53 protein-coding genes, 3 tRNA genes, 1 pseudogene and 1 riboswitch (1 of these 58 running past the window's edge) are annotated in these 55,810 nt (G+C 70.1%); of the genes and pseudogenes, 36 read left to right on the top strand and 21 right to left on the bottom strand.

Going from position 1 to position 55,810, the window contains the following annotated elements; all coding sequences use genetic code 11:
• The 7 genes in view from nuoH to nuoN are tightly spaced (at most 15 nt apart) and all read left to right on the top strand, a layout consistent with a single transcriptional unit that may run on beyond the window.
• Positions 1-1,160, top strand: the 3' portion of a protein-coding gene (gene nuoH, locus ACKTSN_RS19540; protein ID WP_409470290.1) for an NADH-quinone oxidoreductase subunit NuoH. Its footprint begins 205 nt before the window's first position; only the last 1,160 of its 1,365 coding nucleotides appear in the window; its start codon lies beyond the left edge, outside the window; the stop codon is at positions 1,158-1,160.
• The gene (nuoI, locus tag ACKTSN_RS19535; protein ID WP_409470289.1) at positions 1,153-1,755 is read left to right on the top strand and encodes an NADH-quinone oxidoreductase subunit NuoI; all 603 of its coding nucleotides are present in this window, start codon (positions 1,153-1,155) and stop codon (positions 1,753-1,755) included. The genes nuoH and nuoI overlap by 8 nt, the downstream gene beginning before the upstream one ends.
• Positions 1,752-2,594: an NADH-quinone oxidoreductase subunit J gene (locus ACKTSN_RS19530; protein WP_409470288.1), complete on the top strand. Its 843-nt coding sequence runs from the start codon at positions 1,752-1,754 to the stop codon at positions 2,592-2,594. Before nuoI ends, ACKTSN_RS19530 begins: the two co-directional genes overlap by 4 nt.
• On the top strand, positions 2,591-2,890 hold the full coding sequence (gene nuoK / locus ACKTSN_RS19525) for an NADH-quinone oxidoreductase subunit NuoK (protein WP_129799341.1): 300 nt from the start codon (positions 2,591-2,593) through the stop codon (positions 2,888-2,890). The genes ACKTSN_RS19530 and nuoK (ACKTSN_RS19525) overlap by 4 nt, the downstream gene beginning before the upstream one ends.
• Before the next feature lie 15 nt (positions 2,891-2,905).
• Positions 2,906-4,852: an NADH-quinone oxidoreductase subunit L gene (gene nuoL / locus ACKTSN_RS19520; protein ID WP_409470287.1), complete on the top strand. Its 1,947-nt coding sequence runs from the start codon at positions 2,906-2,908 to the stop codon at positions 4,850-4,852.
• Between the two features lie 5 nt (positions 4,853-4,857).
• Positions 4,858-6,429 (top strand): NADH-quinone oxidoreductase subunit M, encoded by a 1,572-nt coding sequence (locus tag ACKTSN_RS19515; protein WP_409470286.1) that lies wholly within the window; start codon positions 4,858-4,860, stop codon positions 6,427-6,429.
• Positions 6,426-8,075 carry an NADH-quinone oxidoreductase subunit NuoN gene (gene nuoN / locus ACKTSN_RS19510; RefSeq protein WP_409470285.1) on the top strand — a complete coding sequence of 550 codons (1,650 nt, stop codon included), beginning with the start codon at positions 6,426-6,428 and terminating at the stop codon, positions 8,073-8,075. The genes ACKTSN_RS19515 and nuoN overlap by 4 nt, the downstream gene beginning before the upstream one ends.
• 74 nt (positions 8,076-8,149) lie before the next feature.
• Here nuoN and ACKTSN_RS19505 read toward each other — a convergent pair.
• A pseudogene (locus tag ACKTSN_RS19505) lies at positions 8,150-8,473 on the bottom strand (Uma2 family endonuclease); the annotation flags it as partial.
• A 151-nt stretch (positions 8,474-8,624) separates the two neighbouring features.
• Between ACKTSN_RS19505 and recQ the strand changes: the two are divergent.
• Positions 8,625-10,640, top strand: coding sequence for a DNA helicase RecQ (gene recQ, locus ACKTSN_RS19500; RefSeq protein ID WP_409470284.1), 2,016 nt, complete (start codon positions 8,625-8,627; stop codon positions 10,638-10,640).
• Positions 10,641-10,691: 51 nt separating this feature from the next.
• Here recQ and ACKTSN_RS19495 read toward each other — a convergent pair whose 3' ends face one another.
• Together ACKTSN_RS19495 and fahA are read right to left on the bottom strand one after the other, a co-directional pair.
• Positions 10,692-11,630, bottom strand: a complete 939-nt coding sequence (locus ACKTSN_RS19495) for a M56 family metallopeptidase (protein WP_409470283.1) — start codon at positions 11,628-11,630, stop codon at positions 10,692-10,694.
• Positions 11,631-11,825: 195 nt separating this feature from the next.
• Positions 11,826-13,037: a fumarylacetoacetase gene (gene fahA / locus ACKTSN_RS19490; RefSeq protein ID WP_409470282.1), complete on the bottom strand. Its 1,212-nt coding sequence runs from the start codon at positions 13,035-13,037 to the stop codon at positions 11,826-11,828.
• 286 nt (positions 13,038-13,323) lie between these two features.
• On the opposite strand from fahA, the gene ACKTSN_RS19485 reads away from it, so the two are divergent.
• Positions 13,324-14,208 (top strand): HAD family hydrolase, encoded by an 885-nt coding sequence (locus tag ACKTSN_RS19485; RefSeq protein ID WP_409470281.1) that lies wholly within the window; start codon positions 13,324-13,326, stop codon positions 14,206-14,208.
• Between the two features lie 11 nt (positions 14,209-14,219).
• Here the strand turns inward: ACKTSN_RS19485 and ACKTSN_RS19480 are convergent, their stop codons facing one another.
• Positions 14,220-14,705 carry a transglycosylase SLT domain-containing protein gene (locus ACKTSN_RS19480; RefSeq protein WP_409470280.1) on the bottom strand — a complete coding sequence of 162 codons (486 nt, stop codon included), beginning with the start codon at positions 14,703-14,705 and terminating at the stop codon, positions 14,220-14,222.
• 3 nt (positions 14,706-14,708) lie between these two features.
• Positions 14,709-14,881: riboswitch (cyclic di-AMP (ydaO/yuaA leader) on the bottom strand.
• Between the two features lie 676 nt (positions 14,882-15,557).
• On the opposite strand from ACKTSN_RS19480, the gene ACKTSN_RS19475 reads away from it, so the two are divergent.
• The 4 genes from ACKTSN_RS19475 (at position 15,558) to ACKTSN_RS19460 (ending at position 19,979) form a co-directional block, all read left to right on the top strand.
• On the top strand, positions 15,558-16,568 hold the full coding sequence (locus ACKTSN_RS19475; RefSeq protein ID WP_224740033.1) for a polyprenyl synthetase family protein: 1,011 nt from the start codon (positions 15,558-15,560) through the stop codon (positions 16,566-16,568).
• Positions 16,569-16,878: 310 nt separating this feature from the next.
• Positions 16,879-18,084 (top strand): LolA family protein, encoded by a 1,206-nt coding sequence (locus tag ACKTSN_RS19470; protein WP_409470279.1) that lies wholly within the window; start codon positions 16,879-16,881, stop codon positions 18,082-18,084.
• Positions 18,085-18,139: 55 nt separating this feature from the next.
• A complete protein-coding gene (locus ACKTSN_RS19465) occupies positions 18,140-19,108 on the top strand; it encodes an ABC transporter ATP-binding protein (RefSeq protein ID WP_409470278.1) in 969 nt (322 codons plus the stop codon).
• The gene (locus ACKTSN_RS19460) at positions 19,095-19,979 is read left to right on the top strand and encodes an ABC transporter permease (RefSeq protein WP_409470277.1); all 885 of its coding nucleotides are present in this window, start codon (positions 19,095-19,097) and stop codon (positions 19,977-19,979) included. Before ACKTSN_RS19465 ends, ACKTSN_RS19460 begins: the two co-directional genes overlap by 14 nt.
• Before the next feature lie 14 nt (positions 19,980-19,993).
• Here ACKTSN_RS19460 and ACKTSN_RS19455 read toward each other — a convergent pair whose 3' ends face one another.
• Positions 19,994-20,491 carry a DUF6668 family protein gene (locus ACKTSN_RS19455; RefSeq protein ID WP_409470276.1) on the bottom strand — a complete coding sequence of 166 codons (498 nt, stop codon included), beginning with the start codon at positions 20,489-20,491 and terminating at the stop codon, positions 19,994-19,996.
• Between the two features lie 180 nt (positions 20,492-20,671).
• On the opposite strand from ACKTSN_RS19455, the gene ACKTSN_RS19450 reads away from it, so the two are divergent.
• A complete protein-coding gene (locus ACKTSN_RS19450; protein WP_409470275.1) occupies positions 20,672-21,943 on the top strand; it encodes a tetratricopeptide repeat protein in 1,272 nt (423 codons plus the stop codon).
• A gap of 76 nt (positions 21,944-22,019) precedes the next feature.
• Here the strand turns inward: ACKTSN_RS19450 and ACKTSN_RS19445 are convergent, their stop codons facing one another.
• Positions 22,020-22,265, bottom strand: coding sequence for a hypothetical protein (locus ACKTSN_RS19445; RefSeq protein WP_409470274.1), 246 nt, complete (start codon positions 22,263-22,265; stop codon positions 22,020-22,022).
• 89 nt (positions 22,266-22,354) lie between these two features.
• Between ACKTSN_RS19445 and ACKTSN_RS19440 the strand changes: the two genes are divergently transcribed.
• Together ACKTSN_RS19440 and ACKTSN_RS19435 are read left to right on the top strand one after the other, a co-directional pair.
• Entirely contained in the window at positions 22,355-22,585 is a 231-nt protein-coding gene (locus ACKTSN_RS19440; protein ID WP_409470273.1) for a hypothetical protein, read from the top strand.
• A gap of 41 nt (positions 22,586-22,626) precedes the next feature.
• A complete protein-coding gene (locus ACKTSN_RS19435; RefSeq protein WP_409470272.1) occupies positions 22,627-23,697 on the top strand; it encodes a zinc ribbon domain-containing protein in 1,071 nt (356 codons plus the stop codon).
• 15 nt (positions 23,698-23,712) lie between these two features.
• Here the strand turns inward: ACKTSN_RS19435 and ACKTSN_RS19430 are convergent, their stop codons facing one another.
• Positions 23,713-24,186 carry a VOC family protein gene (locus ACKTSN_RS19430; RefSeq protein ID WP_409470271.1) on the bottom strand — a complete coding sequence of 158 codons (474 nt, stop codon included), beginning with the start codon at positions 24,184-24,186 and terminating at the stop codon, positions 23,713-23,715.
• A gap of 21 nt (positions 24,187-24,207) precedes the next feature.
• Between ACKTSN_RS19430 and ACKTSN_RS19425 the strand changes: the two genes are divergently transcribed.
• Entirely contained in the window at positions 24,208-24,822 is a 615-nt protein-coding gene (locus tag ACKTSN_RS19425) for a CGNR zinc finger domain-containing protein (protein WP_409470270.1), read from the top strand.
• Between the two features lie 25 nt (positions 24,823-24,847).
• Here the strand turns inward: ACKTSN_RS19425 and rarD are convergent, their stop codons facing one another.
• Together rarD and ACKTSN_RS19415 are read right to left on the bottom strand one after the other, a co-directional pair.
• On the bottom strand, positions 24,848-25,861 hold the full coding sequence (gene rarD, locus ACKTSN_RS19420) for an EamA family transporter RarD (RefSeq protein WP_409470269.1): 1,014 nt from the start codon (positions 25,859-25,861) through the stop codon (positions 24,848-24,850).
• 109 nt (positions 25,862-25,970) lie between these two features.
• Positions 25,971-26,825, bottom strand: coding sequence for an NmrA family NAD(P)-binding protein (locus tag ACKTSN_RS19415; protein WP_409470268.1), 855 nt, complete (start codon positions 26,823-26,825; stop codon positions 25,971-25,973).
• A gap of 101 nt (positions 26,826-26,926) precedes the next feature.
• Between ACKTSN_RS19415 and ACKTSN_RS19410 the strand changes: the two genes are divergently transcribed.
• Positions 26,927-27,319, top strand: a complete 393-nt coding sequence (locus ACKTSN_RS19410; protein ID WP_409470267.1) for a winged helix-turn-helix transcriptional regulator — start codon at positions 26,927-26,929, stop codon at positions 27,317-27,319.
• 28 nt (positions 27,320-27,347) lie between these two features.
• Here ACKTSN_RS19410 and ACKTSN_RS19405 read toward each other — a convergent pair whose 3' ends face one another.
• The 5 genes from ACKTSN_RS19405 to ACKTSN_RS19385 form a co-directional block, all read right to left on the bottom strand.
• Positions 27,348-28,427: a 2-oxoacid:ferredoxin oxidoreductase subunit beta gene (locus ACKTSN_RS19405; protein ID WP_409470266.1), complete on the bottom strand. Its 1,080-nt coding sequence runs from the start codon at positions 28,425-28,427 to the stop codon at positions 27,348-27,350.
• A complete protein-coding gene (locus ACKTSN_RS19400; protein ID WP_409470265.1) occupies positions 28,420-30,348 on the bottom strand; it encodes a 2-oxoacid:acceptor oxidoreductase subunit alpha in 1,929 nt (642 codons plus the stop codon). The genes ACKTSN_RS19405 and ACKTSN_RS19400 overlap by 8 nt, the downstream gene beginning before the upstream one ends.
• A 209-nt stretch (positions 30,349-30,557) precedes the next feature.
• A complete protein-coding gene (locus ACKTSN_RS19395; RefSeq protein ID WP_409474867.1) occupies positions 30,558-31,217 on the bottom strand; it encodes a LuxR C-terminal-related transcriptional regulator in 660 nt (219 codons plus the stop codon).
• Positions 31,218-31,328: 111 nt separating this feature from the next.
• A complete protein-coding gene (locus ACKTSN_RS19390) occupies positions 31,329-32,693 on the bottom strand; it encodes a sensor histidine kinase (protein WP_409470264.1) in 1,365 nt (454 codons plus the stop codon).
• A 149-nt stretch (positions 32,694-32,842) separates the two neighbouring features.
• Complete coding sequence (locus tag ACKTSN_RS19385; protein WP_409470263.1) at positions 32,843-34,048, bottom strand: sensor histidine kinase; 1,206 nt, start codon at positions 34,046-34,048, stop codon at positions 32,843-32,845.
• Between the two features lie 202 nt (positions 34,049-34,250).
• Here ACKTSN_RS19385 and ACKTSN_RS19380 point away from each other — a divergent pair, with 202 nt between their 5' ends.
• The 11 genes from ACKTSN_RS19380 to htpX all read left to right on the top strand — a co-directional run bounded on the left by ACKTSN_RS19380 (position 34,251) and on the right by htpX (position 45,005).
• Positions 34,251-34,658, top strand: coding sequence for an NADH-quinone oxidoreductase subunit A (locus tag ACKTSN_RS19380; RefSeq protein ID WP_129799316.1), 408 nt, complete (start codon positions 34,251-34,253; stop codon positions 34,656-34,658).
• Positions 34,649-35,275, top strand: coding sequence for an NADH-quinone oxidoreductase subunit B (locus ACKTSN_RS19375; RefSeq protein WP_409470262.1), 627 nt, complete (start codon positions 34,649-34,651; stop codon positions 35,273-35,275). The genes ACKTSN_RS19380 and ACKTSN_RS19375 overlap by 10 nt, the downstream gene beginning before the upstream one ends.
• Positions 35,275-36,252, top strand: a complete 978-nt coding sequence (locus tag ACKTSN_RS19370; protein ID WP_409470261.1) for an NADH-quinone oxidoreductase subunit C — start codon at positions 35,275-35,277, stop codon at positions 36,250-36,252. Before ACKTSN_RS19375 ends, ACKTSN_RS19370 begins: the two co-directional genes overlap by 1 nt.
• A complete protein-coding gene (locus ACKTSN_RS19365) occupies positions 36,249-37,217 on the top strand; it encodes a complex I subunit 1/NuoH family protein (RefSeq protein WP_409470260.1) in 969 nt (322 codons plus the stop codon). The genes ACKTSN_RS19370 and ACKTSN_RS19365 overlap by 4 nt, the downstream gene beginning before the upstream one ends.
• Before the next feature lie 2 nt (positions 37,218-37,219).
• Positions 37,220-37,816 carry a NuoI/complex I 23 kDa subunit family protein gene (locus ACKTSN_RS19360; RefSeq protein WP_409470259.1) on the top strand — a complete coding sequence of 199 codons (597 nt, stop codon included), beginning with the start codon at positions 37,220-37,222 and terminating at the stop codon, positions 37,814-37,816.
• Positions 37,813-38,472, top strand: a complete 660-nt coding sequence (locus tag ACKTSN_RS19355) for an NADH-quinone oxidoreductase subunit J family protein (protein WP_409470258.1) — start codon at positions 37,813-37,815, stop codon at positions 38,470-38,472. The genes ACKTSN_RS19360 and ACKTSN_RS19355 overlap by 4 nt, the downstream gene beginning before the upstream one ends.
• Positions 38,472-38,864, top strand: coding sequence for an NADH-quinone oxidoreductase subunit NuoK (gene nuoK, locus ACKTSN_RS19350; RefSeq protein ID WP_409470257.1), 393 nt, complete (start codon positions 38,472-38,474; stop codon positions 38,862-38,864). Before ACKTSN_RS19355 ends, nuoK (ACKTSN_RS19350) begins: the two co-directional genes overlap by 1 nt.
• Positions 38,861-40,855: an NADH-quinone oxidoreductase subunit 5 family protein gene (locus ACKTSN_RS19345; protein WP_409470256.1), complete on the top strand. Its 1,995-nt coding sequence runs from the start codon at positions 38,861-38,863 to the stop codon at positions 40,853-40,855. The genes nuoK (ACKTSN_RS19350) and ACKTSN_RS19345 overlap by 4 nt, the downstream gene beginning before the upstream one ends.
• A 6-nt stretch (positions 40,856-40,861) precedes the next feature.
• Positions 40,862-42,436: an NADH-quinone oxidoreductase subunit M gene (locus tag ACKTSN_RS19340; RefSeq protein WP_409470255.1), complete on the top strand. Its 1,575-nt coding sequence runs from the start codon at positions 40,862-40,864 to the stop codon at positions 42,434-42,436.
• Complete coding sequence (locus ACKTSN_RS19335) at positions 42,433-43,956, top strand: NADH-quinone oxidoreductase subunit N (protein WP_409470254.1); 1,524 nt, start codon at positions 42,433-42,435, stop codon at positions 43,954-43,956. The genes ACKTSN_RS19340 and ACKTSN_RS19335 overlap by 4 nt, the downstream gene beginning before the upstream one ends.
• 185 nt (positions 43,957-44,141) lie before the next feature.
• Positions 44,142-45,005, top strand: coding sequence for a zinc metalloprotease HtpX (gene htpX, locus ACKTSN_RS19330; RefSeq protein WP_409470253.1), 864 nt, complete (start codon positions 44,142-44,144; stop codon positions 45,003-45,005).
• A 36-nt stretch (positions 45,006-45,041) separates the two neighbouring features.
• Here htpX and ACKTSN_RS19325 read toward each other — a convergent pair whose 3' ends face one another.
• From ACKTSN_RS19325 to ACKTSN_RS19315, 3 genes are all read right to left on the bottom strand, one after another.
• Positions 45,042-45,443 carry a YccF domain-containing protein gene (locus ACKTSN_RS19325; RefSeq protein ID WP_409470252.1) on the bottom strand — a complete coding sequence of 134 codons (402 nt, stop codon included), beginning with the start codon at positions 45,441-45,443 and terminating at the stop codon, positions 45,042-45,044.
• A gap of 192 nt (positions 45,444-45,635) precedes the next feature.
• Positions 45,636-46,880, bottom strand: coding sequence for an APC family permease (locus tag ACKTSN_RS19320; RefSeq protein WP_409470251.1), 1,245 nt, complete (start codon positions 46,878-46,880; stop codon positions 45,636-45,638).
• A gap of 161 nt (positions 46,881-47,041) precedes the next feature.
• Complete coding sequence (locus ACKTSN_RS19315) at positions 47,042-47,530, bottom strand: YajQ family cyclic di-GMP-binding protein (protein ID WP_409470250.1); 489 nt, start codon at positions 47,528-47,530, stop codon at positions 47,042-47,044.
• 221 nt (positions 47,531-47,751) lie between these two features.
• On the opposite strand from ACKTSN_RS19315, the gene ACKTSN_RS19310 reads away from it, so the two are divergent.
• Positions 47,752-47,833, top strand: a tRNA-Tyr gene (locus ACKTSN_RS19310).
• 95 nt (positions 47,834-47,928) lie between these two features.
• Here ACKTSN_RS19310 and ACKTSN_RS19305 read toward each other — a convergent pair.
• Together ACKTSN_RS19305 and ACKTSN_RS19300 are read right to left on the bottom strand one after the other, a co-directional pair.
• Positions 47,929-48,585: an SDR family oxidoreductase gene (locus ACKTSN_RS19305; RefSeq protein ID WP_409470249.1), complete on the bottom strand. Its 657-nt coding sequence runs from the start codon at positions 48,583-48,585 to the stop codon at positions 47,929-47,931.
• A 202-nt stretch (positions 48,586-48,787) separates the two neighbouring features.
• Positions 48,788-50,065 carry an amidohydrolase family protein gene (locus ACKTSN_RS19300; protein ID WP_409470248.1) on the bottom strand — a complete coding sequence of 426 codons (1,278 nt, stop codon included), beginning with the start codon at positions 50,063-50,065 and terminating at the stop codon, positions 48,788-48,790.
• Positions 50,066-50,350: 285 nt separating this feature from the next.
• On the opposite strand from ACKTSN_RS19300, the gene ACKTSN_RS19295 reads away from it, so the two are divergent.
• The 6 genes from ACKTSN_RS19295 to ACKTSN_RS19270 all read left to right on the top strand — a co-directional run bounded on the left by ACKTSN_RS19295 (position 50,351) and on the right by ACKTSN_RS19270 (position 53,039).
• Positions 50,351-50,423: transfer RNA gene (locus ACKTSN_RS19295), tRNA-Thr, on the top strand.
• A gap of 46 nt (positions 50,424-50,469) precedes the next feature.
• A tRNA-Met gene (locus tag ACKTSN_RS19290) sits at positions 50,470-50,542 on the top strand.
• An 89-nt stretch (positions 50,543-50,631) separates the two neighbouring features.
• Positions 50,632-50,796, top strand: a complete 165-nt coding sequence (gene rpmG / locus ACKTSN_RS19285) for a 50S ribosomal protein L33 (RefSeq protein WP_003948671.1) — start codon at positions 50,632-50,634, stop codon at positions 50,794-50,796.
• Between the two features lie 237 nt (positions 50,797-51,033).
• On the top strand, positions 51,034-51,486 hold the full coding sequence (locus ACKTSN_RS19280; protein WP_409470247.1) for an FAS1-like dehydratase domain-containing protein: 453 nt from the start codon (positions 51,034-51,036) through the stop codon (positions 51,484-51,486).
• Between the two features lie 4 nt (positions 51,487-51,490).
• Positions 51,491-51,919 (top strand): MaoC family dehydratase, encoded by a 429-nt coding sequence (locus ACKTSN_RS19275; RefSeq protein WP_409470246.1) that lies wholly within the window; start codon positions 51,491-51,493, stop codon positions 51,917-51,919.
• A gap of 64 nt (positions 51,920-51,983) precedes the next feature.
• Positions 51,984-53,039, top strand: coding sequence for a UDP-N-acetylmuramate dehydrogenase (locus tag ACKTSN_RS19270; RefSeq protein ID WP_409470245.1), 1,056 nt, complete (start codon positions 51,984-51,986; stop codon positions 53,037-53,039).
• A gap of 74 nt (positions 53,040-53,113) precedes the next feature.
• Here the strand turns inward: ACKTSN_RS19270 and ACKTSN_RS19265 are convergent, their stop codons facing one another.
• Positions 53,114-54,145, bottom strand: coding sequence for an adenosine deaminase (locus ACKTSN_RS19265; protein ID WP_224738976.1), 1,032 nt, complete (start codon positions 54,143-54,145; stop codon positions 53,114-53,116).
• Positions 54,146-54,273: 128 nt separating this feature from the next.
• A complete protein-coding gene (locus ACKTSN_RS19260; protein WP_409470244.1) occupies positions 54,274-55,500 on the bottom strand; it encodes a pyridoxal phosphate-dependent aminotransferase in 1,227 nt (408 codons plus the stop codon).
• Positions 55,501-55,810: the final 310 nt, after the last annotated feature.

Genomic DNA, 55,810 nt, shown 5'->3' with positions numbered 1-55,810 from the left:
CCGACGGCATCAAGCTGATGCTCAAGGAAGACGTCATCGTCAAACGCGCGGACAAGGTCGTCTACGTTCTCGCGCCGATCGTCGCGGCCATCCCGGCCTTCATGGCGATCGCGGTGATCCCCTTCGGCCCGGCCGGCAACGAGATCTCGATCTTCGGCCAGCGCACCACGATGCAGCTCACCGACCTGCCGATCGCGATGCTCTACATCCTCGCGGTCGCCTCGGTGGGCATCTACGGCATCGTGCTGGCGGGTTGGAGCTCCGGATCCACCTATCCGCTGCTCGGCGGTCTGCGCTCCTGCGCGCAGATGATCTCCTACGAGATCGCCATGGGCGCCGCGTTCGCCTCCGTCTTCCTCTACTCGGGGTCGATGTCGACATCGGCGATCGTCGAGGCGCAGGCGGACCGCTGGTACATCATCCTGCTGCCGGTCTCGTTCCTGATCTACATCGTGACCATGGTCGGCGAGACCAACCGCGCCCCGTTCGACATGCCGGAGTCCGAGGGCGACCTGGTCGGCGGTTTCAACACCGAGTACTCGTCGATCAAGTTCGCGATGTTCATGCTCGCCGAGTACGTGAACATGGTGACGGTCTCGGCCGTGTCTGTGACGCTCTTCCTGGGCGGCTGGCGGGCACCCTGGCCGGTCTCCACCTTCTGGGAGGGCGCGAACCACGGCTGGTGGCCGATGCTCTGGTTCGTCCTCAAGGTGCAGCTGCTGCTGTTCTTCTTCATCTGGCTGCGCGGCACGCTCCCCCGCGTCCGCTACGACCAGCTGATGAAGCTCGGCTGGAAGGTCCTCATCCCGGTCTCCGTGGTCTGGCTGATGCTCGTCGCGACCGTGCGGACCCTGCGCAACGAGAACTACGACTTCGCCGACATCGCCCTCTACGTCGGCGGCGGAGTCCTCGCCCTGCTCCTGCTCTCCTTCGTCGCGGACTTCTTCCACGAGCGCGGCAAACCCGCGCCCGAACCGCCCGCCCAGGCCGCCGGCTTCGACCCGATGGCGGGCGGATTCCCCGTACCGCCGCTGCCCGGACAGGAGTTGCCGCCGGTTCCGCGACGCAGGTCGCGGCGTGAGCAGGAGCTGATTGTCAGTGGTGGGTCTGATACTCAGAGTGACGGATCTCTGGATGGAAAGGAGGCGTCCGATGGCTGAGGAGCCCAAGGAGACCAAGCCCGGTTTCCTGAACCCCGTGGCCGGCTTCGGCGTGACCTTCAAGGCCATGTTCAAGAAGCGGCTGACCGAGCAGTACCCGGAGCAGCAGAAGACCACCGCCCCCCGGTTCCACGGACGGCACCAGCTCAACCGCCATCCGGACGGCCTGGAGAAGTGCGTCGGCTGCGAGCTGTGCGCCTGGGCCTGCCCCGCCGACGCCATCTATGTGGAGGGCGCGGACAACACCGACGAGGAGCGCTACTCGCCAGGCGAGCGATACGGGCGCGTCTACCAGATCAACTACGCCCGCTGCATCCTGTGCGGCCTGTGCATCGAGGCATGCCCCACGCGCGCGCTCACGATGACGAACGATTTCGAGCTGGCCGACTCCACCCGCGCCAACCTCATCTACACCAAGGAGCAGTTGCTCGCCGGCCTCGAAGAGGGCATGGTCGACACGCCCCACGCGATCTACCCGGGGATGGACGAGCAGGACTACTACCGGGGCCTGGTCACCGAGGCCGCGCCCGGCACGGTCCAGCAAGTCGCCGTCTCCAAGGGCGAGAAGCCTTCCGACGAGGAGGCGGACGCATGAGCGCGCAGCTCGCCGCCTACACCACCTCCACCGGAGAGGCCGTCCAGTTCTGGATCCTCGGCACCGTCGCGGTGATCGGCGCCCTGTGCACCGTCTTCATGAAGAGGGCCGTGCACAGCGCGCTCTGCCTGGCCGGCACCATGATCGTCCTGGCGGTGTTCTACCTCGCAAACGGCGCCTACTTCCTGGGCATCGTGCAGATCGTCGTCTATACCGGCGCGATCATGATGCTGTTCCTGTTCGTGGTGATGCTCGTCGGTGTCACCGCGGCGGACTCCCTGAAGGAGACCATCAAGGGCCAGCGCTGGCTGGCCCTGCTGTGCGGTCTCGGCTTCGGCATCCTGCTGGTCGGTGGCATCGGCAACGCCTCCCTGAAGGAGTTCAACGGCCTCGGCCAGGCGAACGCGGGCGGCAACGTGGAGGGCCTGGCCGCCCTCATCTTCACCAAGTACGTCTTCGCCTTCGAACTCACCGGCGTCCTGCTGATCACGGCCGCCGTCGGTGCCATGGTGCTCACCCACCGCGAGCGCACCGAGCGCGCCAAGACTCAACGTGAGATGGCCGAGCAGCGCGTGCGCGAGGGGAAGTGCGTACCGCCGCTGCCGGCGCCCGGTGTGTACGCCCGGCACAACGCCGTGGACATCGCGGGGCTGCTGCCCGACGGCACCCCGTCCGATCTGACCGTCAGCAAGACGCTGCGCGAACGGGGCCAGATCAGGGACGTGTCGACCGAGGCGATCAACGACCTGCGGGCGCTGGAACAGCGCGCGGAGGAACGCCTGGAACGGAACGCGATCGAGCCGCCGCCGTTCAAGCGGACCGAGGAGGCGTCGAAGTGAACCCCGTCTACTACCTCTATCTCGCCGCCCTGCTGTTCACGATCGGCGCGACCGGCGTGCTGATCCGGCGCAACGCGATCGTGCTGTTCATGTGCATCGAGCTGATGCTCAACGCCTGCAACCTCGCGTTCGTCGCCTTCTCCCGGATGCACGGCAATCTCGACGGCCAGATCATCGCCTTCTTCACGATGGTCGTCGCCGCCGCCGAGGTCGTGGTCGGGCTCGCGATCATCGTGTCGCTGTTCCGTGCCCGTCACTCGGCCTCGGTCGACGACGCCAGCCTGATGAAGCTGTAAGGGGTCGGAAGAATCGTGGAGAACCTGATTGCGCTGCTGATCGCGGCGCCCCTGTTCGGAGCGGCCGTCCTGCTGTGCGGTGGCCGACGGCTCGATGCCGTCGGCCACTGGATCGGCACGGCGCTCGCTGCCGTCTCCTTCGTCCTCGGTGTCGTCCTCTTCGCCGACCTGCTGGGCAAGGACGCCGAGCACCGGACGCTCACGCAGCACCTGTTCAGCTGGATCCCGGTCGAGGGCTTCCAGGCCGACGTGGCCTTCCAGCTCGACCAGCTGTCGATGACGTTCGTACTGCTGATCACCGGCGTCGGCTCACTGATCCACCTCTACTCGGTCGGGTACATGGAGCACGACGAGCGGCGCCGCCGCTTCTTCGGCTACCTGAACCTGTTTCTGGCGGCGATGCTGCTGCTCGTCCTCGCCGACAACTACCTGCTGCTGTACGTCGGCTGGGAGGGCGTCGGACTCGCCTCCTACCTGCTGATCGGCTTCTGGCAGCACAAGCCCAGCGCCGCGACCGCCGCGAAGAAGGCCTTCCTGGTCAACCGCGTCGGCGACATGGGCCTGTCGATCGCGATCATGATCATGTTCACCACCTTCGGCACCTTCGCCTTCGGGCCGGTGCTCGACGGCGTGGGGGACACCTCCGAGGGCACGCTCACCGCCATCGGCCTGATGCTGCTGCTCGCCGCCTGCGGCAAGTCCGCCCAGGTACCGCTCCAGTCCTGGCTCGGGGACGCGATGGAGGGCCCGACCCCGGTCTCGGCCCTCATCCACGCCGCGACGATGGTGACGGCGGGCGTGTACCTGATCGTCCGTTCCGGAGCGATCTTCAACGCCGCGCCCGACGCCCAGCTCGTGGTCACCATCGTGGGCGCGGTCACGCTCCTCTTCGGTGCGATCGTCGGTTGCGCGAAGGACGACATCAAGAAGGCGCTGGCCGGCTCGACCATGTCGCAGATCGGCTACATGATCCTCGCCGCGGGCCTCGGCCCCATCGGCTACATCTTCGCGATCATGCACCTGGTGACGCACGGCTTCTTCAAGGCCGGGCTGTTCCTCGGCGCCGGATCGGTGATGCACGGCATGAACGACGAGGTCGACATGCGCAAGTACGGCGGCCTGCGCAAGTACATGCCGATCACCTTCGTCACCTTCGGCCTCGGCTACCTCGCGATCATCGGCTTCCCGGGTCTGTCCGGCTTCTTCTCCAAGGACAAGATCATCGAGGCGGCGTTCGCCAAGGGCGGCACCGAGGGCTGGATCCTCGGCGGATGCGCCCTGCTGGGCGCGGCCATCACGGCGTACTACATGACGCGCGTGATGCTGCTGACGTTCTTCGGCGAGGAGCGCTGGCGGCACGCCCCGACACCGTCCCCGGCCGAGCCCAGCGTGGAGCCCGCCGCAGAGACGCGGGGCGAGCACGCGGAGCCGCATCCGCACGAGTCGCCCAAGGTCATGACGATCCCGATGATCCTGCTGGCCGTCGGGTCGGTCTTCGGCGGCGCGTTCTTCAGCATCGGTGACCGCTTCGTGCACTGGCTGGAGCCGGTCACCGGCCATGAGCACGGGCACCCGCCGGTCAGCGCCCTCACGGTCACGCTGTCCACGGTGGCCGTGATGGTGATCGGCGTCGGCATCGCGTACGCGCAGTACGGCCGCCGCCCGGTCCCGGTCGTCGCCCCGCGCGGGTCGCTGCTCACCCGGGCCGCCCGGCGCGACCTGCTCCAGGACGACTTCAACCACGTCGTCCTGGTCCGCGGCGGCGAGCACCTCACGCGCTCCCTGGTGTACGTCGACCACACCCTGGTCGACGGAGTCGTCAACGGCACGGCCGCCTCGGTCGGCGGCCTGTCCGGACGGATGCGCCGACTGCAGAACGGCTACGCGCGCAGTTACGCGGTCTCGATGTTCGGCGGCGCGGCGCTCATCGTCGCCGCGACCCTGCTGATGAGGGCGGTCTGATACCGATGTCCTTTCCTCTGCTGACAGCGACGGCGGCGCTCCCGGCGCTCGGGGCGATCGCCACGGCCGCGGTACCGGCCGCGCGGCGCACCGCCGCCAAGTGGCTGGCGCTGCTCGTCTCGCTCGCCACGCTCGCCCTCGCCATCGCGGTCCTGATCCGCTTCGACCCGGACGGCGACCGTTACCAGCTCACCGAATCCCACGCCTGGATCGCGGACTTCGGGGTGAGATACGAGCTGGGCGTGGACGGCATCGCGGTGGCGCTCATCGCGCTCACGGCGCTGCTGATCCCGTTCATCATCCTCGCGGGCTGGCACGACGCCGACCCGCTGGAGACCGGAAGCAGGCGGTGGCGGCCGACACAGGGCTTCTTCGCCCTGATCCTGGCCGTCGAGGCGATGGTGATCCTCTCCTTCGAGGCCACCGACGTCTTCCTCTTCTACATCTTCTTCGAGGCCATGCTCATCCCGATGTACTTCCTCATCGGCGGCTTCGGGGACCGTGCCCATGAGCACGGCGAGGAGGCGGCGTCCACGCAACGGTCGTACGCGGCTGTGAAGTTCCTCCTCTACAACCTGGCCGGTGGTCTGATCATGCTGGCCGCGGTGATCGGCCTCTATGTGGTCGCCGGGAACTTCTCGCTCCAGGAGATCGCCGAGGCACGGGCCAACGGCTCGCTGGACATGGCGACCAGCACCGAACGCTGGCTGTTCCTGGGCTTCTTCTTCGCCTTCGCGGTGAAGGCGCCGCTGTGGCCGCTGCACACCTGGCTGCCGAACGCGATGGGGGAGGCCACCGCCCCGGTCGCGGTATTGATCACCGCGGTCGTCGACAAGGTGGGCACCTTCGCGATGCTCCGCTTCTGCCTCCAGTTGTTCCCGGAGGCGTCGAAGTGGGCGACGCCGGTCATCCTCGTCCTCGCCCTGATCAGCATCATCTACGGGGCGCTGCTCGCGGTCGGCCAGCGGGACATCAAGCGGCTGGTGGCGTACGCGTCGATCTCGCACTTCGGCTTCATCATCATGGGCATCTTCGCGATGACCAGCCAGGGCCAGTCGGGCGCGACGCTGTACATGGTCAACCACGGCATCTCGACGGCCGCGCTGATGCTGGTGGCCGGATTCCTGATCTCGCGCCGCGGCTCGCGGCTCATCGCCGACTACGGAGGAGTGCAGAAGGTCGCCCCGGTGCTCGCCGGCACCTTCCTGATCGGCGGCCTGGCGACGCTGTCGTTGCCCGGACTCGCGCCGTTCGTGAGTGAATTCCTGGTCCTGGTCGGCACGTTCACGCGCTACCCGGCGATCGGCATCATCGCCACCTTCGGCATCGTCCTCGCCGCGCTCTACACCCTCGTCCTCTACCAGCGGACGATGACGGGGCCGGTGAAGCCGGAGGTCTCCGCGATGCCGGACCTCAGAGTGCGTGAGCTCGTGGTGGTCGCCCCGCTGGTCGCACTGTTGATCTTCCTGGGCGTCTACCCGAAGCCCGTCACGGACATCGTCAACCCGGCGGTGCAGCAGACCATGTCCGACGTACAGAAGACAGACCCTCAGCCCGAGGTGGAGGCGGCCAAGTGAGCGCAACAGCCGTCCACAGCCTGTGGACAACCGCGGCCGATCCCATCGGCAAGATCGACGCGCCGAAGATCGAGTACGCACAACTGTCGCCCATGCTGATCGTCATCGGCGCGGCGATCGTCGGGGTGCTGGTCGAGGCGTTCGTACCACGCAAATCCCGTTATTACGCCCAGATGTTCGTGTCCGTCGTCGGCCTCGCCGCCGCGTTCGCCGCGGCCGTCGCCCTGGCGGCGGACGGATACGGCACCACCAAGGCGCGTATCGCGGCGATGGGCGCGATCGCGGTCGACGGGCCGGCCCTGTTCCTGCAGGGCACGATCCTGCTGGCCGCGCTGGTCGCCCTGTTCACCTTCGCCGAACGGCGACTGGATCCGGCCGCTCACGGCAACCGGGTCGATTCCTTCGCCGCGCAGGCGGCCTCCGTGCCCGGCAGCGACAGCGAGAAGGCCGCGGTGAAGGCCGGTTTCACCACGACCGAGGTCTTCCCGCTGCTGCTCTTCGCGGTTGCCGGCATGCTGCTCTTCCCTGCGGCCAACGACCTGCTGACGCTGTTCGTGGCCCTGGAGGTCTTCTCGCTGCCGCTGTACCTGATGTGCGCGCTGGCTCGTCGCAAGCGGCTGATGTCGCAGGAGGCCGCGGTCAAGTACTTCCTGCTCGGCGCGTTCGCCTCCGCGTTCACGCTGTTCGGCATCGCGATGCTGTACGGCTACTCCGGCTCGATGTCGTACGCGACGATCGCTCGGGTCGTCGACGGCACCATCACCGACGTCACGCCGGCGCTCGCGGACACCATGGGCAACGACGCGCTGCTCCTGCTCGGCGCCGCGCTGATCGTCATGGGGCTGCTGTTCAAGGTGGGCGCTGTCCCGTTCCACATGTGGACGCCGGATGTGTACCAGGGGGCGCCGACGCCGGTGACCGGTTTCATGGCGGCGGCGACCAAGGTGGCCGCGTTCGGCGCGCTGCTGCGGATCCTGTACGTCGTGCTGCCGGGGCTGCGCTGGGACTGGCGGCCGGTGATGTGGGGCGTCGCGATCGTCACCATGCTGGGCGGTGCGATCGTCGCGATCACGCAGACCGACATCAAGCGGCTGCTGGCGTACTCGTCGATCGCGCACGCCGGCTTCATCCTGGCCGGTGTCATCGCGACGAGTCCGGACGGCGTCTCGTCGGTCCTCTTCTACCTGGCGGCGTACTCGTTCGTGACGATCGGCGCGTTCGCGGTGGTGACGCTGGTGCGTGACGCCGGCGGTGAGGCGACGCACCTGTCCAAGTGGGCCGGTCTCGGCCGCCGTTCGCCGCTGGTCGCGGCCGTGTTCGCGGTGTTCCTGCTCGCTTTCGCGGGCATTCCGCTGACCTCCGGGTTCGCCGGGAAGTTCGCCGTGTTCAAGGCAGCGGCGGAGGGCGGGGCGGCACCGCTGGTGGTGGTCGGCGTGATCTCCTCGGCGATCGCCGCGTTCTTCTACATCCGGGTCATCGTGCTGATGTTCTTCAGCGAGCCGCGCCCCGAGGGGCCGACGGTCGCGGTGCCGTCGCCGCTGACGATGACGGCGATCGGGGTGGGGGTTGCGGTGACGCTGGTGTTGGGTGTGGCGCCGCAGTACTTCCTGGATCTCGCGGGGGACGCGGGGGTGTTTGTGCGCTGACACGGCGCATGCTGTTGTCGGTACGGCGGCGGCCCGGCTCCCTCCAGGGTGCCGGGCCGCCGCCGTGTGGTTGGGGGGAGCCGGGTCTGATCGAGGCTGACCACAGCCTCCTCCTGCACGACAACCACGTCCGGTTCAGGCCTGTTCTGCTGGTCGATGTCGACGGAGAACCGACACAGGGCATCAAGCCCCGTGGGCGCGGCGATGTCGAGCTGCCGACCGAAGAAACTCATCGCGCGCTCGTGGAAGACCGACTGCGGGCAGGCGAAGACCAGGCTGGCGTCGATCAATTGTGTGTGCGGCGGCAGGTTCGGGAGGTGGTCCAGGTCGTCGGCTGTCCAGCCACCGTCGGGCGGAACCGACCAGTCGGGCGCCGAGTCCTCGTAAGCCACGCTCATCAGTGCTCCCTGAACAGAAACCAGCGGGTCGCTTCAGGTTATTGGTCGGTTACGGAAAGAGACGGGGCAACCTGTGGATAACTCCGACGGTGTCAGTCCCGGCGCCTATCGTGGACGCAGTGGTCGAGATGCGACGTACGGGGGCACGGCGATGGGTGGGACAGGCGGGATCGGTGGAATGGCGGCGGTAGCCGAGAGCGAGGCGTTGGCAGCGCTCCAGAGGGTCTTTGGGTACGAGGCCTTCCGCGGTGAGCAGGAAGCGGTCATCGAGCATGTCGTGGCCGGCGGTGACGCCGTCGTACTTATGCCGACCGGTGGCGGCAAGTCGCTCTGCTATCAGATCCCGGCCCTGGTCAGACCGGGTACGGGCATCGTCGTCTCCCCGCTGATCGCGCTGATGCAGGATCAGGTGGACGCGCTGCGGGCGCTGGGCGTGCGAGCCGGGTTCATGAACTCCACGCAGGACTTCGACGAGCGCCGGGTGGTGGAGGCCGAGTTCCTGGCCGGTGAGCTCGATCTGCTCTACCTGGCGCCGGAGCGACTGCGTCTTGAGTCCATGCTGGATCTGCTCTCGCGCGGCAAGATCTCCGTCTTCGCGATCGACGAGGCGCACTGCGTGGCGCAGTGGGGCCACGACTTCCGCCCCGACTATCTGGCGCTGTCGCTGCTCGGCGAGCGCTGGCCCGACGTGCCGCGCATCGCGCTCACGGCGACGGCCACGCATGCGACGCACCAGGAGATCACCCAGCGGTTGAACATGCCGACGGCCCGGCACTTCGTGGCGAGCTTCGACCGGCCCAACATCCAGTACCGGATCGTGTCGAAGGCGGACCCCAAGAAGCAGTTGCTGAGCCTCCTGCGTGAGGAGCACGCCGGCGAGGCGGGCATCGTCTACTGCCTCTCGCGCAATTCCGTGGAGAAGACGGCCGAGTTCCTCACCCGAAACGGCGTCGAGGCAGTGCCGTACCACGCGGGCCTGGATGCGGGCACGCGCGCGGCGCACCAGTCCCGCTTCCTGCGGGAGGAGGGCCTCGTAGTGGTGGCGACCATTGCCTTCGGGATGGGCATCGACAAGCCGGACGTGCGGTTCGTCGCCCACCTGGATCTGCCCAAGTCGGTCGAGGGGTACTACCAGGAGACCGGCCGCGCGGGGCGTGACGGTCTGCCGTCGACGGCATGGATGGCGTACGGACTCAACGACGTCATACAGCAGCGCAAGCTGATCCAGTCAGGCGAGGGCGACGAGGCGTTCCGGCGCCGGGCCGCCGCACACCTGGACGCGATGCTCGCGCTGTGCGAGACCGCCCAGTGCCGCCGCGGCCAGCTGCTCGCCTACTTCGGCCAGGACCCGGATCCGGCGGGCTGCGGCAACTGCGACACCTGCCTCACCCCGCCCGAGACCTGGGACGGCACCGTCGCGGCGCAGAAGGTGCTGTCGACGGTGGTGCGGCTGCAGCGGGAGCGGGGGCAGAAGTTCGGCGCGGTGCAGATCGTCGACATCCTGCTGGGGAAGCGCACCGGCAAGGTCATCCAGTTCGACCACGATCAGCTCTCCGTGTTCGGCATCGGCGAGGAGCTGACCGAGGGCGAATGGCGAGGCGTCATCCGGCAGTTGCTGGCGCAGGGGCTGCTCGCGGTCGAGGGGGAGTACGGCACGCTGGTGCTGACCGAGGCCAGCGGTTCGGTGCTGCGGCGGGAGCGGGAGGTGCCGCTGCGCAAGGAGCCGAAGAAGCCGGTGACCTCGCGGTCGGCGTCGGCGTCTTCGTCGGGGCGCGGCGCGGGCAAGCCCAAGGTTGCGGCCGCCGAGCTGTCCGAGGAACTGCTGCCGGCCTTCGAGGCCCTGCGCGCCTGGCGCGCAGAACAGGCCCGGGAGCAGGGCGTCCCGGCGTACGTCATCTTCCACGACGCCACGCTTCGGGAGATCGCCACGGCGTGGCCGACGTCGATCGCGGAGCTCGGAGGCATCAGCGGGGTCGGCGAGAAGAAGCTGGCGACGTACGGGGAGGGCGTTCTCGGGGTGCTCGCGTCCCTGGCGGGGCCGCCCGGTGCCCCGGCCGGGCAGGCCGACGCAGGTGCACCGCCGGTTCCGAGAACCGCGGCCGATCAGGGCGGGCCGGACGACTGGCCGGAGCCGCCCGAGGGGCCGGAGCCGGACGACTGGATATAGGCGGACCGCTGGACAGGGCTTGGGGTGCCGTCCACCGTCCTTCCTGCGCCCTTACCCCAACGCCGTCAGGCCCGGGGCGAACGTGATCAGGAGCGGCACCAGGGGGACCAGGGCGGCCACCGTGGTCGTCAGGGCACGGTGGCGGCGGCCAAGGCGGGGCGGGGGTTGCAGGAGGCGGTCTACGCGTTCGCCGAGGAGGCGGTGGCTGGAGGCGCAGGACAGGACTCCGCGGTGCTGGTTCAGCTCGATCAGCGCCAGGGCGGTGGTGAGGTGGCCGCAGCGGCGGGAGGCGGTGTCATCGGCGGCGAGTTCGACCAGGCGGCGGGTCTGCTCGCAGAAGTGGGCGAACAGTGGAACGCGGGGGAAGCCGGTGGCAAGGGCGGTCGACAGGTGCAGCAGCCAGTCGTGGTGGGCGCGGGCGTGTCCGCGTTCATGGGTGAGGACGGCGTCCAGCTGGTGGTCGGTGAGGCGGTGCAGGGCGCCGGTGGTGACGACCAGCTGGGGCGGGTGGCCCGGCAGCCACCAGGCATCGGGGTACTCGTCCTCCAGGACGAGCAGCGGGCCGCGGGCGGCCGGGAGGCCGGCGGGCAGGTCGGGGGCGCGTTCGCGCAGGTGGGCGCGGGCCTGGGTGCGCCGCCGCCGAGCCTCGACCAGCTCCCGGGTGAGCATCGCGGTGGTCCAGGCGGCACCGCAGGCCAGCAGCAGGGTGAGCGCGGCGGCCCAGTGGGGCGCGGCAGAGAGGTCGTACGCCGCGGTGACATGGGGCGGTGCGGGGGCGAAGACCTGGTCGCGGACGGTCTGGAAGACGGCGGCCGCGCCCAGGAGGAGGGCGGCCAGACAGCACAGCAGGACGGTGGCGACCAGGCACTGCCATACCCACAGCCCGACCACGGGCTCCCGTTCGGGCCACGCGGCCCGGGTCAGGGCACGGGGGGCCGGTACAGCGGCCGTCAGGGCGACGACGCTCAGCAGGAGCAGGCAGACGGTCATGCCACGGGCTCCGGATCCTGGTCGGGAGTGAGGGCGGCTCGGGTCGTGCGGTGGGGGCAGCGGCCGCGCCTGCCGACCGCGTCCCGCGTCCCGCCTCGCGCACACCACCCACCGCCAGTATGACGGCGCCGGGCACCCGGAGTCAGCGCCCGAACCGGCGCTTGCCCGAAAAGCTCACCTCGTGCCACCCGCAGCTCAGCCCGCGACGACCCTCCCGCTCACCTCCCCCAACCCCACCCGGACCCCGCCGGCCCCCGGTGCCCAGGCCGACAGTGTCACGACATCCCCGTCCTCCAGGAACGTCCGCTTGCCGTCGGGGAGTTCGAGTGGGTTCCGGCCGTTCCAGGTCAGTTCGAGGAGGGAGCCGCGTTCGCGTTCGGTCGGGCCGCTCACCGTGCCCGAGCCGTACAGGTCGCCGGTGCGCAGGGATGCGCCGTTGACGGTCATGTGGGCGAGTTGCTGGGCGGCCGTCCAGTACATGGTGGAGAAAGGGGGTTCCGAGATGACGTGACCGTTGAGAGCGACGGAGATGCGCAGGTCGTAGCCGCCGGGTTCGTCGTCCGTGTCGTCCAGGTACGGGAGGAGGGGATGGGTGCGCTGCGGTGGGGCCACTCGTGCCTCGTCCAGCGCGTCCAGCGGGGTGATCCAGGCCGACACCGACGTGGCGAAGGACTTGCCGAGGAAGGGGCCGAGGGGGACGTACTCCCAGGCCTGGATGTCGCGCGCGGACCAGTCGTTGAGGAGGCACAGGCCGAAGACGTGGTCGCGGAAGCCGGCCAGCGGAACGGGTCGGCCCAGCGGGGACGGGGTGCCGACGACGAAGCCGACCTCCGCCTCGATGTCCAGGCGGACGGACGGCCCGAAGACGGGCGCGGGGTCGGTCGGGGCCTTGCGTTGGCCGGAGGGGCGGATGACATCTGTGCCGGAGACGATGACCGTGCCGGAGCGGCCGTGGTAACCGATCGGCAGATGCTTCCAGTTGGGGGTGAGTGAGTCAGCGGCGTCGGGGCGGAAGATCTGGCCGACGTTCCGGGCATGGTTCTCGGAGGCGTAGAAGTCCACGTAGTCCGCGACCTCGAAGGGCAGGTGCAGGGTCACCGAGGAGAGGGGGTGCATCAGGGGCGCGAGGGTTTCGCGGTGGGACGGCACCGTCACCCAGGCGGTCAGCGCCCGCCGGACGTCCGACCAGGCGGTGCGGCCGGCGGCGAGCAGTGGGTTCAGGGTGGGCCGGGCCAGCAGGGCGGCATACGGGGAGCCGAGTGCCAGTGCTGCCGCGCCGGCGTCGAGGACGTGGTCGCCGAGGCGGACGCCGACGGTGCGTTCGGTGGACCCGGCGGGTGAGAAAACGCCGTACGGAAGGTTGTGCGGACCGAAGGGGTCGCCCTCGGGGACATCGAAGGGGGGCATCGGGGTGCTGCCTCACTTTCGTACGTACGGTCCATGCGGTCGCGGCACACGTTACGGCTGCGGCGGCCGTCTTGGGCAGTGACTTAAGCGCACAAAGAGTCCGTAATGTCCGGAATGGAGGAGTCGTGTATACCCCTGACCTCATCCCGCTGTCCGTGACCCGCTGTCCGCAACGCGCCTTCACCCGCCCGACGGCCGGCACCGAGGGGCCGGACCACTGAAAAGCGGAGGATTGGAAGGGAGTTGGGGATGAACGGCGTGGGTGTGGTGTCCGTATTCTCTGATCATGGCCGCACCCATCGCATATGCCGAGCGCGCCGCGTACGCCCTCATCGCCACCGACCTGGACGGAACGCTGCTGCGCGGCGACGACACGGTCTCCGACCGGTCGCTCACCGCGCTCGCGCGGGTCTCGGCGGCCGGTGCCCGGTATCTGGTGGTGACGGGCCGGCCCGCGCCCAGGGTGCGGCCGCTGCTGAAGTTCCTGGGCGGCGTGGGGCTCGCGGTGTGCGGGCAGGGCGCGCAGTTGTACGACGTCGGCGTGGACCGTCTGCTGTGGTCGGTCACCCTGGACCGGGAACTGGCCGAGACCGCGCTCGGCAAGATCGAGGCGGAGGTCGGCACGGTGTATGCGGCCGTCGACCAGGACGGCGTCGATGGCCTGACGCTCATCGAGCCGGGGTATCGGATGCCGCGCCCGACGTTGCCGGCGGTACGGGTCGGCCGGCGTGACGACCTGTGGTGCGAGCCCATCAGCAAGGTGCTGCTGCGTCATCCCGCTCTGTCCGACGACGAGTTGGCGTCGGTGGCCCGCTCGGTGGTGGGTTCGCTCGCGACGGTCACCATGTCGGGGCCTGGGACGGTCGAGCTTCAGCCGTCCGGCATCACCAAGGCGACGGGGTTGGCGCTGGCGGCCCGGCATCTGGGGCTGCGCCCCGAGGACACCATCGCCTTCGGTGACATGCCCAACGACATCCCGATGTTCGACTGGGCCGCCCATGGCGTCGCCATGGCCAACGCGCACCCCGAACTGAAGGCGGTGGCCGACGAGATCACCCTCTCGAACGAGGACGACGGCATCGCCGTCGTCCTCGAACGGCTCCTCACCGAGGGCCGGCGCCCGCAGCGGCTCGGCGGGCGCAGGCCCTCGGTGGGTGCGAAGATTCAGTAGGCGCGAAGGGATCAGTAGGCGCCGAAGACGTTGTCGATCGAGCCGTAGCGGTCGGCCGCGTAGTTGCAGGCGGCGGTGATGTTGGCGACCGGGTCGAACGGGTCGTAGGCCGTGCCGGGCACGTGGTACGCGGCGAAGGTCGGGTCGATGACCTGGAGCAGGCCCTTGGACGGGGTGCCCTTGGCCGCGTTGGAGTCCCAGTTGTTGATGGCGGCCGGGTTGCCGGACGACTCGCGCATGACGTTGCGGTAGATGCCGTTGTAGGAGCCCGGGATTCCGTGCTGCGCCATGATGGCGAGCGACTCGCGGATCCAGCCGTCGAGGTTGTCGGAGTACGCCGTGGTGGCGGTCTTCGCGGTCACCGCGGCGGGGGTGGCGGCCGATGCGGTGCTCGCACCGATGAGCGGCAGGGCGAGCACGGCCGCGCCGGTGCCGGCGACCACGAGCTTGCGGGCTATGCGGGCGGTGCGAGTGCGGGGCTGACCGTTTGCAGGCATGGGCTTGTTCCTCTCCTTCGCCTGCGAGGTGAGCTGTCGGGTTCGGGCTGGGAGGTGCCCGGCCGCGCCCTTGCGAGCGCAACTTCACCCCAAGCCGTTCCGGTGCGTCGTACGACGTCCGGCGCGGCGACTTACCTGGGTCCCCCGCTCCTGCCGTGCGTGAGTGGTCTCGTCATCGGTGGTACCGGGCGGCGGCAGGATTCGGCGTCCGCCCGACTGGCCCGGAACGTATGCGAGAGCACATGTCGGAAACAAGTAGCGGGTTCACGCAACATGCTGTTTGATCTTCATCTGGGTGTTTTGTCAGCTTGATCCTTTGCATCTGTCAAGGCTCAACTCGCAAGCCGGGAAAGCCGGATGGCCGCCGGCTGTGTGAAACCTGTGGACAGGTGAAGGTGAGTCACGTCACGCGTGGGTGCAAGAGTGGCAAATCGGGCAATGGGTTCAAGTGCCTATCAGTCAGCCGTGTATGGGATGCGCTTCTCCCAAGTGCAGTGGAAGGGGGCCTTTCCACCTTCTGCGCAAATCACCCCATTGGAGGTCAGGGTCATCTCGCAGGGGAAGGGTGTAAGGACGTACGCATGGGTGTCGAGGTCGCCCGAATGGCCGGAGGCGAGACGGCGCGGTGAGGGCGACAAGGGGCAAAGCTCACCTATTCGGCTTAAGTCGATAAATAATTGCTCGTATCAACTGATCGAAAACATACCGTTCGTGATCCGATACAGCCCGGCCTGTAACCCCGGGCGCCCTCGGTGATCGAAACGTGACCGGATACGCTGACTTGAGTGAAGGCAGCGACGTATCGACAAACCGCGTAACCGCCGGTAGACACCAGCAGACAGGAGACCCCTCGTGACCGTCGTCGGGCCGTTCGGGCTGAGCGTGCGGGACCAGGCTCTGGAAGCCGATGTCCAGGCCGGATTGGCGGCTGTCGAGGAAGGGTTGCTCGAAGCAACCAAGAGCGAGGTCCCGTTCATCACGGAGGCCGCGCAGCACCTGGTGCGGGCCGGGGGCAAGCGGTTCCGCCCGCTGCTGGTGATGCTCGCCGCGCAGTTCGGTGACCCGTACGCGCCCGGGGTCGTGCCCTCGGCCGTGGTCGTGGAGCTGACCCACCTCGCGACGCTGTACCACGACGACGTGATGGACGAGGCGGAGGTACGGCGCGGGGTACCGAGCGCGAACGCCCGCTGGGGCAACTCGGTCGCGGTCCTCACCGGCGACTTCCTCTTCGCCCGTGCCTCGCACATCCTGGCCGACCTCGGTCCGGAGGCCGTGCGGGTGCAGGCGGAGGCGTTCGAACGGCTGGTCACCGGTCAGATCCTGGAGACGGCCGGGCCGTCGGACGGGCGCGACCCGGTCGAGCACTACCTGGACGTACTGGCCGGCAAGACGGGGTCGCTGGTGGCGGTCTCGTGCCGCTTCGGCGCGATGATGTCGGGCGCCGACGAGTCGCTCGTGAACGTCCTGACGCAGTACGGCGAACGGCTGGGCGTCGCCTTCCAGCTCGCCGACGACGTGCTGGACATCGCGTCCGACTCCCACGAGTCCGGGAAGACGCCGGGGACGGATCTGCGGGAGGGCATCGCGACCCTGCCCGTGCTGCGGCTGCGCGAGCGCGCGGCCCGGCTGGGGCTGGCCGAGGACATCGCCCTGTGCGAGCTGCTGGACTCCGACCTGACGGACGACGCCCGGCATGCGCAGGCGCTGGCCGCGCTGCGCGCGCACCCCGCGCTGGAGCAGGCGCGACGGGACACCGTGCGGTACGCGGAGGAGGCGCGGTCGGCGCTTGCGCCGCTGCGGGAGTGCGATGCGAAGGCGGCGCTCATCGAGCTGTGCGACGCGGTGGTGCACCGCGCGGGTTAGGGCCCGACCGGCGGATCATGCCGGAATCGCGGGGCCTGGCCGGCGGATCGCCGGAGACCCGGTACCGAGGCGGCGCCTCCCCCCCACGACCCCTACGGGTCGGGGGAGGCGCCGCCTGCTTGTGTCATACCGCAGCAGTACGCGGAGTTGAGCCCGCGGTCTGACGCTTCTTCGCATCCGGTTTGGTCAGATGGAGACCACGGAACACACCACTCCTCACCGATTCGGGTGAGAATGGCGGCTCAGGGTGGACGAGTGCGAGGACGCGAAGTGACGGACAGCCGCCGCCGACGACGGAGGTAAGGCACACATGGCACCGTACGAATCCGACGACAGCACGACCGCGGCGCAGGCCGAAGAGCTGCGCGCCGCGCGACGGCGCAAGGCCGCGCGGTACGTCGTCCCGGCGGCGGTCCTGGGGGTGGCTGCGGGGACCATCGGACTCGTCCCCGCGATCGCCGACTCCGGCAGCCCCGACCTGCCGGAGATCAGCGCACAGCAACTCATCGAGAAGATCGCCGAGTCGGACGTACAGCAGCTGTCCGGCACGGTGAAGATCAGCACTGATCTGGGACTGCCCGACCTGGGCGGCCTGGAGAGCGGACTGATGTCCGGCGCGCCCCCGTCGGACGGCGAGGGCTCCGCGGCCGACCCGTCGGCCAAGCTGACCGAGCTGGCGTCCGGCACGCACACGCTGCGCGTCGCGGCCGACGGCCCGGACAGGCAGAAGCTGTCGCTGTTGGAGAACGCCGCCGAGTACAGCCTGATCCACAACGGCAAGGACATGTGGGGCTACGACAGCGCGTCCAACGAGGTGTACCACGGCACCGCCACCGAGGCCGCGGACGGCAAGGCGTCCGAGGAGGTGCCGGCCACGCCCAAGGACCTCACCGAGGAGGCCCTGAAGGCGGTGGACGACACGACGTCCGTGACCGTCGACGGCACCGCGCAGGTGGCCGGCCGCGACGCGTACAAGCTGCTCATCGAGCCGAAGCAGTCCGGTTCCACGGTGGGCGCGATCAGCGTGGCGGTGGATGCGGAGACCGGGCTGCCGCTGAAGTTCACGCTGACCCCGGCGAGCGGCGGTGCCGCCGTGGTGGACGCGGGCTTCACGCAGGTCAGCTTCGCCAGGCCGGCCGCGTCGACCTTCGACTTCACCCCGCCCAAGGGTGCGAAGGTGACCGAGGGCGACAGCCTGGAGGCGGCGCCGGAGCACGAGCGGAAGTCCGCGGAGGACCTCGGCAAGGGCCTCGACGGACTGAACGTCATCGGCGAGGGATGGAACTCCGTTGCCGTCCTCGACACCGGCGCCGAGGGCGGCATGCCCTCCGACGCCGCCGGCGGCGACATGGGCGGCTTCCTGGGCTCGCTCGGCGACGAGGTGAAGGGCAAGTTCGGCTCGGGCACGGTCTTCAAGACCCGTCTGGTCAACGCCCTGATCACGGACGACGGCAAGGTCTACCTCGGTGCGGTCACCAAGGACGCGCTGGTGAAGGCGGCCGACTCCGGGCAGTGAGTACCGTACGGAAGGGGCAGTAAGTACCGTACGCGCACGACGAATCGGGGAGCCCATGGACGAACCGTCCGCCACGGCAGAGCAGGGCGCGGGTGACAGCGTCATCCACACCCGCGCCCTGACCAAGCGCTACCGCGGCGGACAGCTCGCCGTCGACGGGCTCGATCTGACCGTCCCGGCGGGCAGCGTCTTCGGCTTCCTCGGCCCCAACGGCTCCGGCAAGACCACCACCATCCGCATGCTGATGGGTCTGATCGAGCCCACGTCGGGCACGGCGCACGTGCTGGGGCGGCCCATGCCCCGGGCCACGCGCGCCGTGCTCCCGCACGTGGGCGCCCTCATCGAGGGCCCGGCCCTGTACGGCTTCCTCTCCGGCCGCGAAAACCTCCTGCGCTACGACTCCGCCGACCCCGCCGCCGATCCACGCACCCGGCGGGCCCGCGTCGCCGCGGCGCTGGACCGGGTCGGGCTCGCGGCGGCCGCCGGCAAGAAGGCCAAGGCGTACTCCCTGGGCATGAAGCAGCGGCTCGGACTCGCGGCCGCGCTGCTCCAGCCCCGGCGCCTGCTCGTCCTCGACGAACCGACCAACGGGCTCGACCCACAGGGCATGCGGGAGATCCGGGCGCTGATCAGGGAGCTGGCCTCCGACGGCACCACCGTGTTCCTGTCCTCCCATCTCCTCGACGAGATCGAGCAGGTGTGCACGCACGCCGCGGTGATGGCACAGGGCCGGCTGATCACCCAGGGCGCGGTGACGGACCTGGCAGCGGGCATCCGGGGCCGGCTGGTGGTGACCACGCCGGACACCGGCGACGCGGCGCGGGTGCTGAAGGAACGCGGGGTCGCGGACGTCATCGTCGACGAGGACCGGGTGACCGGTGAACCTCCGGACGGGGAACTCGCCGACCTGAACGCCGCGTTGGTGGCGGCGGGGGTGCGGGTCCGCGGTTTCGGGGTGGAACGGGCCTCCTTGGAAGACGCGTTCGTGGCGCTGACCGGGGAGGGTTTCGATGTCGCAGGTTGAGGCCATCGGCTCCCGCCGCAGCCCGTTGTGGACCTTCGGTCTGCTGCGCAGCGAACTCGCCGTCACCTTCGGCCGCTGGCGCACGCTTGCGCTGCTCGGTGTGCTCGCCGCCGTCCCGGTCCTGGTCGGCATCGCCGTGAAGATCGAGACGAGTGACGGCTCGACGCTGGGCGGCGGAGGCGGCCCGGAGGGCGGCGGGGGCCCGGCGTTCATCACGCAGATCACCAACAACGGACTGTTCCTCGTCTTCACCGCCCTCGCCGCGACCCTCCCGTTCTTCCTGCCGATGGCCGTCGGCGTCGTCGCGGGCGACGCGATCGCCGGCGAGGCGAACGCCGGAACCCTGCGCTACCTCCTGGTCGCCCCCGCCGGCCGTACCCGCCTGCTGCTCACCAAGTACGCGACCACGATGGCCTTCTGCCTGGCGGCCACCCTCGTCGTCGCCGTCTCGGCACTGACGGTCGGCGTGCTGCTCTTCCCGCTCGGCGACCTGACGACCATCTCCGGTACGCGGATCAGCTTCGCCGAGGGACTGGGCCGGGCCCTGCTGATCGCCCTGGTCGTCGCCGCGTCACTGATCGGGATTGCGGCGCTCGGGCTGTTCGTCTCGACGCTGACCAACAGCGGTATCGCGGCGATGGCGACGACGGTCGGGCTGCTGATCACCGTCCAGATCCTCGACCAGATCCCCCAACTGCACGCGATCCACCCGTACTTCTTCTCCCACTACTGGCTGTCCTTCGCCGACCTGATGCGCGAACCGGTCTACTGGGACGACCTGGTGCGCAACCTCGGCCTCCAGGGTCTGTACGCGGCCGTGTTCGGCTCGGCGGCCTGGGCACGGTTCACGACGAAGGACGTCACCGCGTAGCAGCCCCCAGAGGATCAGCGAGCCGCCCCCGTCAGCCGGGCCAGCGCCTCGGTCTCCCGGGGCGGGCGCCCGCTCAGATCGCCGAGACGCCAGGACTGCACCCAGGGCACGCGGTACACGTCGACGACCGACTCGATGAGCTTGACCTGCTGTGTCAGCGGTCGCGGCAGCCGCCCCGGCGCGTCCGCGACCAGCACGACGGCGTCCAGGTCCAGCCCGGCCGGAGCCTGACCGCGCCGGAAGATCTCCAGGGCGTGCAGGACGGCCGCCAGCCCCGTCGCGTGCGTCCGGGCGACGAGCAGCACCGACGGCGGATCACCGGGGCCGGGCCAGTCACGCCCGCAGTCCTGACCGCCGTAGACCGCGGCCAGCGTGGTGACTCCCGCCCCGCCGTGCGTGCCGACCCAGGAGAAACGCCGGACCGTGCCGGAGGTGCGGGCGGGTTCCGGTTCCGGTACGGCCACCGGTCCCCGGATCCAGATCTCCGGCCCCTGCTGCACGCCCGTCCGCATGCCCGCTCCTCTCTGTCGTCACCTCATCGATCTTCACGGCTCGGTGGACGGCTGCGTGACAGGGGTACCCGTTCTTGGGACGAGCCTGTGACGCGCCGGTGACGCGAGCACCGTGGGGGAGCGGCGAGACTCGGGAGTACGGGTTCGCCGACGTGCGGACGCCAGCGAGTGAGGGAACGGATGTCTCGACTCAGCCGCGAGAAGAAGCGGGAACAGCAGCACCAGGCCGCCTCTGCGGTGTCGGCGATCGACGTTCACGTGCCGGGCGCCGGTAACGCCTCGATCGGCGGTGTCCCGGTCGTCGCCGCGCCGGGCGAGGAACTCCAGCACGCCGTCCTGAACCACCTCCACCGCGTCGCCCTCGCCACCGGCCGACCTGTCCTCGCCAGGGTCCACGACGAACGCATCGGCTACGTCGTCCCCCTTCAGGTCCACCCGGACGGCTCCAGCCGGTACACGGGGGAACCGGTGCGGACGGGGGTGGAGCCGCAGCCCTCGCAGGAGCCCGCGCCCGTGCCGCCGCACCCCTCACCGGACCCGGCACCGACGGCGCCACCGCACCCCCCGCAGCCCCCCGCCCCCGACCGCCCCACGCAGGTGTTCCGCACCCCCGCCGAGCCGCAGGCCGGCTCCGCGCCGACGTTCCGGATGCGGGCCGTGCCGGAGTCGTCGCCGTCGGGGGAGGTGGCGCCGACGTTCCCGCTGCGGGCGGTGACGGAGCCTCAGCCCTTGGGTGATGCGGTGCCCACCTTTCCGTTGCGGGCGGTGCTCGAGGGCGCCGTCCCCGGTTCGGCCGTCGCCGCGCCGACGGGCGAGTTCGGCCCGCCGCCGGTGATGGATGCCAAGCCGCACCCGGAGTCGTTTGCATCGCCGGAGTCGGACCCGGACCCGAAGCCGACCCCGCCCCGGGGCTTCGACGCCGTCGCCGAGGCCATCCTCGGTAACGCACCCGGGAACCCTGAGAACGCCGAGGAGCACAACGACCCTGCTTCCGCCGTCCTCGCCGAGCCGATCGCCCGGATCGGCGAGGCCGTGAAGGCGGGCCGGATCGACGCCGCGGCGGAGCTGGCCGAGCAGACCCTGGCGGAGGCGTCGGCGACGCTGGCACCGGAGCACCCCGAGCTGCTCAGGCTGCGCGAACTCACCGCGTACGTCGCCTACTTGGCGGCCGAACCGGTCCGGTCCTTCCGCCTCTCCCTCGACGTGGTGCACATCCACCGCCGCCTGCGGGACGCGGAGGCCGCCTACGGCAACATCCAGAGCGCGGACACCGCCTGGCGGGCCGTACGCGACCCCGCGCTCGGGCTGGAGCTGGGACGGGGCCTGATCGGCCTGTGGACCGAGCTGGTCACCGAGGGCGGCCCGGCCGCCGACGACATCGAGGAACTGGAGTCCGCCCGCGCCCGCATGGGCCGCCTGGCGAACCGGGCGGGACGGGCAACCGGAGCCTGACGCCGACGGGCCCCCAGGCCTGTCCGGTGCTCCAACGTCCGAAGGCCAGTGCACCTCCTAAGAGGTATTCCGTGATTCACGTGTAGTCGATCTTGAGGTTGTGGAGCACGGCGACGGCGCGGGCGGTGTTGTTGATCGTGTCGCCGCGCCTGCGGTGCTGGCGTAGGACCTTGAAGTCCTTGAGGCGGGCGATGGTGTGTTCGGTGCGCGCCCGCTGTTTGGCGAACGGCTTGCTCTTGTTGCGGCTGGTGGTGACCTCCGGTGCGCTGCGGTAGGCACCCTCCACGGCCACGCCATGGCCTACGCCAACGGCGGTCGGCACGAGCTGATCCAACCGCGCCGCATGCCGAAGCCGACCGTCCCGGACGGCAAGGTCCCCACCGGCAAGCTGACCGCCGCTGGCAAGCCGGCATGCGGAAGGGGGCCTGGTGGGACTACACAGGGCCGCTGGCCGTGGTGTTCGCGGGCGGCCCCGGTTCCCGCCGGGATGACCTCGTGCTACCCGTGCGCATCCCGCAGGGGCCGAAGCAGTCGGCGCGGGCAGAGCACTTCCTTGCCGACACCCGCCGTTGGCACAAGGTGGACCTCGTGCGCCGTCGCAAGGCGTCCGCGCCGGGCGGCTGGGCGTACGAGCACACCTGATGGTGCTCGGCCCCGGATACGCCTCCCCGGCAGTGCGGGAGATGCGCACCGAAGCTGCCGCGCTGGAGCGGGTCGGCGGCGTGGACGGCAACGTCTCCAACCTCTCCGTCGTCTCCTTCCCTGCCTCCCTGGGCCCGAAGGACGGCAAGCCGGAGTCCTCCGAGATCGTCCTCACGCCGGAGGAGGGGGCGCGCCTGGAGAAGGAGGCGAAGAAGCGGCGGGGTCGTGCACGGGCACTGGAACGTTCCCGCCGGGCCACCAACGCCGCCCAGTACGGGCTGTCCAAGCGGCAAATGGCCCGCGCCGAGCGCCGGGCCGCCAACGGCCTCAAGCCCAAGGCGGTGACCGTGCCGGGCGGTGCCCGCGCCGCACGGTCGGACGGGGTGCCGAAGCAGGCGTTCCGCCGTGACCGGCTGTCGGCCAACTACCGCCAGCTGCGCGCCCGCCAGGCCGAAGCCGCCGCGTCCGCCGCCGAGTACCGGCGTCATCGTGCCCGCGCCGTGGCCCGCGACATCATCGCCGCCCACGGCCCCCACCTCACGGTGGAGGACTGCGACATCCGCACCTGGTACCGACTGTGGGGCAAGCGCCTGTCCCAGACCACGCCGGGCATGCTCATCTCCGCCCTTGAGGTGGAGTGCAAGGCCGCCGGTGGCCGCCTCGTACGGGCCTCCACCTGGTCCACGGCCCTGTCCCAGCACTGCCTGTGCGGGGAGCGCGTCACCAAGACGCTGCGGGACCGGGAACACAAGTGCATCGCGTGCGGCCTGGCCGGCAAGCGCGATCTCGTGTCCGCCGCGCTGGCCGCCTTCGTGGACCTGACCGGCCCGGACGGCCCCTCCACCGCCCGGCTGGACACCGCCCGGTCACGGCACGCTCAGATCATCTTTGATGAAGGGCTGGAAGAGGCCCTGCGTGAGTCAACCACACCGTGCCAGAACACCCCTCGGGGTGCTGGTCGCGTGGCAGTCCCCCGCCAGCGGGTGACCTCTGCTCACCGAACCGCCGGACGGCGGGACCGAGCGACCCCGGATGAGCCGCGCCCCGTGCGCGACCACGCCGGAAAGCCCGGACCCCGCCCCGCGTGCAGTCCCCAGCTCACCCTTTGGTGAATGGCGGACCAAGTCTTAGTGCACGCAGAACTCGTTCCCCTCCGGATCCTGCATCATGACCCACTCCCCGCCGGATTCCTTCACCTCGCGCAGCACACTCGCCCCTAGCCCGCGCAGCCGATCCACCTCGTCGGCCCGCTGCCCCTGAGCGGGGTGCAGGTCCAGGTGGAGCCGGTTCTTGCCGGACTTGGGCTCGGGGACGCGCTGGAACAGCAGCCGTCGCCCCAGCCCGGTACCGCTGTCCCCGTCGACCGGGTCCTCCGGATGTCGCACGGCGACCAGATCCCGGAAGGCGGGCCGGCCGTGGAAGTCGACGGTGGCGGCGACGGGCAGGGCGCCCAGTTGCAGCAGCCGCTCGATCAACGCGCTGTTGTCCTCGACCTCGTAGCCGATCGCGGCGGCCCAGAAGTCGGCCTGCGCATGCGGGTCGTGGGAATCGATGACGAGCTTCCAGTGCACGGGTGTCGGCGCGTATGTCTTGTCGCTCATGTAACCAGTATTATTGGTTACATGAGCCAGCGTCCACCGGAATCGCCGAACACATCACCCGGCCTGACCCTGATCTCGTACGAAGGGACGCCGTACCGCTTCGACCCCGGAGCGCTCTGCCTGGAGCTGCTGCCCACCGGCGGGCCCGGAGCCTTCGCGCGCTTCGAGGTGCTGCACGAGCCCGCCGACCTGGTGACCTGGGCCGGTCACAGCCGACTGTCGGCCGGACTCGATCTCAACGTCACCGAGGACGAACTCGAGCGGGCCCGCGCCCTGCGCAACACGCTCTTCCTGCTCACCGCCGACCGAGCACACGGCCGCCCACTCCAGCAGCGCCACCTGGAGGTCGTCAACGCGGCCGCCGCCCTGCCCCCACTCGTCGCCCGCCTCACCCCGGACGGCACCCGTGCCTGGGCCCCGGGCGCCACCGGCACCCAGCTGCTGTCGACCGTCGCCCGCGACGCGATCGACCTCTTCACCGGCCTGTACGCCGACCGAATCCGCGAGTGTGCCGCCCACGACTGCTTCCTGCTGTTCGTCGACACATCCCGCCCCGGCCGGCGGCGCTGGTGCGCCATGGAGCACTGCGGGAACCGGGCGAAGGTCCGCGCGCACCGGGCCCGGAAGGCGCCCTGACCGGCCTTGTTCTCGACGTTCTCGACTACGGCTTGGCGTCCAGCCGTTCCGGTCCGGAGGCCACGCTCTCCGCGTTCCGTGCGGCGCTGACGGTGCCCGTCGCGATGGTGGTGCTGGGCTCCCTGGTCTCGGCCCTGAGCGTGCGGGCCGAGCGGCGCGCGGTGCGCAGCGCGTCCCAGGTGAGCAGCGTGAGCGCCAGCCAGACCAGCGCGAACCCGGCCCAGCGCTCGGGCGGCATGGCCTCGCGGAAGTAGAGGACACCGAGCAGGAACTGGAACACGGGGGCCAGGTACTGCAACAGCCCCAGCGTGGACAGGGGCACGCGGATCGCGGCCGCGCCGAAGCAGACCAGCGGGAGTGCGGTGACGACACCGGTCGTGGCGAGCAGCGCCGCGTGCCCCGCGCCCTCGGTGGCGAACGTGGAGCCGCCGTCGGCCGTCAGCCACAGCAGATAGGCCAGCGCCGGCAGGAACTGGATCGCGGTCTCGGCGGCCAGCGACTCCAGTCCGCCGAGGTTGACCTTCTTCTTCACCAGGCCGTACGTGGCGAAGGAGAAGGCGAGGATGAGCGAGATCCACGGCGGTCGGCCGTAGCCGACGGTAAGAACGAGAACGGCCGCGAAGCCGATCCCGACCGCCGCCCACTGCACGGGCCGCAGCCGCTCCTTCAGGAGCAGCACGCCCATCGCGATGGTGACCAGGGGATTGATGAAGTACCCGAGCGAGGCCTCGACCACCTGCCCGCTGTTCACGGCCCAGATGTAGACGCCCCAGTTGACGGTGATCACGGCTGCGGCGACCGCGATGAGCGCCAGCCGGCGCGGCTGCCGCAGCAGCTCACCGGCCCAGCCCCAGCGCCGTACGACGAGCAGGGCGACGCCCACGAGGACGAGGGACCACACCATCCGGTGGGCGAGGATCTCGACCGCCCCGGCGGGCTTCAGCAACGGCCAGAAGAGCGGGACGAGGCCCCACATCCCGTACGCCGCGAAGCCGTTCAGCAGACCTATGCGCTGCTCGCCCCTGGACTTCCCGGCCACGGCCCCTCCTTCGTACGTCAGCCCGCCTGAACGAAGGTAGCGCCGAGCCACCCCGCCTGTCATGTCCGTATCGCTATACGGTCATGACGGACGGGGTTCGCTGTGCCGGTCAGCCCTTGAGCGCGGCGGTGATGGCCTCGGAGAGCGGGGTGGTCGGACGGCCGGCCAGGCGGGACAGGTCGCCGGTCGAAACGACCAGCTCGCCCTTCTCGATGGAGGTGTCCACGCCCGCGAAGACCACGGCCAGCGGCTCGGGCAGGCCGGCGCCGGTCAGGATGCCGGTGAGCGCCTCGGTCGTGACCGCGTTGTAGGCGATCTCCTTGCCGGTCTGCCGGCTCAGCTCGGCCGCGTACTCGGCGAAGCTCCACGCCTCGTCGCCGCCCAGCTCGTACGCCTTGTTCTCGTGCCCCTCGCCGGTCAGTACGGCGACGGCGGCGGCCGCGTAGTCGGCGCGGGAGGCGGAGGAGACCCGGCCCGCACCGGCGGCGGCGACGACCGCGTTGTGCTCCAGCACCGGGGCGAGGTTCTCCGTGTAGTTCTCGTGGTACCAGCCGTTGCGCAGCAGCGCGTAGGGGACGCCGGACGCCAGGACCGCCTCCTCGGTGCCGCGGTGGTCGTCGGCGAGGGCGGCGGTCAGGCTGCGGGGGGCGCTGGTGTAGGCGAGCAGTGCGACACCGGCCGCCTTGGCGGCGTCGATGACCACCTTGTGCTGGCCGACACGGCCCTCGCCGAACTCGTTGCCGGAGATCAGCAGCACCTTGTCGCCGGCGGAGAACAGTCCGTCGAAGGTCTCGGGCGCGTTGTAGTCCGCGACCGCCAGCCGTACGCCACGGGCCGCGAAGTCGGCGGCCTTGGCCTCGTCACGGACGACGGCGACGACCTGGTCGGCCGGGACCTTCTCCAGCAACTGCTCGATGACGTGCCGGCCCAGGTGTCCGGTGGCTCCGGTGACGACGATGCTCATGAGGTGACTCCTGTGTACGGGTGAGTACGGGTTGGTATGGCACTCACCCTAGGAGCGGCGCTAACTATTGGAAAGTACCCACTTTGAAGTAAGGTACCTGCATGCTGGAGAGCGGATCGGAAAGTGACTGGAAGCCCGACGGCGAGACCATGTGCCCGTATCGCCTGGTCCTGGAGCACGTCACCAGCCGCTGGGGCGTGCTGGTGCTGATACGTCTCCTGGAGCGCCCGCACCGGTTCAGCGAGCTGCGCCGGGCGATCAGCGAGGTCCGCCCGGTCAGCGAGAAGATGCTCACCCAGACGTTGCAGACCCTGGAGCGGGACGGCATGGTGCACCGGGACGCCAAGCCGGTGATCCCGCCACGCGTCGACTACTCCCTGACAGACCTCGGCCGTGAGGCGGCGGAACAGGTGCAGGGGCTCGCGCTGTGGACACAGAAGCGGATGGACGACGTGGCGAGGGCGCGGCAGGCATACGACGAGGCCCGGGCCTGAGACCCGGGCCCCTGTGCACATACGGTACTCAGCCGACGACCGTCCAGGTGTCGCCGCCGGCCAGCAGTGCGGCCAGGTCGCCCTTGCCGTTCTGCTCGATGGCCGTGTCGAGCTGGTCGGCCATCTGCGTGTCGTAGACCGGCCGGTCGACGGCGCGGAAGACGCCGATGGGCGTGTGGTGCAGGGTCTCGGGGTCGGCGAGCCTGCTCAACGCGAAGGCGGTGGTGGGGGAGTCGGAACGGGCGTCGTGCACGAGCACCTGGTGTTCGTTCTCCGGCGTCACGGTGACGACCTTGAGGTCGCCGGTCTGCTGGTCCCGTACGACACCACGCGCGTTGTCCCGGCCGAAACGGATCGGCTGCCCGTGCTCCAGCCGGATCACCGCCTCCTCGGCCTGCTGCTTGTCCTTCAGGGCGTCGAACGCGCCGTCGTTGAAGATGTTGCAGTTCTGGTAGATCTCGATCAGGGCCGTGCCCGGGTGGGCCGCTGCCTGGCGCAGTACCTCGGTGAGGTGCTTGCGGTCGGAGTCGACGGTCCGGGCGACGAACGACGCCTCCGCGCCCAGGGCCAGCGACACCGGGTTGAAGGGCGCGTCCAGCGAACCCATCGGCGTCGACTTGGTGATCTTGCCGACCTCGGAGGTGGGGGAGTACTGGCCCTTGGTCAGGCCGTAGATCCGGTTGTTGAACAGCAGGATCTTGAGGTTGACGTTGCGGCGCAGGGCGTGGATCAGGTGGTTTCCGCCGATGGACAGCGCGTCGCCGTCACCGGTGACGACCCACACGCTCAGATCGCGCCGGAAGGAGGCGAGGCCGGTGGCGATGGCGGGGGCGCGGCCGTGAATGGAGTGCATCCCGTAGGTGTTCATGTAGTACGGGAAGCGCGAGGAGCAGCCGATGCCCGAGACGAAGACGATGTTCTCCTTCGCCAGGCCCAGCTCGGGCATGAAGCCCTGCACGGCGGCGAGGATGGCGTAGTCACCGCAGCCAGGGCACCAGCGCACTTCCTGATCGGACTTGAAGTCCTTCATGGACTGCCTGGCCTCGGCCTTGGGAACGAGCGAAAGCGCCTCGATCGTGCCCGTGCCTTCCGTGGACGTCTCAGCCATCGATGGCCTCCTTGAGCGCCGTGGCGAGCTGTTCGGCCTTGAACGGCATCCCGTTGACCTGGTTGTACGAGTGGGCGTCGACCAGGTACTTCGCCCGGATCAGCGTGGCGAGCTGACCGAGGTTCATCTCGGGGATCACCACCTTGTCATAACGCTGCAGCACCGCCCCGAGATTCCGGGGGAAGGGGTTGAGGTGCCGCAGATGGGCCTGCGCGATCGACTTGCCGGCGGTGCGCAGGCGGCGGATCGCGGCCGTGATCGGCCCGTACGTCGACCCCCAGCCCAGCACCAGCGTGTCCGCCTCGTGCGGGTCGTCGACCTCGAGGTCCGGCACGTCGATGCCGTCGACCTTGGCCTGCCGGGTGCGGACCATGAAGTCGTGGTTGGCGGGGTCGTAAGAGATGTTGCCGGTGCCGTCCTGCTTCTCGATGCCGCCGATGCGGTGCTCCAGACCCGGCGTGCCCGGGATCGCCCATGGGCGGGCCAGGGTCTGCGGGTCCCGCTTGTACGGCCAGAAGACCTCGCTGCCGTCCTCCAGCGTGTGGTTCGGGCCCTGCGCGAACTGGACCCCGAGGTCGGGCAGCTCGTCCAGCTCCGGGATGCGCCAGGGTTCGGAGCCATTGGCGAGGTAGCCGTCGCTCAGCAGGAACACCGGGGTGCGGTACGTCAGCGCGATCCGGGCCGCTTCGAGGGCGGCGTCGAAGCAGTCGGCGGGGGTGCGGGGTGCGATCACCGGCACCGGCGCCTCGCCGTTGCGCCCGAACATCGCCTGCAACAGGTCGGCCTGCTCGGTCTTCGTCGGCAGCCCGGTCGACGGCCCGCCGCGCTGGATGTCGACGACCAGCAGCGGCAGCTCCAGCGAGACCGCGAGCCCGATGGTCTCGCTCTTGAGCGCCACGCCCGGCCCCGAGGTCGTGGTCACGGCGAGCGAACCGCCGAAGGCCGCGCCCAGCGCCGCGCCGATGCCCGCGATCTCGTCCTCGGCCTGGAAGGTCCGCACACCGAAGTTCTTGTGCTTGCTGAGCTCGTGCAGGATGTCCGAGGCCGGGGTGATCGGGTACGAGCCGAGGAAGAGCGGCAGGTCGGCCTGCTTGCTCGCGGTGATCAGGCCGTAGGACAGGGCCAGGTTCCCGGAGATGTTGCGGTACGTGCCGACCGGGAACGCCTTGACGGCCGGTGCGACCTCGTAGGAGACGGCGAAGTCCTCGGTCGTCTCGCCGAAGTTCCAGCCCGCGCGGAACGCGGCGATGTTGGCGGTCGCGATGTCGGGCTTCTTCGCGAACTTGGACCGCAGGAACTTCTCGGTGCCCTCGGTGGGCCGGTGGTACATCCAGGACAGCAGGCCGAGAGCGAACATGTTCTTGCTGCGCTCGGCCTCCTTCCGGGTGAGCTCGAACTCCTTCAGCGCCTCGACGGTGAGCGTGGTCAACGGCACCGGATGCAGGTTGTACCCGTCGAGCGAACCGTCCTCGAGCGGGTTGGTCGCGTACCCGACCTTCTGCATCGCCCGTTTGGTGAACTCGTCCGTGTTGACGATGATCTCCGCGCCGCGCGGCAGGTCGCCGACGTTGGCCTTCAGAGCCGCCGGGTTCATCGCCACCAGCACGTTCGGCGCGTCACCGGGCGTGAGGATGTCGTGGTCGGCGAAGTGGAGCTGGAAGGACGACACCCCGGGCAGGGTCCCGGCGGGCGCCCGGATCTCTGCGGGGAAGTTCGGCAGGGTCGACAGGTCGTTGCCGAAGGACGCCGTCTCCGACGTGAAGCGGTCACCGGTGAGCTGCATACCGTCACCCGAGTCCCCCGCGAACCTGATGATCACCCGGTCGAGACGGCGGACGTCCTTGACGCCGGCCGCTTTGCGCTGCTCTCCCACGACGGCTCCGTCGGCCTGCTCCGCTTGGCTACTGACCTGGCTCGTCACTGAACTGGACCTCCTTCGAGGCGGCTGTCTGGGAGCGGCCTTCCCGCAGGCTCTCCCAGGACCAACCCTACGTCGGCACGGCTTGCCTTCCCTCGGTCATTCGCATGAAGAACCCTCGGTCATTCGCATGAAGAACACCGCTTGAGACGCGGCCCGTACCCCGCTCAAGACGCAGCCTGTACCCCGGTTGGATGCGCGGCCCGTACTCGTCAGGAATTCAAGTACGTCAGGACGGCCAGAACCCGCCGGTGATCCCCATCGCTCGGGGACAGGCCCAGTTTCAGAAAGATGTTGCTGACGTGCTTCTCGACGGCGCCGTCGCTCACCACCAGCTGCTTGGCGATGGCCGAGTTGGTCCGCCCCTCGGCCATCAGCCCCAGTACCTCACGCTCCCTCGGGGTGAGCCCGGCGAGCACATCCTGCTTACGACTGCGCCCGAGCAGTTGCGCCACGACCTCCGGATCGAGGGCGGTACCACCCTCGGCGACCCGCACCACCGCGTCCACGAACTCCCGCACCTCGGCCACCCGGTCCTTCAGCAGGTACCCGACCCCGCGGCTGGATCCGGCCAGCAGTTCGGTGGCGTAGCGCTCCTCGACGTACTGCGACAACACCAGCACACCGAGCCCGGGATGCTCCTTCCGCAGCTGCACCGCGGCCCGGACGCCCTCGTCGGTGTGCGTCGGCGGCATCCGCACATCGGCCACCACGACGTCCGGCAGGGCCCCCTCGGCGTTCAGATCCGTGATGGTCTTGATCAACGCCTCCGCGTCCCCGACTCCGGCGACGACCTGGTGCCCACGGTCGGTCAGCAACCGGGTCAGGCCCTCCCTGAGCAGCACCGAGTCCTCGGCGATGACCACCCGCACCCTGTCCTCCACGATCCTCGGCCCCCCATTGCCCGACTCGGCCCGTACGACCGGTCAAGCATTCCAGCTTTCGGACGGGGCGGGATCGCATCAGGGAGGGAAGACGGGCGCTCACCCCCGCCAAGGGAGTTCCGCGGTGATCCGAGTGGGCCCGCCCACCGGCGAGTCCACCACCAGGATCCCGTCCACGGCATGCAACCGCTCCGCCAGCCCGGCCAGCCCGGACCCCCCGCCCGCACCGGCCGCGGCTCCGCCCACGCCGTTGTCCATGACCTGCAGCATCAGCCGGTCCTGAGACCGCCACACATCCACCGCCGCCCAGCTCGCCCGCGCATGCTTGCTGATGTTCTGCAGCAGTTCCGACACCGTGAAGTACGCGATCCCCTCGATCGCCGGCGCCGGCCGCGACGCCAGGTCCACCTCCACCTGCACCGGCACCGTGCACCGCGAGGCGACCGCGGAGAGCGCCGCGTCCAGGCCGCGGTCCGTGAGGACCGCCGGATGGATCCCGCGCGCCAGGTCCCGCAGCTCCTGCAGCGCCGTCTTCACCTCACCGTGCGCCTCGTCCACCATCTGTGCCGCCGCCTGCGGATCCTGGCTCAGCTTCTCCTTCGCCATCCCCAGATCCATCGCCAGCGCCACCAGCCGGGCCTGCGCCCCGTCATGCAGATCGCGCTCGATGCGCCGCAGATCCGCCGCCGCCGTGTCGACGACGACGCCCCGGTCGGACTCCAGCTCCACCACCCGCGTCGCCAGCCGCGACGGCCCGAGCAGCCCGTGCACCAGCAGCCGGTCCACCAGGGTCAACGCCCGCACGATCCACGGCGTGGCCAGCGTGAACAGCAGCCCCACCAGCGCCGTCACCGTGATCTCGAACGGGTTGTCGAGATAGACGTGATGCGTCTCGTCGCCGTACAGCTGGAGCCCGTCCTGCCCGCCGTACAGGGGGAACAGCCAGAACCACAGCGGATACGTCAGCAGCGCCCAGCCGTACGCCCAGAAGTTCACCGCGACGACGAAGGAGAACACCGCCCACGGGAAGTGCAGCACCGCGTACAGCAGATGCCGCCACGACGTGCCGCTCTTCAGGACGGCGCCGATCCACCCCATCAGGCCGCCACTGCGTACCCGCAGCGGCTCCGGATCGGCCACCTCCAGCCCGAGCAGTCCGCGTGCCCGCGCCCGCTCCAGCGCCCCGAGCCCCCGGCACCCCGCGAGCCCCGCCGCCAGCACCGGAATGCCGAGGAACGTCACCAGCAGTCCCGCACCGAGCGCGAGCATCGTGACGGCGTACGTGAACATCAGCACGCCCATCGGCAGGCTCAGCAGCACATACGCGAACTCACGCCAGCTGCGCGCCTCGAACGGCGCCCGCAGCCCGGCCGGCAGCCGATGTCGCCGCTCGACGTCGCCCCCCACGCCCAGGCCGGACCGCCCGCTGTGAGGGCCGTACCCCTGTCCGTACTCCGTGGCCATCGGCCTGCTCCCCGTCTCCTCGTCCTGCTCGTTGTGCCTCGGCGGCGGTCGTGCCGTCGTATCTCCACCCTGCTGGGCGGCGGACGAGCGGACCATGGAGTCCGTCGGCGTCTCGAACGGGGGGTTTTCCCTACCTTCCGCGCCCGCGCCTATGCGCGCCGCGGCTGCCGGTCGCGCCAGGGCAGCTCGGCCGTGATGAGCGTCGGCCCGCCCCGCGGCGACTCGATGACGAACAGACCGTCGACGGCGTCCAGCCGCTCGGCGAGCCCCCGCATCCCCGTACCGCCGTCGAGGCGTGCGCCCCCGCGGCCGTTGTCCCCCACCTGTATGAGCAGCCGTTCCTCCGTCCGCCACACGTCGACGGAGGCGGACGTGGCCCCGCTGTGCTTGCTGACGTTCTGCAGCAGCTCGGAGACGGTGAAGTAGGCGATGCCCTCGATGGCCTCGGCCGGTCGCGACTCCAGGTCGACGGTCACCTGCACCGGCACCGTGCAGCGCGAGGCGACCGCGGAGAGCGCGGCATCCAGGCCGCGGTCCGTGAGGACCGCCGGATGGATCCCGCGCGCCAGGTCCCGCAGCTCCTGCAGCGCCAGCTTCACCTCGCCGTGCGCCTCCTCGACCATGGCCGCCACGTGTTCGTCGGCCTGGCCCTCCAGCAGCTTCTCCTTGGCCAGGCCGAGCCCCATCGCCAGATTGACCAGGCGGGCCTGTGCCCCGTCGTGCAGGTCACGCTCGATGCGGCGCAGATCGGCGGCGGCCGTGTCGACCACGACCCCCCGGTCCGACTCCAGCTCCGCGATCCGTCGCTCCAGCTCGTCGGAGGGCGACAGCAGCCCGCGCACCATCGCCCGGTCCGCGCCTGCCAGCCCGCGGGCTATGAACGGCAGCACCGGCCACAGCACGAACAGCGAGGTCAGCGTGATGACGAAGGTGAGAATGCCCCAGGGCAGCCGCATGAAGTCGTACAGGATGGTCCGCCAGCCCACCGGGTCCTTCAGCATCAACCACAGCTGCGGGAAGAACCCTCCGCCACCCCGCAACGGCAGCGGACTCGGCTCGTCCACCCGCACCCCGAGCAGCTTCCTGGCCCGCGCCCGCTCCAGCTTGCCCAGCTGCCGCGCGCCCATCAGTGCCGCCGCGAGCAGCGGGAACCCGATCACCGTGACGGTCAGGAAGGCGCTGGTGAACAGCGTCGTCGCCACATAGACGAAGCCCAGCAGCGACATCGGCAGATTGGCCAGGAGATGCGCGATCTCCTTCCAGGTGTGCACGTCGTAGGCGAAGCGGGGCGGCGGCACCCGGTCGTCGTCGCGGTCGGCGGGCGCCGGGCTCGAGGCGGGGAAATTCTCGGTCACATGGGCCAGCGTGCCCGGCGGCGCGCGGCCGCGCCATGAGGTGGACCGCCAGGTTCTGCTGAGGAAAACCCCACCCCGGCCGCTCAAGGCGATGATGAGCTGCTTACCGCCGCTTTAACAGGCCCTAGACTCACGTTGCGTACAGATATCGCAAGGTCATCGCAAGGTCATCGGATCGAGGTCAGGGAAGCGAGGGACGGACGTGCGGGAACCGACCGTCGAACGGACCGCAGTCGTCGCGGCCGACTACTTCCAGTCCTATTCGGTCGTCGGACTGCTCGCTGCCATCGGCGTGCTGTTCGTCGCCATCGCATTCGGCGCCGGCCGACTGCTGCGCCCTGTCGTCCCCACCCCCGAGAAGCTCCTGACGTACGAGTGCGGCGTCGACCCCGTGGGCGAGGGCTGGGCCCACACCCAGGTCCGCTACTACGTCTACGCCTTCCTGTACGTGATCTTCGCGGTCGACTCGATCTTCCTCTTCCCGTGGGCAACGGTCTTCGCCGCCCCCGGCTACGGGGCGACGACCCTCGTGGAGATGTTCCTCTTCCTCGGCTTCCTGGCCGTGGGACTGCTGTACGCCTACAAGAAGGGTGTCCTGGCATGGACGTGACGCCAGAAGCGACCCCCTCGGCGACTCCTCCCGAGCCCGTACTGCTCCCGGAGCCGAAGCGTCTCGGCGCCCTCGCACGCCTCGCCCCCGAGCCCATGAAGGTCGTCCTGAACTGGGGCCGCCGCTACTCGCTCTGGGTCTTCAACTTCGGACTCGCCTGCTGCGCCATCGAGTTCATCGCCGCGTCGATGGCCCGCCACGACTTCATCCGCCTCGGCGTCATCCCGTTCGCGCCGGGCCCGCGCCAGGCCGACCTGATGGTCGTGTCGGGCACGGTCACCGACAAGATGGCGCCCGCTGTCAAACGCCTGTACGAGCAGATGCCCGAGCCGAAGTACGTCATCTCCTTCGGCGCCTGCTCCAACTGCGGCGGCCCTTACTGGGACTCGTACTCCGTCACCAAGGGCGTCGACCAGATCATCCCCGTCGACGTCTACGTCCCCGGCTGCCCGCCCCGTCCCGAGGCACTGCTCCAGGGCATCCTCAAGCTCCAGGAGAAGATCGCCCGCGAGTCGCTGGGCGAGCGCTACGGTACGGCGCGCCCGTCGGCGGCCGCGCTGCAGAGCGGCCTGGTACAACCGCCGGCCGCGGCCGGCACCAGTGCGGGGGAGGCCTGATGAGCAGCACGGTCGGCTGGCTGCCCGCCCCCGCCGAGGAGCTGTTCGGTGCGGAGGCCACAGCCGAGGAGTCGTACGAGGTGCTGGCGGTCGACGTACCCCCGACCACCTGGACCGCGGCGCTGCGCACCGCCCGCGACGAGCTGGGCTGCACCTACTTCGACTGGCTGAGCGCGGTCGACGAGCCGGGCACGGGCTTCCGCATCTCGGCGCACGTCGTCGCGCTCTCCCCCGTACGCCGCCTTCTGCTGCGCACCACGGTCCCGCACGAGACCCCCGTCCTCGCCTCCGCCGTGGACGTCTACGCGGGCGCGGCGTGGCACGAGCGCGAGACCCACGAAATGTTCGGCGTCACCTTCGATGGCCACCCGGCCCTGGACCACCTCCTCCTTCCGGAGACCTTCGAAGGCCACCCGCTCCGCAAGGACTTCGTCCTTGCCTCCCGCGTCGCCAAGGCGTGGCCGGGGGCGAAGGAACCGGGAGAGGCCGCGGCCCACGGCGCCCCCAAGCGCCGCCAGATGCTGCCCCCGGGCGTCCCCGACCCGAACGAATGGGGCCCGCTCAAGGGCCAGCTCCCCCCGGCCCCCGCCCGTCCGGCGCGCGGCGCCGCCCGCCCCGCAGGCGAACGCCCCGCACGCCGCACCCGCACGGCCACGGAGGGTTCGACGAGCCAGCGCCCGACGCCCGCCTCCACGCCCGCCGAATCCCCACGCCGCGCGCGGAGCGCGAGCGAGGGGTCGGCTTCGCAGCGGGCGACGGGCGCAGCTGCCGGGCCCCGGCGTGCGCGGAGCGCCAGTGAGGGGTCGGCTTCGCAGCGGGCGGAGGGCGCGGACGCCAAGCAGACCCGGCCCGACACCGCCACCCCGCGCAGCTCCGACGCGCCGTGGCACCACGCACGTCCGGCGTTCGACGAGCGTGAGGAGAAGGACACGGAGCAGACCCCCGACCCCGAGGACCCCGCAGGAGGCCGGCAGTGAACGACGTGCTCGACGTCGCCCTGCGACTCCTGATCGTCTTCGGCGTGTTCCTCACCTTCCCTCTGATCGTCGGCCAGACCGAGCACAAGGTGATGGCACACATGCAGGGCCGCCTCGGTCCCATGTACGCCGGCGGCTTCCACGGCTGGGCCCAACTCGTCGCCGACGGCGTGAAGTTCGCGCAGAAGGAGGACGTGGTCCCGACCGGCGCGGACCGCCGTATCTTCCAGCTCGCGCCCGCCGTGGCCCTCCTGCCGTACCTCCTGGTGCTGCTCGCCATCCCGATCGGCCCCGGCGAGGGCGCGGTCGGCGAGGTCATCGACGCGGGCATCTTCTTCGTGCTCGCCGTGATGGGCGTCGGCGTCCTCGGCTCGCTCATGGCCGGCTGGGCCTCCGCCAACAAGTTCTCCCTCCTCGGCGGCCTGCGCACCGCCGCTCAGCTCCTCGCCTACGAACTCCCGATGCTCCTCGCCGCCGCCTCCGTCGCCATGGCGGCCGGCACGGTCTCCCTCCCCGGCATCCTGGACGCCTTCGAGTGGTGGTGGCTGCCCTGGCAGATCGTCGGCGCGATCGTCTTCTTCGTGGCAGGGCTGGCCGAGCTGCAGCGCCCCCCGTTCGACATGCCCGTCGCCGACTCGGAGATCATCTTCGGCGCGTACACCGAGTACACCGGACTGCGCTTCGCTCTCTTCCTCCTCGCCGAGTACGCCGGAATCATCGTCCTGTGCGGCCTGACCACCGTCCTCTTCCTGGGCGGCTGGCACGGCCCCTGGGGCGCCGACGGCCTCGGCTGGGTCTGGACCCTGCTGAAGACCGCCGTCCTCGCGTTTCTCGTGATCTGGCTGCGCGTGACCTACCCCCGCCTGCGCGAGGACCAGCTCCAGAAGCTGTCCTGGACCCTCCTCGTCCCCCTCTCCCTCACCCAGATCGCCCTCACCGGCATCGTGAAGGTGGTGATCCAGTAACCATGGCTCCGATCCCTGGCAGTGGCCTCGCCAAGGGCCTGGCCGTCACCCTCCGCACGATGACGAAGAAGACCGTCACCGAGCAGTACCCGGACGTCCAGCCCGACCTCCCGCCCCGCACCCGCGGTGTGATCGGCCTGTTCGAGGAGAACTGCACGGTCTGCATGCTGTGCGCCCGGGAGTGCCCGGACTGGTGCATCTACATCGACTCCCACAAGGAGACGATCCCGGCGGCGACGCCCGGCGGCCGTGAGCGCAGCCGCAACGTCCTCGACCGGTTCGCCATCGACTTCTCGCTGTGCATGTACTGCGGTATCTGCATCGAGGTCTGTCCTTTCGACGCGCTGTTCTGGTCCCCGGAGTTCGAGTACGCCGAGACCGACATCCGTGACCTCACCCACGAACGCGACAAGCTCCGCGAGTGGATGTGGACGGTCCCGGCCCCGCCCGCCCTCGACCCCGGCGCGGAGGAACCGAAGGAGATCGCCGCCGCCCGCAAGACCGCCGAGAAGCTGGCGGCCGCGCAGGCCGCGCAGGCCGCGCCGACGCAGCCGACCGAGCCGGCCGAACCCGCCGATCCGCAGGGAGGTGAGTCGTGACTCTCGCCGCAGCCGTCACGACGGCGCACGCCACGGCCACCACCACGGCCGCGGAAGCGCACGGCTTCCTCTCCCCGACCGGCGTCGAGATCGCCTTCCTCCTCGTCGGCCTGGTCACCTTCGGCGCCGCGATCGTCACCGTCACCACCAGACAGCTGGTGCACGCCGCCCTGTGGCTGGTGGTGACCCTCGGCGGTCTCGCCGTCGAATACCTGCTGCTCACCGCCGAGTTCATCGCCTGGGTGCAGGTCCTCATCTACGTCGGTTCCGTGGTCGTCCTCCTCCTGTTCGGCCTGATGCTCACCAAGGCCCCCATCGGCCGTTCCCCGGACGCCGACTCGGGCAACCGCTGGGCCGCCCTCACCGTGGCCGTCGCCTCGGCCGCCGCCCTGATCTGGGTCGTCGTCGACGCGTTCCGTACGACCTGGATCGACCTGGACGGCGCCCCCGCCGGCTCCACCGAGGTCACCGGCAAGGCCCTCTTCCAGAACTGGGTGCTTCCCTTCGAGGCACTCTCCGTCCTCCTCCTCGCCGCCCTCGTCGGTGCGATCGTCCTGTCCCGCAAGGCGAAGGCAGCCGAGTCCGACACCGAGAGCTCCCCGCCCGTCCCGAGCACCCGAAGCGCCCAGGGCAGTGACAAGGGCGGTGTCCGCTGATGCACCTCGCCTATCCCGCCGTCCTCTCCGTCCTCTTGTTCTGCACCGGCCTGTACGGCGTCCTCGCCCGCCGCAACGCGATCCTGGTCCTGATGTCGGTCGAGCTGATGCTGAACGCCGTCAACCTGAACCTGGTCGCCTTCGACGTCTGGCTCAGCAGGGCCGCCGAGGAGACCCTGCACTCCGGTCAGGCGCTGACCCTGTTCACCATCGCCATCGCGGCCGCCGAGATCGGCATCGGCCTGGCGATCGTCCTCGCCGTCTACCGCAACCGCGGCACCTCGGACATCGACAAGCTCCGCGACACCGCCGAGGGCCACGAGGCCGACGCATCCGCCGGCGACGCTGCCACGGCCGAGCCGGCCGCCGAGAAGGCTGAGGCCACCGCGTGACCACGACCACCCTCGCCGTCCTCGTCCCCCTCCTTCCGTTCCTGGGAGCAGCCGCGGGCCTGCTCCTCGGCCGCACGGCTCCCGGCTTCGTCCGTCCGATCGCCGTCCTGCCGACGCTCGCGTCGCTCGTGCTCGCCGTGCTGGTCGCCGTGCGCCAGGGCGGCGACGAGGCGGTCGACGCCGCGACCGAACTCACCCCCACCGGCTCGGTCCCGATCGAACTGGCCCTGCACATCGACGGCTTCGCCGCCCTCGTCGCCGTCCTGGTCGCGTTCGTGGCCACCTGCGTGCAGATCTACTCGACCGGCTACCTGCGCGACGACCCGCGCTACCCCTCGTACGCCGCGCTCGTGTCCCTGTTCACCTCCGCGATGCTGCTCGTCGTCTACTCGGGCGACCTGATGGTGCTGCTGGTCGGCTGGGAAGTCATGGGCATCTGTTCCTACTTCCTGGTCGGCCACTACTGGGAGACGCCGGAGGCCCGCGCCGCCTCCCTCAAGGCCTTCCTGGTGACCAAGCTCGGTGACGTTCCCTTCCTGATCGGTCTGTTCGCGCTGGCCACCGACGCCGCGTCGTTCCGCATCACCCGTGTTCTCGACACCGTCGCGAACGGCGGACTCGACCACCCGACACTGATCGCCCTGCTGCTCCTGGCCGGCGTGGCGGGCAAGTCGGCGCAGTTCCCGCTGCACACCTGGCTACCTGACGCGATGGCGGGCCCCACCCCCGTCTCCGCACTGATCCACGCCGCGACGATGGTCGCCGCCGGTGTCTACTTCATCGCCCGTCTCCTCCCGGTGTTCGAGGCCTCCCAGGCCGCGATGGTCGTCCTCGCCGTCATGGCCGCCGTCACCATGGCCGGTTCGGCCCTCGCCGCGCTGGCCCAGGACGACATCAAGCGCGTCCTCGCCTACTCGACGATCGGCCAGCTCGGCTACATGACCGGCGCCCTGGCCGTCGGCGACCGCGGCGCCGCCGTCTTCCACCTCCTCTCGCACGGCGCCTTCAAGGCGCTGCTGTTCCTCGCGGCGGGCGTGATCATCCACGCCGCCGGCACCAATTCCCTGGCCGCCATGTCCCGCATGCACGGCCTGCGCGACCGCGTTCCCGACGCCTACTGGACGATGACCGTGGCGCTCCTCGCACTCGCCGCGATCCCGCCCTTCAGCGGCTTCTTCTCCAAGGAGTCCGTCCTCGGCGCCGCCGAACACGTCACCACCGGCCACAGCGAGCACGCCCCCGCTGCCGCGGGCTGGATCGTCCTCGTCGTCGGCCTGCTCACGGCCCTGCTCACCGCCGCGTACTCCGTCCGCCTCTGGCTGCTCGCCTTCCGCGGCCACGGCACTGAGGCTCCGGACCACGGCAGGCAGCCCCTGACGATGACCGTGGTCCTGTGGGTGCTCGCCGCCCCGTCCCTTGCCCTCGGCGGACTGGCGTACCAGTCGCTGCCCGGCTGGTTCGACGGTGGTGAGCTGACCCCGACCCTCACCACGTCCGTCCTGGGCACGGGCCTGGCCCTGGTCGGGGGCATCGTCACCTACGCCGCCTGGCGGCACACCACCGAGCTGGCGGCCCGCGTGCCTCTGGGTGCGGTCGCGGCCCACCCCGAGGGCGACGCCGCGCAGGTCGAGGCCGAGGCCATCGCGAGCCACGAACCCGTGTACGGAGGCGTGGCCCACGCGCCCGACCCGGCGGACCCGGGACGCCTGCTGCTCGGCCCGCTGCACCGCCACGCGGCCGTCGGCTTCCATGTGGACGCCGTGTACTCGGCGCTGTTCGTCCGCCCCGTCCGGGCCGGCGCCGGTCTCGTCCGCTTCCTCGACCGCGAGGTCGTCGACACTTACGTGCGCGGCGCGGGTGCCCTGCCCCGCTGGCTCGGTGCCGCCGTACGGCGCGCCCAGACCGGCAATGTGCAGACCTATGTGAGCGCGCTGCTCGCCGGCACCGTCGTCCTGGTGGTCGCCGCCGTCCTCGTCGCCACGGGAGCGTGAGCAGGCGTGATCGATATCAGCGAGTCCGTGATGCAGTTCCTTCTGGCATTCATCGTCGTCGGCCCGCTTCTCGGTGCCGCCGCCGCTCTCCTGCCTGCCCCGCCCGGACTGAAGGGGAAGTCGCCCGAGCAGGCCGTGCTACGGCATGGCGTCACCGCGACCGGCGCGGTCCTCATCGCCGCGATCGTCCTCGCGCTCGGCTTCGACCACGACCGGCCGTCGAAGATGCAGGCCGGCACAGACATCAGCTGGATCCCCGCACTCGACGTGCGCATCCACCTCGGCGTCGACGGCATTTCCCTCCCCCTTCTGGTGCTGACCGCGCTGCTGACCTTCCTCTGCGCGCTCTACTCGTACTTCAGGATGCCCGCGGGCCCGACCCCGAAGGCGTTCGTCGCTCTACTGCTCCTCCTCGAGTCCGGCACCCTCGCCACCTTCGCCGTGCTCGACCTGCTGCTGTTCTTCCTCGCCTTCGAGATGGTCCTGATCCCGATGTACTTCCTCATCGCCCGCTGGGGCGGCGAGGGGCGGACGCAGGCCGCCTGGAAGTTCATCCTCTTCACGCTGCTCGGTTCCGTGGTCATGCTGCTCGGCCTGCTCCTGATCGGAATCACGGCGGGCACATTCGACATGGTGGCACTCGCCACTGACAACGGCCGGTCGCTGACCACATCCGTGCAGGTCATCGCCGTATTGGCGATCGGAGTCGGGCTCGCGGTCAAGACGCCGATGTGGCCGTTGCACAGCTGGCTGCCCGACGCTCACACCGCCGCGCCGACCGTCGGCTCGGTCCTGCTGGCCGGCGTCCTGCTGAAGATGGGCACGTACGGGTTCGTTCGAATTCTGCTGCCGGTTGCGCCGGACGGCTTCCGCACGTTCGCGCCCTACCTCGCCGCCTTCGCCGTCGTCGGCATCATCTACGGGTCCCTGGCCTGCCTGGCCCTCGCCAAGCAGGGAGCGAAGGGCGATCTGAAGCGCCTCATCGCCTACTCCTCCGTCGGCCACATGGGCTTCGTCCTGCTCGGCATCGCGACCATGACGCCGACCGGCGTGAACGGCGCGCTGTTCGCCAACATCGCCCACGGCCTCATCACAGGCCTGCTCTTCTTCCTGGTCGGCGCGCTGAAGGACCGCACCGGCACCACCGACCTCGACGCCCTGGCCGAACAGACCGGCGCCGCGCTGTACGGCAAGGCCCCGCGCTTCGGCGGTCTGCTCGCCTTCGGCGCGGTCGCCTCACTCGGCCTGCCGGGCCTCGCCGGATTCTGGGGCGAGATGCTGGCGCTGTTCGGCGCCTTCCGGCCCGCCGCCGACCTCAGCCGCCCCGCCTTCCTGACCTTCATGGCGATCGCCGCGTTCGGCACGCTGCTGACGGCCGCGTACCTGCTCGTCGTGGTCCGCCGGGTCTGCATGGGCGCCGTACCGCAGGACGCGCCCGAACTCGCCGATGTGCAGACCTACGAGTTCGCGGCCTGGACCCCGCTCGTCGCCCTCACCGTCGTCGCCGGACTCTGGCCGAAGGCCCTCCTCGGCCTGACCGACCCGGCCGTGCAGCAGCTCCTTGCAGGAGGCACCCGATGAGCTCCCTGGCACAGCCGATGGCCCAGTCCATGGTCCAGTCCGTCGACTGGCTCGCCATCGCGCCGCCCACCATCGTGGCCGTGGTCGGACTCGGTGTGCTCGTCGCCGACCTGTTCGTCGACGACGCCAGGAAGGCCCTCCTCGGCCGGGTCTCCGTCGCCGGACTCGCCGTGTCGGCACTGATGCTGCTGCCGCTCCTGGACGGCGACCGCTCCACCTTCTGCCTCACCGGTGACCCCGACGTCTGCAGCTATACGGCGGACCGTTTCACGCTCGTCATCCAGTTCCTGGTCCTCGGCGGCGCCCTCCTGGCGGCCCTCCTGTCCGTCACCGCCCTGAAGGACGCGCGCAGAGGACTCCCCGAAGGGGAGTTCTGGTTCCTGCTGCTCTCCTCGGCGGCCGGCGCCGCCCTCCTGCCTGCCTCCCGTGATCTCGCGACCCTGATCGTCGCCCTGGAGGTCGCCTCCCTGCCCGCCTTCGCCCTGGTCGGCATCCGCCACGGCGACAAGGGGTCCTCCGAAGCCGCCCTGAAGTTCTTCCTGTCCTCGGTCACCGCGACCGCGGTCAGCCTCATGGGCATCAGCTTCGTCTACGCCTCCACCGGCACCCTCTACCTCACCCAGATCGCCGACCGCATCCAGGACGTCGACGGACAGCTCGACACCCTCGCGCAGACCGGAGTCGTTCTCACCCTCATCGGCTTCGCGTTCAAGACGGCCGCCGTGCCCTTCCACTTCTGGGTGCCCGACACGTATGTGGGTGCGCCGCTCCCCGTTGCGGCGTACCTGTCGGTCGTCGGCAAGGCGGTCGGCTTCTCCGGCCTGATCCTGGTCACGGTGATCGCCTTCCCGTCGTACGCCGACGCCTGGGGCCCGGCACTCGCCGCGCTGGCCGCCCTCACCATGACCGTCGGCAATGTCGGCGCCCTCCGCCAGCAGGGCACGCGCGCGTACAGCGCGGTTCGCCTGCTCGCCTGGTCCTCCGTCGGCCAGGCCGGCTACCTCCTGGTGCCGATCGCGGCCGCCGCGTACTCCGACGACGCCGAGCAGTCGATCGGCTCCACGGTCGCCTACGCGCTCATGTACGCCGCCGTGAACCTCGGCGCCTTCGCGGTGGCCGCGCTGGTGGGTCGTACGAAGACCCTCAACCGCATCACCGACTACCGGGGCCTGCACGCCTCGAACCCCGTGACCGCGCTGCTGCTGGCCTTCTTCCTGCTGTGCCTGGCGGGACTGCCGCCGGGCATCATCGGCCTCTTCGCGAAGGTCACCGTCTTCTCCGCCGCTGTCGACGCGGGCCTCGGCTGGCTGGCCGTGGTCATGGCCGCCAACGTGGTGATCGCGCTGTTCTACTACCTCCAGTGGACGGCCCTGCTGTTCCGCGCTCCCGAGGGCGAGCCCGCCAAGCACCTCGTCCCGGCCCCCCTCACGGCCGCGATCGCCCTGACCGCCGCCCTGGGCATCGGCCTGTCCGGCGCACCCCAGCTGGTGCTGCGCTTCACGGACACCGGTCTCTTCTAGTACGCGGGGCAGGTCGCCGTCACCCGCACGGCCCACGCGCGCCGCCGACCGCGCAAGGGAACTCGTGGCTCACGCCTGGCGTTGTCCGAATCGGGAGGTTCCACTGGTCCTGTCACCACGGACCAGCGGGATCAGAGATCAAGCAAGCAAAGGGTTCCCCTGCTGCACCACTTGGAGGGCGTACCGTGCACCGCCGGCACAACGGGCTCAGGACCGCAGTACTCCTCGGGGGACTGTCCGCACTCATCATCGTCATCGGCAGCTTCTTCGGGCGTGCCGGGCTCGTCGCCGCCGTCCTGATCGCGCTGGGCACGAACGCGTACGCGTACTGGAACAGCGACAAGCTCGCGCTACGCGCGATGCGTGCCCGCCCGGTGAGCGAGTTCGAGGCGCCCGCGCTGTACCGCATGGTCCGCGACCTCTCCACGCAGGCCCGCCAGCCGATGCCCCGTCTGTACATCTCCCCGACGGAGGCGCCGAACGCCTTCGCGACCGGCCGCAACCCACGCAATGCCGCCGTGTGCTGCACCGAAGGCATCCTGCGCATCCTGGACGAGCGTGAACTGCGCGGCGTCATCGGCCACGAGCTGAGCCATGTCTACAACCGCGACATCCTCATCTCGTCCGTCGCCGGAGCCCTCGCCTCCGTGATCATGTTCCTGGTCAACTTCGCCTGGCTGATCCCGATCGGCCGCTCCGATGACGACGACGGCCCCGGCATCTTCGGCATGCTGCTGATTATGATCCTGGGCCCCCTCGCGGCCAGCGTGATCCAGCTGGCCATCAGCCGTTCCCGGGAGTACGAGGCCGACGCGTCCGGCGCCCAGCTGACCGGCGACCCGCTCGCCCTGGCCAGTGCCCTGCGCAAGCTCGAGGCCGGTACCAAGCAGCTTCCGCTGCCTCCCGAGCCCCGGATCGAGACCGCCAGCCACATGATGATCGCGAACCCGTTCCGTCCGGGCCAGGGACTGTCCAGGATGTTCTCCACGCACCCGCCCATGGCGGAGCGCATCGCCCGGCTCGAGCAGATGGCAGGCCGCCGCCCGTGAGGACGGCCCCGACCGTCATGGGCTGACCGGCGGAGCTCAGCGACCGCCGAACCTCTGGTCCGTCGGAACGACCTCACGTCCCAACGGCATGAGCGAGACCGGGATCAGCTTCAGATTGGCCCACCCGAACGGGATCCCGATGATCGACAGGAACAGCGGGATGCTGGTGATCAGGTGTCCCAGGGCCAACCACCAGCCCGCGAAGATCACCCAGATCACGTTCCCGGCGAACGACGGCGCCCCCGCATCCCGCCGCTCCACGGTGGTCCTGCCGAACGGCCACAGCACGAAGCCCGCGATACGCAGCGACGCGATGCCGAACGGGATGGTGACGATCAGGATGAAGCACACCAGGGCGGCGACGGTATAGCCGATCGCCATCCAGATCCCGCAGAAGATCAGCCACAGGATGTTCAACAGCAGGTTGAACAACTTCATGATCGGCACCTTCCAGGTCGCTGCCGGAACTGCCTGCCGAGACAAGTATCAGCCGGTCACGCCGTTCAGGCAGGGCCGCAGCATCCTTGTAGCGCGATCGGGAACGTTTCGGGACGATCTCGCAGTTCGTCCTGATGGGGAGGGTGATCCAACGCGCCGGCCGATGCACGGGCAGGCGACGCCGAAGCGCCCCTACCGCGCAGCCATCCGGCGCCGTGTGCCATACGCGACCACTCCCACCGCCAGCACACCCGCGCCGGCCACCACCGATGTCCCCGGCAGTGAGAACGCCAGCACGACACAGCCGAGCAGCCCCACCGCAGGCACCACGCGCGTCGCGGGAGCCGCGTCGAGCGTCCAGGCCGAGGCATTGGCCACCGCGTAGTAGGCCAGCACACCGAAGGAGGAGAAACCGATGGCGCCCCGCACGTCCACGGTGGCGGCCAGGGCGGCAACCACCACGCCGACCGCCAGCTCAGCCCGGTGCGGCACTTGGAAACGCGGATGCACGGCGGACAGCGCGCCCGGCAGATGCCGGTCCCTCGCCATGGCCAGCGTCGTCCGGGAGACGCCGAGGATCAGGGCGAGCAGCGAGCCCAGCGCGGCCACCGCGGCACCCACCCGCACCACAGGCACCAACCCCGGCACGCCGGCTGACCGCACCGCGTCGGCCAGCGGCGCGCCCGCCTGCCCCAGACCCTCCGACCCGAGCACGGAAAGGACGGCCACCGCCACGCAGGCGTAGACCGCCAGCGCGATACCGAGGGCCAGCGGGATCGCGCGGGGAATCGTGCGCGCGGGATCCCGTACCTCCTCACCGAGGGTCGCGATACGCGCGTACCCGGCGAACGCGAAGAAGAGCAGACCAGCCGCCTGCAGCACGCCCCCCGCGCCACCCGAGGCGCCGATGTCGAGGCGTCCCGCGTCCGACGCCTCGGAGCCCAGACACGCCACCACCACGAAAGCCAGGACAGCCAGGACCACGGCCACGATCGACCGCGTCAGCCAGGCCGACTTCTGGACACCGCCGTAGTTCACCGCGGTCAGTGCCACCACGGCCGCGACCGCCACCGAGTGCGCCTGCTCCGGCCAGACGTACGTGCCCACAGTGAGTGCCATCGCCGCGCAGGAAGCCGTCTTCCCGACCACGAACGACCAGCCCGCGAGATACCCCCAGAACTCCCCGAGCCGCTCGCGACCGTACACATACGTTCCACCTGAGGCCGGGTACCGAGCCGCCAGCCGCGCGGAGGACATGGCGTTGCAGTACGCGACCACCGCGGCGACGGCGAGCCCGACCAGCAGCCCGGAACCAGCCGCTTCGGCCGCGGGGCCCAGGGCGGCGAAGATCCCGGCCCCGACCATGGAGCCCAAGCCGATGATCACGGCGTCGCCCACGCCGAGGGTGCGCCGCAGTTCCGAACGGGGCTGTGTCATGTGCCGCACCCTACTGACCAGTGCAACCGACCCGTGCACACAGCCCGTCCGGGCCGACAACAGATCAGGAACACGCGCCCGTACAGCGCGCAAGGGTGGGCATCAGATGCCCACCCTTGCGCGCTGTACGGGCGGCGCCGCGATGCCCGAACGGTGACCGACTAGCGGTAGTTCACGAACTGCATCGCGAAGTCGAAGTCCTGGCCCTTCAGAAGGGCGATCACAGCCTGCAGGTCGTCCCGGCTCTTGGAGCTGACCCGCAGCTCTTCACCCTGTACCTGGGCCTTGACGCCCTTGGGGCCCTCGTCGCGGATGATCTTCGCCACCTTCTTCGCGTTCTCCTGAGAGATGCCCTCCTTGATCGACGCGAAGATCTTGTACTCCTTGCCGGAGAGCTGGGGCTCGCCCGCGTCCAGGGCCTTCAGCGAGATGCCGCGCTTGATCAGCTTGGACTGGAAGACGTCGAGGACGGCCTTCACGCGGTCCTCGGAGTTCGCCTCCATCAGGATCTTGTCGCCGGACCACGAGATCGAGGCACCCACGCCCTTGAAGTCGTAGCGCTGCGAGATCTCCTTGGCGGCCTGGTTGAGGGCGTTGTCGACCTCCTGCCGCTCGACCTTCGAGACGATGTCGAAACTGGAGTCGGCCATGTGCTGTGGCTCCTTGTATCCGGGTGCGTATCGGTGCGGGGCGGCATACGCAGGGCGACAGCCGAGCCCGGCTCGGCCCCGGGCCGCATCCGGACAAGCCTAGCCACCCCTCGTCCCGCGAGCGCCGAATAGCCGGGTGCGAAGCACCCCTGCCTATCGGGTATTGTTTACGTCGTTGCCAGCGAGCTCCGCCGAAAGCGGGTTCGAATGGCGGCAAACCCGGCGGTGTGCCCGAGCGGCCAAAGGGAGCAGACTGTAAATCTGCCGGCTCAGCCTTCCCAGGTTCGAATCCTGGCGCCGCCACACTGAGGAAGACCCTCTCCCCACCTGCGGAAACGCGGTGCGGAGGGGGTTTTCTCGTTGCGGCAGGGTCCTGGTTCGTCTCCTGCCCCGGATCCTCAGTTGCCGGCCACCGACTTCACCGACACCGACACCGGAGCGGACCCGCTGACCAGCTCCAGGGTCAGGCCGGCCGTCGCCGGGGTCTCCAGCAGTTCGGCCAGTACCGCGGCCACGTCGTCGCGTGGGACCGTACCGCGGCCCGTGTGCGCCTCCAGGCGTACGAGGCCGGTGCCGGGGTCGTCCGTGAGCGAACCGGGGCGCAGGACCGTCGAGTCCAGGGCGTCCAGGCCGCGGATGTACTTGTCCGCCTCGCCCTTGGCGCGCAGGTAGACGTCGAAGACCTCGTTGCCCTCGTGCTTCGCGTCCGCGCCGATGGACGACACGACCAGGAAGCGCCGTACGCCCGCCCGGACCGCGGCGTCCGCGAACAGGATCGCCGCACCCTTGTCCACGGTGTCCTTGCGTGCCGCCCCGCTCCCGGGGCCGGCGCCAGCCGTGAACACGGCTGCGTCCGCGCCCTGAAGGTGCGCCGCGACCTCCTCGACCGTGGCCGACTCCAGGTCCAGCAGGACGGGCTCGGCACCCGCCTCCCGCAGATCGTCGCCCTGTTCCGAGCGGCGGATGATGCCCGCCACCTCGTAACCGCGCGCGGTGAGCAGCCGCTCCAGCCGCAACGCGATCTGACCATGACCACCAGCGATGACAATGCGCATGTTTCCGACCGTACGCCCAGACGGCCGCATGCGCCCCACGACCCGAGCTCCACCCACGGCGCGCGCTCCGGAAGCACATGCGCAGGCGCATACGCCCCCTGTATACGCGCCCCCGAACGCGCCCCCGAACGCGCTCCTGCACCACCGACGCGCCCCGCGCCTGCCCCGCCCCCGCTCACACCTCCCCCTCACCCTCACCCACTCACGACAGCTCCTTCCGCCCTTGCCGAGGCAACCCCAGCTCCGCCGCAGCCGCCCCGTCCTCCGTGGCCTCCCAGTTGCAGTACTCCCGCACCGAACTCGTCCGCGCCACCACGCGCCCCCGGTGCACCACGATCCGGCTGTACGCCAGCGACAGCGCACCCGCGAGCTGATCCCCTCGTACCGCCAGCAGTTCGGCCGGGAAGCCCGCCTCCACGCGCACCTCGGGCAGGCCCAGGACGGCCCGTGCCGAGGCGCTCACCGCGTCGTAGGCGTCCTCGGGGCGCAGCCCGTAGCGGGAGGCCAGCAGGTAGGCGGCCTCCAGTGGGTCGCCTCGGCCCACCGGGTTGGACACGTCCCGCAGGGCGCCGCTGCCGGCGGCGACGCGAACGCCGGCAGCGCGCAGCAGTCGTACGGGCGCCGTGTCGCGTCGGTCGACGGCCCCGCAGCCGCCCTGTGGCAGGCACACGACGGTCACTCCGGCCGCCGCCAACTGGTCGGCGGTGCGCGCGGCCACGTCGGTGGACAGTCGGCCGAGGCCGCCGCACGGGCCGATCGTCACGCCGGGGCGCAGCCCGCCGGCCATCGCGGCGAGGCGGGCGAGCCGCGCCGGGTCGGTGGCGTCGGTGTGCAGGTCGACAGGGCAGCCGTGTTCGGAGGCGAGCTCCAGGACCGCCTCGACGTACCCCGTGGGATCGGGATCGAGATCAGGACAACCCCCCACCACAGAGGCACCCATCTTCACCGCGTCCCGCATCATGGCGAGCCCGTCGGCCCCGGCCACCCCGGTCAGCACCCGCGGCACCGCGACCGCCGCCAGCGCGGCGAGCCCGCGCAGTGAGCGACGTGCCTGAAGGACGGCGGTCAGCGCGCCGAGCCCCTGAACGTCGCCCACGCGCACATGTGCCCGCAGCGCGGTCGCCCCGTGCCCGAGTTGCAGCAGGGCGGCCTCCGTGGCCCGGCGCTGGATGTCCTCGGGTTCGTACGAGACCGGGCCGCCGTCGGCGGACAGCGCGGTGTCCGCGTGAGCGTGGGGTTCGGCCGGGGCTGGCAGGAGAAGATATCCGCCGAGGTCCACGCGCGCACAGCGGCCGCGGGCACTGCCCAGGCTGCCGGCCGTACCGACCGCCTCGATCCGCCCGTCGCCCACCCGGACGTCCACGGTCCGGCCGTCGGTGAGCCGCGCCCCGCACAGCAGCAGAGAGGCCGCGGCGTGCTGCCCCGGGGAGTCCGACGAGGGCGACGAGGGGTCGGGGGGCTGCGGCTGGCTGTCGGGCATCGCGTTCCAGGGGCTCGGGGGCTCGGGGGCTCGGGGGCTCAGGGTTCGTGATGTGCGGCACGGGGTGCGTATGCGGCCAAGATCACGCAGAGTGAGTCGAGCCTAGGACGGCGGTCGGTCCCCGGCGGGGAGGAGCGTAAAAGTCGTACTGGTGTGGCCCGCCGAACCTGAGCAGTGCGGGAGAGGGCTCGCGGGGCTGCTGAGAGATCCGTTTTCGCGGCGGGGCCGGGGTCGGGAAACGGATTTGGGTGAACGGCGGCCGAGCGTGTAATGTCTTCATCGCTCGCCCCAATAGCTCAGTCGGCAGAGCGTCTCCATGGTAAGGAGAAGGTCAACGGTTCGATTCCGTTTTGGGGCTCTGGTGTGAGGGGTTCCCGTCGCAAGACGGGGCCTGATCACACCACAGCGGTGTAGCTCAGTCGGTAGAGCAAGCGGCTCATAATCGCTGTGTCACCGGTTCAAGTCCGGTCACCGCTACTGACAGTAGCCGATTGCGGGGTCGGTCCTTCGATCGGCTACTCTTTCTTGCGTTGAACTAACCTACCCGTTCGTCAAGGAGCACTCACGTGGCTGCCACCGACGTCCGCCCGAAGATCACGCTGGCCTGCGTGGAGTGCAAGGAGCGGAACTACATCACCAAGAAGAACCGGCGTAACAACCCGGACCGTCTCGAGATGAAGAAGCACTGCCCGCGCTGCAACGCGCACACGGCGCACCGCGAGACGCGCTGACCAGGCTCGTACATCTCGAAGATTCAGATCTTTCAGATCTCTGCCACGAGGCCACCCCGCAGTTCGAGGGGGTGGCCTCGCGGCTTTTCGGTCACCCTTTCGGCCGGCGTGGCGTCGAGCGCAATCGGGCACAGCCCCCTTTTATACGGTTGACCGGGCACGGTGCCCGCAAGCGGCCGCCGTAAGAAGGCCGTCGTCCACCGGTCAATCGCAGCAGACACCAGGAGGTGCCGAGCCATGGCGCTCGACCAGTCCTTCGTGGGGCGGACCTACCCGCCCACCGAGCCCTATGAGGTGGGCCGGGAGAAAATCCGTGAGTTCGCGGAGGCGGTGGGTGACGCCAACCCGGCCTACACGGACCCGGAGGCCGCCAAGGCCCTCGGTTACCCCGATGTGATCGCCCCGCCGACCTTTGTGTTCGCGATCAGCTTCAAGGCCGCGGGCCAGGTCGTCGCCGACCCGCAGCTCGGCCTGGACTACAGCCGGGTCGTGCACGGCGACCAGAAGTTCGCCTACAGCCGTCCGGTGCAGGCCGGTGACCGGCTGACGGTCACCTCGACCATCGAGTCGATCAAGTCCCTCGCGGGGAACGACGTCCTGGAGATCCGCGGCGAAGTGCACGACGAGGCCGGCGAGCACGTCGTCACCGCCTGGACCAAGCTGGTGGCCCGCGCGGCCGAGGAGGCGTGAGCAGATGACTGCCAAGATCGCGTACGCCGACGTCGAGGTCGGCACCGAACTGCCCGCGCAGAGCTTCCCCGTGACACGCGCCACCCTCGTCCAGTACGCGGGGGCCTCCGGGGACTTCAACCCGATCCACTGGAACGCGAAGTTCGCCAAGGAGGTCGGACTGCCGGACGTCATCGCGCACGGCATGTTCACCATGGCCGAGGCGATCCGCGTGGTCACCGACTGGACCGGCGATCCCGGAGCGGTCGTCGAGTACGGCGTCCGCTTCACCAAGCCTGTCGTCGTCCCGAACGACGACAAGGGGGCCGTGATCGAGGTCTCCGGCAAGGTCGCGGCCAAGCTCGACGACAGCACCGTACGGGTGGACCTGACGGCCACCAGCGACGGGCAGAAGGTGCTCGGGATGTCGCGGGCGGTCGTACGGCTGGCCTGAGCGGGGCGGCGAGGCGAGAGGCAGGGGCGCCGGGCTGTCAGTGCCGTCTCGTAGTCTTGGGCGCGTGCAGGAACTCCACGACGCCCCTCTCGCCCCGCTGACCACCCTCCGGCTGGGCGGCCCCGCGACCCGGCTGGTCACCGCGACGACGGACGCCGAAGTGATCGACGCCGTCCGCGAGGCCGACTCCGCCGGTACGCCGCTGCTGCTCATCGGCGGCGGTTCGAACCTGGTCATCTCGGACAAGGGGTTCGACGGCATCGCCCTGCGCATCGCCACGCGCGGCTTCGAACTCACCGGCACGCGGCTGGAGCTCGCCGCTGGCGAGGTGTGGACCGACGCCGTCACCCGCACGGTCGAGGCCGGACTCGCGGGCATCGAGTGCCTGGCCGGCATCCCCGGCTCGGCGGGCGCGACGCCGATCCAGAACGTCGGGGCGTACGGCCAGGAGGTCTCCTCGACGATCACCGAGGTCATCGCCTACGACCGCCAGGCGGGCGAGACGGTCACCCTGACCAACGCCGAGTGCGCCTTCTCCTACCGGCACAGCCGCTTCAAGGCCGACCCCGAGCGGTACGTCGTCCTGCGCGTCCGCTTCGAGCTGGAGGACGCGGGCGGGCTGTCGGCGCCGCTGAAGTACGCCGAGACCGCACGCGCCCTGGGCGTCGATCCCGGCGACCGCGTCCCGCTCGGCGACGCCCGCGAGGCCGTGCTGAAGCTGCGCGCCGGAAAGGGCATGGTCCTGGACCCCGAGGACCACGACACCTGGTCGGCCGGCTCCTTCTTCACCAACCCGATCCTGACCGACGCGGCGTTCGCCGTGTTCCACGCGCGCGTGCGGGAGCGGCTTGGCGACGGCGTCGAGCCGCCCGCCTACCCGGCGAGGGAGGGGCACACCAAGACCTCCGCGGCCTGGCTGATCGACAAGGCGGGCTTCACCAAGGGCTACGGCACGGGCCCGGCCCGTATCTCCACCAAGCACACCCTCGCCCTCACCAACCGAGGCGACGCGACCACGGAGGATCTGCTGGCGCTGGCCCGCGAGGTCGTCGCCGGAGTCCATGAGGCGTTCGGCATCACGCTGGTCAACGAACCGGTGACGGTCGGCGTCAGCCTCTAGAGGCGTTTCGTCCAGGCCGGTTCAGTACGGGATCGCGGGCTGAGCGTCGGCCCGTCCGCGCCTGCGGAACAAGCTCAGGCGGTCAGCCAGTCGTCCACGCCCGCCAGCAGCTTCGCCTGCACGTCCTCCGGTGCCGCCGAAGCCCGTACCGACTGGCGTGCCAGTTCCGCCAGCTCCGCGTCGCTGAAGCCGTGATGCTCCCGGGCGAGCTCGTACTGCGCCGCCAGACGGGAGCCGAAGAGCAGGGGGTCGTCGGCTCCCAGCGCCATGGGCACGCCCGCCTCGAAAAGGGTGCGCAGCGGGACGTCCTCCGGCTTGTCGTACACGCCGAGCGCCACGTTCGACGCCGGACACACCTCACAGGTGACGCCCCGGTCGGCCAGGCGCTTCAGGAGCCGTGGATCCTCGGCCGCCCGCACGCCGTGACCCACCCGGTTGGCGTGCAGGTCGTCCAGGCAGTCGCGAACCGAGGCCGGGCCCGTCAGCTCGCCACCGTGCGGAGCCGAGAGCAGACCGCCGTCCCGGGCGATGGCGAAGGCCCGGTCGAAGTCCCGTGCCATGCCCCGCCGTTCGTCGTTCGAGAGGCCGAAGCCGACCACGCCCCGGTCGGCATAGCGGACCGCCAGCCGGGCCAACGTGCGGGCGTCCAGCGGGTGCTTCATACGGTTCGCGGCCACCAGGACCCGCATGCCGAGCCCGGTCTCCCGCACCGCCGTGTCCACCGCGTCCAGGATGACCTCCAGCGCGGGGATCAGACCACCCAGACGGGGGGCGTACGACGTCGGATCCACCTGGATCTCCAGCCAGCCCGAGCCGTCCTTCAGGTCCTCCTCCGCCGCCTCCCGCACCAGCCGCTGGATGTCCTCCGGCTCCCTGAGGCACGAGCGGGCCGCGTCGTACAACCGCTGGAAGCGGAACCAGCCCCGCTCGTCCGTCGCCCGCAGCTTCGGCGGCTCCCCGCTGACCAGGGCCTCGGTCAGCACGTCGGGCAGTCGCACCCCGTGCTTGTCGGCGAGTTCCAGCAGAGTGGCGGATCGCATCGACCCGGTGAAGTGCAGGTGCAGATGGGCCTTCGGAAGGGCGGAGACATCACGTACACGTTCCATCCCAGGATCCTGCCGTACGGCCCTGCCGTCCCGGTAGCGCTTTCCCCTTGAGTGGTCTTGCTCGCACAAAGAAACGGGCCGCCTCCCCACAGGGAAACGGCCCGCCACGCGCGTGAAGCCCGGAAACGTCAGTCGCGCGCCTCTGTCAGCAGCTTCTGGATCCGGCTCACACCCTCGACGAGGTCCTCGTCACCCAGGGCGTACGACAGTCGCAGATAGCCCGGCGTGCCGAAGGCCTCGCCCGGAACCACCGCGACCTCGGCCTCCTCCAGGATCAGCGCGGCCAGCTCGACCGTGTCCTGCGGACGCTTGCCGCGGATCTCCTTGCCGAGCAGCGCCTTCACCGACGGGTAGGCGTAGAAGGCGCCCTCGGGCTCCGGGCACACCACGCCGTCGATCTCGTTCAGCATCCGCACGATGGTCCTGCGGCGCCGGTCGAAGGCCTCGCGCATCTTCGCCACGGCGTCCAGATCGCCGGAGACGGCGGCCAGCGCGGCCACCTGCGCCACGTTCGAGACGTTCGACGTGGCGTGCGACTGGAGGTTCGTCGCGGCCTTGACCACGTCCTTCGGTCCGATGATCCAGCCCACGCGCCAGCCTGTCATCGCGTACGTCTTCGCGACGCCGTTGACCACGATGCACTTGTCGCGCAGCTCCGGCAGGACCGCCGGCAGCGACGCGGAGGTCGCGTCGCCGTAGACCAGGTGCTCGTAGATCTCGTCGGTCAGCACCCACAGACCGTGCTCGACGGCCCAGCGGCCGATCGCCTCGGTCTCGGCCTCGCTGTACACGGCGCCCGTCGGGTTCGACGGGGAGACGAACAGCACGACCTTGGTCTTCTCGGTGCGGGCCGCCTCCAGCTGCTCCACGCTGACGCGGTAGCCCGTCGTCTCGTCGGCGACGACCTCGACCGGGACACCGCCGGCCAGCCGGATCGACTCCGGGTACGTCGTCCAGTACGGCGCCGGGACGATGACCTCGTCACCCGGGTCGAGGATCGCGGCGAACGCCTCGTAGATGGCCTGCTTGCCGCCGTTGGTGACGAGGATCTGCGAGGCGTCGACCTCGTAGCCCGAGTCGCGCAGCGTCTTCACGGCGATCGCGGCCTTCAGCTCGGGCAGGCCGCCGGCCGGTGTGTAGCGGTGGTACTTGGGGTTCTTGCAGGCCTCGATCGCGGCCTCGACGATGTAGTCCGGGGTGGGGAAGTCGGGCTCGCCGGCGCCGAAGCCGATCACCGGACGCCCGGCGGCCTTCAGGGCCTTGGCCTTGGCGTCCACGGCGAGGGTGGCGGACTCGGAGATCGCGCCGATGCGGGCGGAGACCCGGCGCTCGGTGGGAGGGGTTGCAGCGCTCATGGACCTCATCGTTCCAGACCGGAAACGAGCCCGGCACACGGGTTTCACGGACTGAACGGCAGGGGGTCAACACCTGAACAACAGTGCGGACGGGTGGGATGGCCTGGGCGATCTTCCGGGGCCGGGCCGGCCCGGGGCGCCTGACCTTGGAGGATCCACCGGCGATCTCCGGCCGATCCGGCCGGAGATCTTCCGGCCGTCCACCACCCTTCTGCCACCCGTCTTCCATCCGCCAAGCCCCCTACGGGCACTTTCTGTTCGACGACCGGCTCAGGACCACGTACACTCTCACCTCGTTGGCCCACAGCAG

This window comes from Streptomyces flavusporus, assembly GCF_046267975.1.
Classification (GTDB): domain Bacteria; phylum Actinomycetota; class Actinomycetes; order Streptomycetales; family Streptomycetaceae; genus Streptomyces; species Streptomyces flavusporus.
Note: the sequence above shows the minus strand (reverse complement) of the source record. Positions and strands in the feature narration are given on the sequence as shown.

Coding starts and splice junctions, on each gene's coding strand:
- nuoI (WP_409470289.1), top strand. CDS start 1,153: ATGGCTGAGGAGCCCAAGGAGACCAAGCCCGGTTTCCTGAACCCCGTG.
- ACKTSN_RS19530 (WP_409470288.1), top strand. CDS start 1,752: ATGAGCGCGCAGCTCGCCGCCTACACCACCTCCACCGGAGAGGCCGTC.
- ACKTSN_RS19515 (WP_409470286.1), top strand. CDS start 4,858: ATGTCCTTTCCTCTGCTGACAGCGACGGCGGCGCTCCCGGCGCTCGGG.
- recQ (WP_409470284.1), top strand. CDS start 8,625: ATGGGTGGGACAGGCGGGATCGGTGGAATGGCGGCGGTAGCCGAGAGC.
- ACKTSN_RS19495 (WP_409470283.1), bottom strand. CDS start 11,630: ATGACCGTCTGCCTGCTCCTGCTGAGCGTCGTCGCCCTGACGGCCGCT.
- fahA (WP_409470282.1), bottom strand. CDS start 13,037: ATGCCCCCCTTCGATGTCCCCGAGGGCGACCCCTTCGGTCCGCACAAC.
- ACKTSN_RS19485 (WP_409470281.1), top strand. CDS start 13,324: ATGGCCGCACCCATCGCATATGCCGAGCGCGCCGCGTACGCCCTCATC.
- ACKTSN_RS19480 (WP_409470280.1), bottom strand. CDS start 14,705: ATGCCTGCAAACGGTCAGCCCCGCACTCGCACCGCCCGCATAGCCCGC.
- ACKTSN_RS19470 (WP_409470279.1), top strand. CDS start 16,879: ATGGCACCGTACGAATCCGACGACAGCACGACCGCGGCGCAGGCCGAA.
- ACKTSN_RS19465 (WP_409470278.1), top strand. CDS start 18,140: ATGGACGAACCGTCCGCCACGGCAGAGCAGGGCGCGGGTGACAGCGTC.
- ACKTSN_RS19460 (WP_409470277.1), top strand. CDS start 19,095: ATGTCGCAGGTTGAGGCCATCGGCTCCCGCCGCAGCCCGTTGTGGACC.
- ACKTSN_RS19455 (WP_409470276.1), bottom strand. CDS start 20,491: ATGCGGACGGGCGTGCAGCAGGGGCCGGAGATCTGGATCCGGGGACCG.
- ACKTSN_RS19450 (WP_409470275.1), top strand. CDS start 20,672: ATGTCTCGACTCAGCCGCGAGAAGAAGCGGGAACAGCAGCACCAGGCC.
- ACKTSN_RS19440 (WP_409470273.1), top strand. CDS start 22,355: ATGCGGAAGGGGGCCTGGTGGGACTACACAGGGCCGCTGGCCGTGGTG.
- ACKTSN_RS19435 (WP_409470272.1), top strand. CDS start 22,627: ATGCGCACCGAAGCTGCCGCGCTGGAGCGGGTCGGCGGCGTGGACGGC.
- ACKTSN_RS19430 (WP_409470271.1), bottom strand. CDS start 24,186: ATGAGCGACAAGACATACGCGCCGACACCCGTGCACTGGAAGCTCGTC.
- ACKTSN_RS19425 (WP_409470270.1), top strand. CDS start 24,208: ATGAGCCAGCGTCCACCGGAATCGCCGAACACATCACCCGGCCTGACC.
- ACKTSN_RS19415 (WP_409470268.1), bottom strand. CDS start 26,825: ATGAGCATCGTCGTCACCGGAGCCACCGGACACCTGGGCCGGCACGTC.
- ACKTSN_RS19410 (WP_409470267.1), top strand. CDS start 26,927: ATGCTGGAGAGCGGATCGGAAAGTGACTGGAAGCCCGACGGCGAGACC.
- ACKTSN_RS19405 (WP_409470266.1), bottom strand. CDS start 28,427: ATGGCTGAGACGTCCACGGAAGGCACGGGCACGATCGAGGCGCTTTCG.
- ACKTSN_RS19390 (WP_409470264.1), bottom strand. CDS start 32,693: ATGGCCACGGAGTACGGACAGGGGTACGGCCCTCACAGCGGGCGGTCC.
- ACKTSN_RS19375 (WP_409470262.1), top strand. CDS start 34,649: ATGGACGTGACGCCAGAAGCGACCCCCTCGGCGACTCCTCCCGAGCCC.
- ACKTSN_RS19370 (WP_409470261.1), top strand. CDS start 35,275: ATGAGCAGCACGGTCGGCTGGCTGCCCGCCCCCGCCGAGGAGCTGTTC.
- ACKTSN_RS19360 (WP_409470259.1), top strand. CDS start 37,220: ATGGCTCCGATCCCTGGCAGTGGCCTCGCCAAGGGCCTGGCCGTCACC.
- nuoK (WP_409470257.1), top strand. CDS start 38,472: ATGCACCTCGCCTATCCCGCCGTCCTCTCCGTCCTCTTGTTCTGCACC.
- ACKTSN_RS19335 (WP_409470254.1), top strand. CDS start 42,433: ATGAGCTCCCTGGCACAGCCGATGGCCCAGTCCATGGTCCAGTCCGTC.
- ACKTSN_RS19325 (WP_409470252.1), bottom strand. CDS start 45,443: ATGAAGTTGTTCAACCTGCTGTTGAACATCCTGTGGCTGATCTTCTGC.
- ACKTSN_RS19320 (WP_409470251.1), bottom strand. CDS start 46,880: ATGACACAGCCCCGTTCGGAACTGCGGCGCACCCTCGGCGTGGGCGAC.
- ACKTSN_RS19315 (WP_409470250.1), bottom strand. CDS start 47,530: ATGGCCGACTCCAGTTTCGACATCGTCTCGAAGGTCGAGCGGCAGGAG.
- ACKTSN_RS19305 (WP_409470249.1), bottom strand. CDS start 48,585: ATGCGCATTGTCATCGCTGGTGGTCATGGTCAGATCGCGTTGCGGCTG.
- ACKTSN_RS19300 (WP_409470248.1), bottom strand. CDS start 50,065: ATGCCCGACAGCCAGCCGCAGCCCCCCGACCCCTCGTCGCCCTCGTCG.
- ACKTSN_RS19280 (WP_409470247.1), top strand. CDS start 51,034: ATGGCGCTCGACCAGTCCTTCGTGGGGCGGACCTACCCGCCCACCGAG.
- ACKTSN_RS19275 (WP_409470246.1), top strand. CDS start 51,491: ATGACTGCCAAGATCGCGTACGCCGACGTCGAGGTCGGCACCGAACTG.
- ACKTSN_RS19265 (WP_224738976.1), bottom strand. CDS start 54,145: ATGGAACGTGTACGTGATGTCTCCGCCCTTCCGAAGGCCCATCTGCAC.
- ACKTSN_RS19260 (WP_409470244.1), bottom strand. CDS start 55,500: ATGAGCGCTGCAACCCCTCCCACCGAGCGCCGGGTCTCCGCCCGCATC.